Origin of the sequence: Pseudomonas sp. A-RE-22 (genome assembly GCF_019956035.1) — a bacterium.
Lineage (GTDB): Bacteria > Pseudomonadota > Gammaproteobacteria > Pseudomonadales > Pseudomonadaceae > Aquipseudomonas > Aquipseudomonas brassicacearum.
In genome coordinates, this window is record NZ_JAHBCZ010000077.1 from 173,015 (window position 1) to 223,288 (window position 50,274).

The window sequence follows — 50,274 nt, forward strand, 5'->3', positions numbered from 1 at the left end:
CGGTATCGATCCTGCGCAGGACCGGGATGCGTAACTCATAGGCTTCGAACCAGGCCTCGTTCTCGGCGATGTCCACCAGTTCCACCAACAATCCATGTTCGACGAAAGGCATCAACACCCCTTCGGCAACTTCGCATAGATGACACCCCAGGGTGCCGAACAACTGGCATTCAGGAAGCATGGCGGGTAGACCCAAAAAAGATAGACGGTCATTCTAGGCCCGACCCGGGAAACCGTCGAGTCGCTGGCTCGCTTCAAGGTGTTTCGGTAAAACGCTGATGCAAATCACTGAGCGCCAATGCTTTTCCAGCGACGCTTGTCGCATTTTCCCCTCTACGCTGTGCGTTGTAGCCTTGAAACGGAGTTCCCCTTGTTTGCCAACCTGCTGATCATCCTTGCCTCGTCCCTGGTGGTCATCGCCTTGTTCAGGCGGCTGCGCCTGCCACCCGTGCTGGGTTATCTCTGCGTCGGGCTGGCGGTCGGGCCTACCGCGCTGGACTGGGTCAACGACAGCGAAGAACTGCCTGACCTGGCCGAGCTCGGGGTGGTGTTCCTGCTGTTCTCGTTGGGGCTGGAGTTTTCCCTGTCGAAAATGCTCGAACTGCGTCGGGTCGTGTTCGGTCTCGGCAGCCTGCAGGTGCTGTGCTCGGGGGCGGTCCTGGCGGGATTGCTGGCGTTGGCCGGCGCGCCTGTGATCGTCGCGTTGTTGCTCGGCGCAGGACTGGCCTTGTCCTCCACTGCCATCGTCAGCAAGGAATTGACCAGCCTGGGAGAGATCTTCAGCAGCCACGGCCAGAACGCCATCGGCGTGTTGTTGTTCCAGGACGTTGTCGCGGTGCTGTTGTTGACCCTGGTGCCGGTATTCGCCGGCAGCAGCGACCACCCGTGGTACTGGGCGCTGCCCTTGACCCTGGGCAAGACCCTGGTTCTGTTCGGCGGCCTGCTGCTGGCCAGCCGGCTGCTGTTGCCCCGGCTGTTCCATGAGGTGGCGGCGTCCCGGTCCGCAGAACTGTTCGTGCTACTGGCTCTGGTGATCGTGTTGCTGACGGCATGGCTGACCCACCTGCTCGGCTTGTCGCCGGCCCTGGGCGCTTTCCTGGCGGGCATGCTGCTGGGGGAAAGCCACTACCGGCACCAGATCGAAGCCGACATTCGTCCGTTCCGCGACATCCTGCTGGGGCTGTTCTTCGTCAGCATCGGCATGCTGATCGACCTGCAGCTGTTCCTCGATGACGGCTTGTTGATCCTGGGGTTGACCCTCGGCTTGATGCTCATCAAGGGCCTTGTGGTCGCCGTCCTGGTGAAATGGCGCGGCAGCGACGTTGAAACCGCCTGGCGCAGTGGCCTGGCGCTGGCCCAGGGCGGTGAATTCTGCTTTGCCCTGATGGCCCTGATGCAGCAGAACCGCCTCATGCCCGCCGACATCAGCGGCCTGCTGCTGGCCGCGACATTCTGCTCAATGCTACTGACCCCGCTGTTGCTGCGCGCCGCGCCACGCATCGCCGCGCGCCTGCATCGCAAACCCAACGAAGAGGCGCAACTGGACCAGATCAGCGCACTCAATGCCGGCTTGTCGGGCCATGTGGTCATTTGCGGCTATGGGCGCGTCGGTCAATCCATCGGACGGTTCCTGCGTCGCGAAGGCCAGGCGTTCGTCGCCCTGGATGACGACCCAGTGATCATCCAGGAAGCCACCGTCGGGGAAAACTGCGTGCATTATGGGGATTCGCGACGAGGAGACCTGCTTGCGGCCGTTGGCTTGAGCCGCGCCAGGTTGCTGGTGATCGCAGTGGACAAGACCGACATCGCCATCACCGTGCTCAAGGCGGCCCGACAGGTCAACCACCAGGTACCGATCCTGGTGCGCACCCGTGACGACAGCCAACTGGCCGAGCTGCAGGCTGCCGGGGCCAGCGAAGTGGTCCCGGAGCTGCTGGAGTCGAGCCTGATGCTGGCCTCCCACGCCCTGATCATGCTCGGCCTGCCCGAGCAGCAGGTCCGGCATCATGTGGATCAGGTTCGTCATGACCGCTATCGCCTACTCCACGGCTTTTATCCCGGCAACCAGGACAAGGAGCCATAGTGCGACGCTCAGTCCTGGCTGACCGCGCCGATCTTGTGAATCGACAGGTCGGCGCCGTAATACTCTTCTTCCTGGGTCAGGCGCAGCCCCAGCACGGCCTTGATCACGCCATAGACCGCAAACCCGCCGGCCAGGGCGACGACAATTCCCAGCGCCGTGCCGATCAATTGGCTGACCAGGCTGACCCCACCCAGGCCGCCCAGGGCGCTCTGGCCAAAGACGCCACAAGCGATGCCGCCCCAGACCCCGCACAGCCCATGCAGCGGCCAGACGCCGAGCACATCGTCGATCTTCCACTTGCCCTGGGCCGCGGTGAAGCACCAGACAAACAAGGCACCGGCAATGGCCCCCGTGACCAGCGCACCGACCGGGTGCATCAGGTCGGAACCGGCACAGACCGCCACCAAACCGGCCAGCGGGCCGTTGTGCAGGAAGCCTGGGTCATTGCGCCCGACAATCAAGGCCGCCACGGTACCGCCCACCATGGCCATCAACGAATTGACTGCCACCAGCCCGCTCACCCCGGGCAAGGTCTGGGCACTCATCACGTTGAAACCGAACCAGCCGACAATCAGGATCCACGAACCCAGGGCCAGGAAAGGAATGCTCGAAGGCGCAAACGCCACCAGGCGGCCATCCCGGTAGCGGCCGTTACGCGGGCCGAGCAAGAGCACGGCAGCCAACGCCAGCCAGCCGCCCATGGCATGCACCACCACGGAGCCGGCGAAGTCATGGAAGCTGGCGCCGAACCGGGCTTGCAGCCAGGCCTGCAAGCCAAAATTGCCGTTCCAGACCATGCCTTCGAAAAACGGATAGACAAACGCCACGATCAGCACCGTGGCGCACAACTGCGGTGCGAACCGGGCACGTTCGGCAATACCGCCGGAAATGATGGCCGGGATCGCGGCGGCAAAGGTCAGCAGGAAGAAGAACTTCACCAGGCTATAGCCATGATCGGTGCTGAGCACCGCCGCCGGTTGCAGGAAGGTCACACCGTAGGCAATCCAATAGCCTATAAAGAAATAGGCCAGGGTCGAGACCGCGAAATCGCTGAGGATTTTCGACAACGCATTGACCTGATTCTTTTGCCGGACCGTTCCCACTTCAAGAAACGCAAAGCCGGCATGCATGGCCAGGACCATGACTGCGCCAAGCAGGATGAACAGCGTGTTGGAGCTGTGGACCAGACCGTCCACGGCACTTTGCATATTTTCCATGGTATTGGCAGACCTGAAAAAGTTGAAAAAAGCACCAAACCGGTTCGTTTGCCTTGCGAACGCACCAAGTTGAAACGACCCATTGGCCAGACGCAGGCCGGTGAACCGCTTTGGTGCGCAAGAATGGTCAAAACGAAATCCCGCTTGGAGGTGCTTCGCGGGTTTTGATTATTTGGGTTAAGGTTTTCGGGCTTTCGCCCAGCTTCAGCGCACTGGCGCAGGCTGATGCACCAGTACATGGCAAAAGCCTGAGCAAAAGTTGTACCAGTCACTTGTACTGAACCTTCCAGCAAGGCTCATACTCGAACGTTTCAGACGTCACTTACGGAGATTCACTGATGGCCAGAACCCAGGCAAAGACTGCTCAAGAAACCCTGATGGAAGATTTCCAGACGCTGGTCAGCGACACGGAACGGTTGCTCGATCACACCGCGACACTGGCAGGCGATCAAGCCGATGCACTGCGCAGCCAGATTCACGAAACCCTCCTGCGCGCCCGCGAAACGCTCAAGCTCACGGAAGACTCCATGCGCGAACGCGGCCAGGCTGCGGTGGTCGCCACCGAGGAATACGTACAGGCCAACCCTTGGCAATCCGTGGGCATTGCGGCAGGCGTTGGCTTTCTGATTGGTCTGCTGGCGACACGGCGCTGATGATGGGTATCGACGAATCCGGCTCGTCCGAAGCGGGCACAAAACCTACAGCACGCCGCCTGGGTGCGGCGTTCCTTGGCTTGCTGCATAGCCACGTCGAATTGTTCGGCATGGAGTTGCAGGAACAGAAGGCACGCACCGTCAGCCTCCTGCTGTTCGCCGGCCTTGCGCTGGTGTTCGGCCTGCTGCTGTTGGTCGGGCTTTCGGCGCTGGTACTGATCCTGGTATGGGACACCTATCGTCTGGCCGGCATTATCGGCCTGTGCCTGTTTTATCTGCTGGCGGCGCTGTTCTGCGGGCTTCGGCTCAAGGCAGCGATCTATGACGAGTCCTCTCCTTTCCATGCCACCCTCGAAGAACTGGCCAATGACCGGGAGCGCCTGTTGCCATGAGCCTGCCTGATATTCCTCAAGCCCGGACACGACAGGAAATGCGCAAGGCGCTGGTGCGTCTGCGGATGGAAATGCATCGCCAGGAAATCCGTCAGGAAACGCGCCAGTTGCTGCAGCCCTTGCAACGGGTGCGCGGCTTGACGCAAAGCTGGCACGAAGGCTTCGGCATCAAGCACGCGCCACTGTGGGGCGTGGCGGCGGTGTCCCTGCTCGGTTTCATCACCGGCAAACGGACCCGCAATGGCGGTGGCGGTGGCTTGACTGGCCTGATCCGCCTGGCAACGACATTGCTGCCGTTGGTCAAGCTGGCCAAGGACTTGCGCAAGCCCTGAGGACGACATCCGTGGCGAGGGAGCTTGCTCCCGCTGGACTGCGATATAGGCCTATTTCCGTGAGTGCTTCGCACTCAAGCGGGAGCAAGCTCCCTCGCCACAGGGTTATGTATCCGGTCTGTGCACGCCCATAGGCCTTGCAGGGCAGCCCACGAACCGGGAAGCTAGGACACCGACATCATCAAACGGAGCAACCGGCCTTGGATTGGCACACCCTGCTGACTCGCGAACGCCTCGGAAAACCGCTGCACAGTCCGCAAGAGCTGGGCCGCAGTCCTTTCCACAAGGACCACGATCGCATCATCTTTTCCGGCGCCTTCCGCCGCCTCGGACGCAAGACACAAGTGCATCCGGTCTCCAGCAACGACCACATCCATACGCGCCTGACCCATTCCCTGGAAGTCAGCTGCGTCGGGCGTTCCCTGGGCATGCGCGTGGGAGAAACCATCCGCAATGCCCTGCCTGACTGGTGCGAGCCAAGCGACCTGGGCATGGTGGTGCAATCGGCCTGCCTGGCCCACGACATTGGCAACCCGCCGTTCGGTCACTCCGGCGAGGATGCTATCCGCTATTGGTTCCAGCAGGCCGCCGGCCGTGGGTGGCTCGATGCAATGAGCGAAGCCGAGCGCAACGACTTCCTCAACTTCGAAGGCAACGCCCAAGGATTCCGCGTCCTCACTCAACTTGAATACCATCAGTTCGACGGAGGAACGCGGCTGACCTATGCCACCCTCGGCACCTATTTGAAATACCCCTGGACTGCCCGCCACGCGGACTCGCTGGGCTACAAGAAGCACAAGTTCGGTTGCTACCAGAGCGAACTGCCGCTGTTGGAGCAGATTGCCCACAAGCTCGGTTTGCCACAGATCGAGGATCAACGCTGGGCACGGCATCCCTTGGTGTACCTGATGGAAGCCGCCGATGACATCTGCTACGCGCTGATCGACCTGGAAGACGGCGTGGAGATGGATCTCCTGGAATACCCCCAGGTGGAATCGCTGCTCCTGGACCTGGTGGGCGACGATCTTCCGGACACCTACCGGCAGCTGGGGCCGTTGGACTCGCGGCGACGCAAACTGGCGATCCTGCGGGGCAAGGCCATCGAACACCTGACCAACGCCGCCGCCCGGGCTTTTGTCGAACAGCAGCAAGCATTGCTTGCCGGCACGTTGCCGGGGGATCTGGTGGAGCATATGCACGGCCCGGCAAAACGCTGCGTGTTGAATGCCAAGGACATGGCGCGCCGGAAAATTTTCCAGGACAAGCGCAAGACCCTGCACGAAATCGGCGCCTACACCACGCTGGAAATCCTGCTCAACGGATTTTGCGGAGCGGCCCTTGAACAGCACGGGGGCCGCACGCCTTCGTTCAAGAATCGCCGCATTCTCGACCTGCTGGGGAACAACGCGCCGGACCCCAATGGCCCTTTGCATAGCGCTTTCCTGCGAATGATCGATTTCATCGCCGGGATGACTGACAGCTACGCCAGCGAAATGGCCCAGGAGATGACCGGCCGCACGCGCCAATAAAAGGCGTGGATCGACGGTGTGCTGCACCTGGTACAAAACCTGTGGGAGCGAGCTTGCTCGCGATGGAAGTGGATCTGTGCACATCAATGCAGGATGTGCCACCGTCATCGCGAGCAAGCTCGCTCCCACAGGGATTGGCGGTGAATGTGAATTTTGTAGCGCTGCGCCACAAGGAGTTTGAAGTAGATAAATAACTATATGGTTTACAAAAAATCTCGATTAAAACGCTTCTTTTGTTTGCACAAACAACACTATCAAAGAAATATCCCTTCACACACAGCCAACTCTTCCCCCTCCTGTTGCCACCCGCCTACTAAAAAACCGATTACATCGTAATACGTTGCCTCTTTTTTTGTAGGAAACTTCTGAAATTGAAGTTGCATGCCCGTCTCTTCGTACGACCCTGGTTGCAAGTGGGCTAAGGTGCGCGCTTTATTCAAGTTCGCAGGGTAATTTATTCATGAACTCCGTTTTCATTGTCGACGATCATCCGGTCATCCGCCTCGCTGTTCGCATGCTTCTGGAGCATGAAGGCTATAAGGTCGTAGGTGAAACTGACAACGGCGTCGACGCGATGCAAATGGTGCGCGAATGCATGCCAGACCTGGTTATCCTGGACATCAGCATCCCCAAACTCGACGGGCTGGAAATCCTCTCGCGCTTCAACGCCATGACCACTCCACTCAAGACGCTGGTGCTCACGGCCCAGTCGCCGACACTTTTCGGCATTCGATGCATGCAGTCGGGTGCCTCTGGTTACGTTTGTAAACAGGAAGACCTCAGCGAACTTGTCAGCGCAATCAAAGCAGTATTGTCCGGCTATAACTATTTTCCCAGCCAGGCGCTGAATCCGGTACGCCCGGATGATCCACGCAGTATCGAGCTGGACCTTTTCAAAAGTGTCAATGATCGAGAACTGATGGTGCTGCAACTTTTTGCCCAGGGTCGTACCAACAAGGAAATAGCCAAGGGAATGTTTCTAAGCAATAAGACCGTCAGTACTTATAAGAAGCGGCTGATGCAGAAGCTCAAGGTCAAGTCCTTGGTCGATCTGATTGAAATGGCGAAGCGCAACGCGCTGGTGTGAGAAAAACAGGATGCTCAGACGCATAACCGAATGTCTCCTGCTGATCAGTGCGGCGTTATATACAGGAATGCTCGCGGCGGCGGCGAATGCGCCCGAGCAATATACCCTGCTGGGCCACTCGTCCATGGCCCATACCGAGGTCAAGCTGGATGAGGTTCACCGCGCCTGGCTACAGGATCGGCAAGCGCTGGTCCTGGGAACTTCAGCCCCGGACTACCCGCCCTTCGATCTCTCCACCAGCGGACGCGACTACGAAGGCCTGACGGCCGATTACGCCGACATCATCGCCAAGGCCACTGGCCTGCCCATGAGCGTCCTGCGCTTCGACTCCCGCGAGGCGGCCATGGCCGCACTCAAGGATGGGCAAATCGATATGCTTGGCACCGCCAACGGTTTCGAGGCGCGCAACCCCGACATTGTACTGTCGACACCGTATGCAGTGGACCAACCCGTTCTCGTCACCCGAACGAATGAAAGCCGATCCCTGACTGACGATCTCGAGGGGTTGCGGCTGAGCATGGTCTATCACTACCTGCCGCTACGGGAAATTGAAAAACTCTACCCCAAGGCACTCATCACCACCTACCCGTCCTACCAGAACGCCATCAATGCCGTCGCCTTCGGTCAGGCCGATGTATTTCTCGGCGATACCCTCTCCACCCACTACATGATCAACAAGGGCTATTTGAGCAATATCCGCATGGCCAGCTTCGGCAAACATGAATCCCACGGGTTCGGTTTCGCCATACGGCGTAACGACACCCGCTTGTTGGAAGTCATCAACGCTACGCTGAACCAGGTCTCCATTGCCGAGCAAGCCGCCATCTCCAAGCGCTGGAGTGCAGGCAGCGACCTGTACCTCACGGACCACAGGATACAACTGACCGACCGCGAGCAACGCTGGCTGGCGAGGCATCCGGTGGTACGGGTGGTGGTGAACGAAACCTCCGCGCCCTTCACCTTCTTCGATGCGGATGGGGACTTTCGCGGCATCAGTGCCGACCTGCTGGAACTGATCCGGCTGCGCACCGGCCTGCGCCTGGACATCCAGCGCCGCCAGAACGACAGCGAAATGATCGCTGCGGTCCTCAACGATCAAGCCGACATGATCGCCGCACTTTTGCCCAGCAGCGAACGACAACTCCAGTTGAAGTTCAGCCGCCCCTACGTCGACAGTTCGTTCGTCCTGCTGACCCGCAAACAGTCCGACACGCCCACGACACTCGATCAGTTCGGCCACGCCAGCCTGGCAATCGCCAAAGGCAATCCGGTCATTGAATGGCTACGCAGCCAGTACCCGAACATTCAAATCATCGAAACGGACGGCCCCTTGCGCGCCGTGGAAATGCTCGCCCATGGCCAGGTCGACGGCAGCGTGAACTCGCAAGTGATGGCCAACTACTTCATCTCCTCCTATGCGTGGCGCGACAGGTTGCAAATCAGCAGCACGGTGGGCACCCAACAGGCCATGTTCGCGCTGGCCACGGTAAAAAACGCCACAGAGTTGAACGCCATCCTCGACAAGGCCCTGACCAGCATCGACCCCGACGAACTTGGCGTCATCAACAACCGCTGGCGCGGTTACGTCTCGCCCTCGGAACACACCTGGCGCACCTACAACCGCCTGTTCCTCCAGGTCGGCGCGGGCATTGGCCTGTTGCTGCTGTTTTCCCTGGCGTGGAACGCCTACATGCAGCGCCAGATCAGGCAGCGTCAACGGGCGGAACTGGCCCTCAATGATCAGCTCGAATTCATGCATTCGCTGCTCAACGGCACCCCTCACCCCATCTACGTGAGAGATCGCAACGGCATCCTGCAAAGCTGCAACGACAGCTACCTGCAAACGTTCGACGTCAAACGCGAAGACGTCATCGGCAAGAACCTGATGCCAGGTTCCATGAGCAACGCCTTCGAAGCGCAGGAGTACCAGGCGGACTACCAACGCGTCATGGCCGAAGGCACCGCCCTGATCGTGGATCGGCCCCTGCACATCGGGGACAGGCAACTGACGATCTATCACTGGATCCTCCCCTACCGAAACTCCGCCGCCGAAGTGCAAGGCATCATCGGCGGCTGGATCGACATCAGTGAGCGGCGCCAGTTGTTCGAGGAATTGCGCGCGTCCAAGCAACGGGCCGACGACGCGAACCGCGCCAAAAGCACGTTCCTGGCAACCATGAGCCATGAAATCCGCACCCCCATGAACGCGGTGATCGGCATGCTTGAACTGGCCCTGAAACACGCCGACAAAGGCCACGTGGATCGCTCGACCATCGAAGTCGCGTACGAATCGGCCTCCGGCATGCTCGAGCTGATAGGCGACATCCTGGACATCGCCCGTATCGAATCCGGCCATCTGAGCCTGACCCCCGAACGCGTCAATCTCAGGGCCCTGCTGCAATCGGTCATACGAGTATTCGAGGGCGTGGCCCGGCAGAAAAACCTGGCGCTGTCCCTGCAGTTCGACGCTGCCGAGGGCAGCCCTGACGTGTTGATGGACCCGTTGCGGTTCAAACAGGTGCTGTCGAACCTGATCAGCAATGCCCTCAAATTTACCGAGCAGGGCCAGGTAGTGATCAAGGTCCGGCTGTCGCCAACCGACCGGGACGACGCTCTGCAGATGCACCTGGAGGTCAACGACAGCGGCATCGGTATTGGCCCGGCGGACCTGCAACGTTTGTTCGAACCTTTTGCCCAGGTCGATAACACCAGCCGGATGGCCCGCAACGGCGCGGGGTTGGGGCTGGTGATCAGTCGCAACTTGTGCCAGATGATGGGTGGCAGCCTGCACATGAACAGCCAACCCGGCACCGGCACCCAGGTCCAGGTACGCCTGCAACTGACCGTCCTGTCGACAGCGCCGATTCGCCCCCCACCTGAGCCAGTCGTCGAAACGGCCCTGGCCACCCTGAACGTCCTGATCGTGGACGATCATCCCGCCAACCGCCTGCTGATGTCGCAGCAACTGGAATACCTGGGCCATCACTATCAGGTGGCCCATGATGGTGCCCACGGATTCGAGGTCTGGCAAAAGAACCATTTCGATCTGGTCATCGCCGATTGCAACATGCCCATCATGAGCGGCTATGAACTGGCCCGGTCGGTTCGTCGCGCTGAATCCGAGCAGCAACGCCCCCCCTGCACCCTCCTGGGGTTCACTGCCAATGCCCAACCGGAGGAAAAACAGCGCTGCCAGGACGCTGGGATGGACGACTGCCTGTTCAAGCCGATCAGCCTGAGCGCCCTGAGCCAATGGATCAACGCGGTCAAACCCGTCGGCCGCCCAGCGGTTTTCAGCGTACAAAGCCTGCAGGCGTTGACTGGCGGCGACCCTTCGTCCAACCGGCGCCTGTTGGCTGAATTGCTCAGCAGCAGCCGCTCGGACCGCCAGGAGTTGCTCGACGTCGCCCGCGGCGCAAACCGGCAAGCGCTGAGCGAAATGGCGCACAAGATAAAAGGCGTCGCCCGCATCGTCCAGGCGACCTCGCTGATCCAGCGGTGCGAGGCGTTGGAGCGCGCTTGTCATCAGCCGCAAGCACCTGGGCGAATCAGCGACTGCATCGACGCCCTCGACCGCGCCATGAGCGAACTGGAGCAGGCCCTCGAAACGGAGATCGCCAAGGCAAAATAATCCAGCGTTTACTATGCTATTCGCTCAGCAGTGCGTACCTGGGGGGTTCTCGAGCGGTTTCCCCTGCACGCGGGAATACCCATCGAGAACGCCCCCTGACACTTGGAGTGACTGCAATGCCCAGCGCACCGCGTCCGGAAAAACGCCGGTTCCCCCTGCACGTTCATATCAGCGTGATGTTTACCCTGCTTCTGTTGCTGACCGGGGTGGTGCTGGGGATTTTCAATTACCGGCAAACCACGCAAATCATCCTGTCCAGCAGTGAAAAGCTGTTCAACCGTATTGAACAGGATGTGCGCCTGGATCTGTACGACACCTACGAACCCATCCGTCACCTGTTGAGCCTGCTGGCCGACTATCCAGCGACGCGCACGCCCCAGATGGCGCAGCGCCTGGACCTGCTCGTGCCCTTCAGTCAGGCACTGCGGGACAACCCGAACCTGGCGTCGTTGTACCTGGGCGATCATCAGGGCAACTTCCTGATGGTCCGGCCATTGCGTACCGCGGCCCTGAAAGCCGCCCTGCAGGCACCGACCGACGCGGCCTACCAGGTCTGGACGGTGGAGCGGACAACCGAGCAAGGCCCGGTTCATTCCCAGTCGCTGTTCTACGACGAGACGCTGACGCTCATCGGGCGCCGGGACATTGCCGACGAAACCTACGACCCCCGCAGCCGCAGCTGGTTTCGCAGCGCCGCCGGCAGCACCGAACAGATCACCACCGAGCCCTACGTTTTTTTCTCCACCCATAACGTCGGCACCACCCTCGCCCGGCGCAGTGGCGAGCAGGCGGTCATCGGCGCCGACCTGACCCTGGCAGCCCTGTCCCAGACCCTGGCCAAGCATAAGGTGACCACCGGCACCGAAGTCGTCCTGCTCGATCCCACGGGCAACGCAGTGGGTTATCCCGACAGCAGCCGGCTGCTCGCCGACGCCCAGTCGGCACGCCTGACCAAGGCCCGCGACCTCAGTCCGGCTATCGCCGCCGCGCTCGACGACAACACCGACACCACGCGCCTGGAAGCGGCCGGGCGCCAGTGGATCGTTTCTCGCAGCCACATGCAGGAAGGTGGGCCCCAGGGCCTGGAACTGGCGCTGCTGGTCCCTGAAGATGAGCTGCTGGACAATGCCTATCGCATGCGCTGGCAAGGCGCGCTCATCACCCTCGCCACCCTGCTGCTGTGCCTGCCCCTGGGTTGGCTGACGTCCCGGATCCTGGTCAAACCCTTGGGCGAACTGGTGCAGGAGGCCGATGCCATTCGCAGCTTTGACTTCAACTACCCGGTGTCCCGTCGCTCCCCGGTGCTGGAAGTCGATCAGTTGGGCGTATCGATGGCGCGCATGAAAGAGACCCTGGCGAGTTTCTTTGAAATCACCGCCAGCCTGCGCGCCGAAACCCGCTTCGCCCCGTTGCTGGAACGGGTGTTATTTGAAACCGTGAAAATCGGCCAGGCCCAGGCCGGCCTGATCTATTTGCGCGAGAACGACGAAAATCGGGTCAAGCCGTATGGGCTGATAATCAATGGAACACCCAGGGACCTCGATGCCTTCAAGCTGCGCAGTCATGAGCTACAGGCTGGCGACAGTCCGCAATGGCTCCAGCAACTGGCCACCTCGGACAACCTCGTGGCCTCCCTGGGCTTCGAACAGGCGGCCGATCTGCAGAGCGTCCTGCAGGCACTGGACTCGCCGCGGGTCCATCTGATCGGTATTCGCCTGCGCAATCGACACCAGGAAACCGTCGGCGTACTGGTACTGTTGATCACCGACAGCGGCACCGAAGCCGACCTGGAAAAACTGCAGCCCGACCGCATCGCCTTCCTGCAGGCCGTGTCCGGTGCCGCCGCCGTGAGCATCGAGGGCCAGCGCCTGCAAGACAGGCAAAAGCAGTTGCTGGATGCCTTCATCCAATTGCTGGCCGGCGCGATTGATGCCAAGAGCCCCTACACCGGCGGCCATTGCCAGCGGGTGCCGGTCCTGACCCTGATGCTCGCCCAGGCGGCCGCTGCCAGCCAGGCACCGGCATTCGACGCCTATCGGCCAACGGAGGATGAATGGGAAGCCCTGCACGTCGCCGCCTGGCTGCACGATTGCGGCAAGGTCACCACCCCCGAATACGTGGTCGACAAGGCCACCAAGCTGGAAACCCTGAACGACCGGATCCACGAGATACGCACTCGCTTCGAAGTGCTCAAGCGCGACGCCTGGGTCGATTACTGGCAGGCCGTGGCAAGCGGCGGCGAGCCGTCATCCCTGGCACAGCAGCGCGACGCGACATTGACGGCCCTGGATGACGACTTTACCTTCGTCGCACGCTGCAACCTGGGCTGCGAAGCCATGGCCGAGGCCGATCTGCAACGCTTGCAACAGATTGCCCAACGTCCATGGACCCGGACCCTCGACGATCGCCTTGGGGTTTCCTGGGAAGAGCACCGACGCCAGAATCGCACCCCCAAGCCGACGCTACCGGTCACTGAGCCGCTGTTGGCAGACAAGCCCGAGCACCTGCTCGAACACCACGAAGCCGAACTGATCCCGGCGGACAACCCGTGGGGTTTCCAGCTCGACGTACCGGCCTGGAAATACAACCGCGGCGAGCTCTACAACCTGAGCATCACGCGAGGCACGCTGACCCGCGAGGAACGCTACGTCATCAACCATCACATGGTGCAGACGATCATGATGCTCAGTCAGCTGCCCTTCCCCAGTCACCTGGACAATGTCGCGGAGATCGCTGGCGGTCATCACGAGAAAATGGATGGCAGCGGTTATCCCAAGCGCCTCAAACGTGAAGAGATGAGCCTGCCGGCACGCATGATGGCCATTGCCGACATTTTCGAAGCGCTGACGGCAGCCGACCGCCCCTACAAGAAAGCGAAGAAACTGAGCGAGGCCCTGGGCATCATGGCTACCATGTGCCGTGACGCCCATATCGATCCCGAGCTGTTCGAGCTGTTCATCGAAGAAAAAATCTACGAGAGCTACGCCAACCAGTTCCTCGCCCCGCACCAGATCGATGAAGTCGATCCCCACGGCCTGCTGGTCAAGGCAGGGTTGAAGGTATGATCAGCAATCCGTCAGGCGCAGGAATATCGCGGCCAACTGCTCGATGCCGGCTTGATCATGTTCGGTAAAACGCGCCAGTTTCGGACTGTCCAGGTCGAGCACCCCGATCAGGTGCCCGCCCTTGACCAGCGGCACTACCAGCTCGCTGTTCGACGCGCTGTCGCAGGCGATGTGCCCGGCGAAGGCATGGACGTCTTCGACGCGCTGGGTCTGCCGGGTCGCGGCCGCCGTACCGCACACGCCGCGGCCAAAGGGAATCCGCACGCAGGCGATCTGGCCCTGGAACGGTCCCAGGACCAACTCTTCGTTGCGATTGAGGTAGAAACCGGCCCAGTTCAGATCATCCAGCTGACTGGACAGGAAAGCCGAGAACTGCGCGGCGTTGGCAATGAAGTCACGCTCATCGGCCAGCAAGGATTCCAGCTGTGCCGATAACAACGCGTAGCCGTCAAGGCCGACTCCGGTGTCCTTCAAATCGATCATGCCTTGTGCTCCAACAATTTCAGGCCTACCCAATAACGGGCAAACTGATAGGCGCAACGTCCGTTGCGGTTGCCGCGACCGGTTGCCCAGCGCACCGCCAGCACATCCAGCGCTTCGTCGCGCTGCCAGGCCAGCCCGGCCTTGGCCGCCAGTTCGCCGATCCAGTGCTCCACTACGTTGAGGAAATGCTCCTGGGTAAACGGATAAAACGACAGCCACAGGCCAAAGCGGTCGGACAAGGCGATCTTGTCCTCTACCGCTTCACTGGGGTGAAGTTCGCCGTCGACCCGTTTCCAATTCTCGTTGTCGCTTTCCTTTTCCGGCACCAGGTGACGACGGTTGGAGGTGGCATACAGCAGCACGTTGTCCGGCGCCTGCTCCAGGGATCCATCCAACACGCTCTTGAGCACGCGGTAATCGCCTTCACCGGATTCGAACGACAAGTCATCGCAGAACAACACGAAGCGCTGGGGCAGTTTCGCAACCTGCTCGACCACCCGAGGCAAATCGGCCAGGTGATCGCGTTCGATCTCGATCAAGCGCAAGCCATGCGGGGCATGTTCAGCCAACAAGGCGCGTACCAGGGACGATTTGCCGGTGCCACGCGAGCCCCAGAGCAAGGCATGGTTGGCGGGCATGCCATCGATGAACTGCCGGGTGTTACGGCCCAGTTGTTCGACCTGGCGGTCCACGCCGATCAGGTCCGACAGGCGCATGTCGAGGCTGACCTGCAGCGGCAGCAGGTAGCCGCTACGGCCGTCACGCTGCCAGCGGGCAGCCAGGGTCTGGGTCCAATCGATGGTGGGCCGGGGCGCCGGCAGCAAAGGTTCGATCCGGGCCAGCACGGCATCGGCACGCTCAAGAAAAGCATTCAATCGCGAGTCCACGTCTTCTCCTCGGACAGGTTCACAGTAATGATGGCGCTCGAGCTACGAAACGCCGTATCCAATGGCGGGTCTACTTCACACAATACACACCGGCTGCACCGGATTTCAGAGATGATCAGCTATGCTTGACCGGCGAAGGGAAACGTAAGTGGTTCATCACTCAATGGACATCAGATTCACCCAACGGCTTTCCTATAAGCAGGCCCGCCTGACCGTCCTGGTGGGCTTCGTGTTGGGCACCTTGCTCAGCCTGATGCAGATCGGCATCGATTATGCCAGCGAAGACGCGTCGATCAACCGTGAAATCCTCTCGCTGCTGGAAATCAGCCATAACCCGGCCTCGCGCATCGCCTACAACATCGACGCCGAGCTCGCCCAAGAGCTGTCCATGGGCCTGCTGCGCTCACCGGCCATCATCGGGGCCGAGCTGATCGACAACAACAATACGGTGCTCGCCAGCGTCAAGCGGCCCGAGCTGCAAAGCAGCTACCGGTTCATCAGCGACTTTCTGTTCGGCGCCCAGCGTCAGTTCGAGGACCGGCTCTACCTGGATCACTTGCCCAGCGAATCCCTGGGCATGCTGCGACTGGACGTCGACACTTTTGCGTTCGGCAGTCGTTTCCTGCGCCGTGCCGAGGTCACCTTGCTCAACGGTTTCGCCCGCAGCCTGATCCTGACGGGCCTGCTGCTGGCACTGTTCTACGTGATGCTGACCAAGCCCTTGGTGCGGGTCATCCGCGAACTGAGCAGCCGCGACCCGAGCAGCAACGAGCAGAGCCGCCTGGAATGCCCCACCGGCCACCAGTCCGATGAAATTGGCGTGCTGGTATCCGTCGCCAACCAACAGTTCGAAAATATCTCCACCGAAATCCAGCAGCGGCGCACGGCCGAAAATCGCCTCACCGAATACCTCGCGCAACTGGAAAACATCGTCTCGGCACGCACCGCCGAACTCAAGGCCAGCAACGCCCGCCTCAGCCAGTCCAACGAGGAACTGGAAGTGGCCCGGCGCACGGCCCTGGACATGGCCGAGGCCCGCTCTGCGTTCCTCGCCAACATGAGCCACGAGATACGCACACCGCTGAACGGCCTGCTGGGAATGATCGCCCTGTCCCTGGACGGCCCCCTGACGGCCGAACAACAGCAACAGCTATCGATTGCCCATGACTCGGGCAAGGTATTGGTCGAACTGCTCAACGACATCCTCGACCTGTCGAAATTCGACGCCGGTCAACTGGAGCTCGAACACATCCCGTTCGACCTCGGCTCCCTGGTGGAGGATACCGCCAACCTGCTTTCCCAGAACGCGGCCCCCAGTGTCGAACTGGCCTGCCTGATCGACCCGCAGTTCCCGGCGCAAGTACTCGGCGACCCGACCCGGGTGCGCCAGATCGTCAGCAACCTGCTGTCCAACGCACTGAAATTCACGCGCTTCGGCCGGGTCGACGTGAAGTTGAGTCATTACGAGGGCGGCGTGCGCATCGAGATCTGCGACACGGGTATCGGCATTCCCCAGGAAGCCCAGGCAAGAATCCTGCAACCGTTCACCCAGGCCGGCGCCGGGATTACCCGCCAGTTCGGTGGCACCGGGCTGGGCCTGGCACTGACCTACAACCTCTGCGAAGCCATGCAGGGCCGGTTGACGATCAGTTCCGAAGCCGGCTTTGGCAGTCAGTTCTGTGCCGACCTGCCCCTGCCCTGCCATCTCCCGGCAACGCCGGTCGAACCGTTGCGCGGCAACGTCGTCGCCATCACCGGCAGCAGCAGCGGCCTGGCCGAATTGCTGGGCATGCTGTTGCCGGGATGGGGCCTGGATTATGTGCAGCGCTCCATCGATGACGGGTTGTTGGGGCTCACACCCGACGTACTGATTACCGACTGCCCGGAATGCCTGTTCAACCTGCGGCCAACCTTTGACGCACCGATCCTGCTGGTGACCGCCTATGGCAGCTTCATGCCCAGCGAAGAAGCCGCCGCCCTCGCCCCGCTGATACAACAGGCCCGGCCGCTGGCGCGCCATGCGCTATACCAGATTCTGCGGCGCGCCATGCAAAGCGAGGCGACCGTCATCGATGACGCACAGATCGAAGCCCTGGCGCCGTCCAGGCGTGGACGGGTGCTGCTGGTGGAGGACAACCCGGTCAACCAACTGGTGGCCAAGGGGATGTTGGTAAAGCTGGGCTGCGAAGTCACCGTCGCGGCCCATGGCGGCGAAGCCCTGGATCAACTGGAACAGCGGGTGTTCGACCTGGTGTTGATGGACTGCAACATGCCGGTGATGGATGGTTACGAAGCCAGCCGGCAGATCCGCCAAAGCGGGCGCTGGTCGGATCTGCCGATTGTCGCCCTGACGGCCAACGCGATGCCCGAGGAACGCGAGCGTTGCCGCGCGGCCGGCATGAACGATTACCTGTCCAAGCCATTCCGCCGCGAAGAACTGGCGGCAGTGCTGGACCAGTGGGTGCCGACTACGTCAGCGCTTTGATCTGGCCCAACAGGTGATCGAGACCGTCTCGCAACGTTCCAAGGCGGTCCAGGTCGATACCGCTGTCGCACAACAGGCGGGCCTTGAGCGGAGCGACCTGTTCACGCAAGGCTCGCCCTGCAGTCGTCAGGCTCAAGTGCACCTCCCGCTCGTCCCGGGCCGAACGCTGGCGCTGGACCAGGTCCAGCTGTTCCAGGCGCTTGAGCAGCGGCGTCAGCGTGCCGGAATCCAGCAGCAAACGCTCACCCAGGGCCTTGACCGTCGGCTGTGGTGGGGCCGTGTCCTGCCATTCCCACAGCACCAGCATCGCCAGGTACTGCGGATAAGTCAGACCGAGCTGATCGAGCATCGGTTTGTAGCCACGGATCACTGCGCGCGAAGCAGCGTACAGCTTGAAGCACAACTGGCTGTCGAGCTTCAGCGAATCGACTGACAGGTCATTCATTTGAGCAGCGCTTCGATCTCACCGGTCAGGTCCTGGGGCTTGGTGGTCGGGGCAAAACGCTTGACCACTTGGCCGTCCTTGCCGATCAGGAACTTGGTGAAATTCCACTTGATGCCTTTGGACCCCAGCACGCCGGGCGCCCGCTGCTTAAGCTGGACGAACAGGGGATGGGCGTTGGCACCATTGACCTCGATTTTCTTGAACAGCGGAAAACTCACGCCAAAGTTCAGCTCGCAGAACTCGGTAATCGCCCCCTCGTTGCCCGGCTCCTGCTTGCCGAACTGATTGCAGGGAAAGCCCAACACCACCAGGCCCTGGTCCTTGTAGGTCTGCCACAGCGCCTCAAGCCCCTTGTACTGCGGGGTGAACCCGCACTGGCTGGCCGTGTTGACCACCAGCACAGCCTTGCCGGCGAAATCGGCGAGGGTCTTTTGCTCACCCTTGATGGTGGTGCACGGGATGCTCAACAGGTTAACGCTCATGGCAAGGCTCCGAAAACGTATAGGACAGGCGGCGAAGATAGCGAGCAATTAAATTGCATGCAATTTAATTATCAAAAATACCCACACCACAAACTGTGGGAGCAAGGCTTGCCCGCGATGAAGGCGATACGGTCGTTCAGAAATCGAGAGGCCCTGTTTCGCGAGCAAGCTTTGCTCCCACCGAATTACTCCCGGGGGACCAGATCCAGGCACACCGAGTTGATGCAGTACCGCAAACCCGTGGGCGGCGGGCCGTCGGGGAAGACGTGGCCCAGGTGAGCGTCGCATTTGGCGCAGACCACCTCGGTGCGAATCATGCCGTGGCTGACGTCCCGAACCTCCACCACGGCGCTGCCCTCGATCGGCGCGTAGAAACTCGGCCAGCCACAACCGGAATCGAATTTGGTCTGCGAATCGAACAACGGCTCGTTGCAGCAGATGCAGTGGTACACGCCGTCGGTCTTGGTGGCGTTGTATTTACCGGAGAATGGCCGCTCGGTGCCCTTCAGCCGACAGACGTTGTACTGCTCCGGGTCGAGCATGGAGCGCCATTCTTCAAGGGTTTTTTCCAACTTTTCCATCGTCCTACCTCGGCAATTGAAAAAGCCCGATCCGACGCTTTTCCGCAGATCGGGCGGCACGTATGATTGCGCCTCGTCAGACGCCAGTCTGGCAGTCACGTCATGCGCATTCAAACGGATTGTGGCGCCTATACCGCGTCAGGCCTGGGCACAGACGCAGGATTCCCAGTACGGTAGTTCATACGCCGCCTGGATCGTTCATTTTCGGGAACACATCGCCATGCAGGTCAGCAAATCGAACAAGCTCGCCAACGTCTGCTACGACATTCGCGGCCCGGTGCTCAAGCACGCCAAACGCCTGGAAGAGGAAGGCCATCGCATCCTCAAGCTGAACATCGGTAATCCGGCCCCCTTTGGTTTCGAAGCGCCCGATGAAATCCTCCAGGACGTCATCCGCAACCTGCCGACCGCCCAGGGCTACAGCGACTCCAAGGGCCTGTTCAGCGCCCGCAAGGCCGTGATGCAGTACTACCAGCAGAAGCAGGTCGAAGGCGTCGGCATCGAGGACATCTACCTGGGTAACGGTGTGTCCGAGCTGATCGTGATGTCCATGCAAGCCCTGCTCAACAACGGCGACGAAGTGCTGGTGCCGGCGCCGGACTATCCGCTGTGGACCGCTGCCGTGAGCCTGTCCGGTGGCAACCCGGTGCATTACCTGTGCGACGAACAGGCCAACTGGTTTCCCGACCTGGCGGACATCAAGGCCAAGATCACGCCCAATACCAAGGCACTGGTGATCATCAACCCGAACAACCCGACCGGCGCCGTGTATTCCAGGGAAGTGCTGCTGGGCATGCTGGAACTGGCCCGCCAGCACAACCTGGTGGTGTTTTCCGACGAGATCTACGACAAGATCCTCTACGACGACGCCGTGCACATCTGCACTGCATCCCTGGCACCGGACCTGCTGTGCCTGACCTTCAACGGCCTGTCCAAATCCTATCGGGTAGCGGGTTTCCGCTCAGGCTGGGTCGTCATTTCCGGTCCCAAGCATCACGCCCAGAGCTACATCGAAGGCATCGACATGCTGGCCAACATGCGCCTGTGTGCCAACGTGCCGAGCCAGCATGCGATCCAGACGGCGCTGGGCGGCTACCAGAGCATCAACGACCTGGTCCTGCCCCAGGGCCGGCTGCTGGAACAGCGCAATCGAACCTGGGAGCTGCTCAACGACATTCCCGGCGTCAGTTGTGTCAAGCCGATGGGCGCGCTGTATGCCTTCCCGCGGATCGACCCGAAGGTCTGCCCGATCCACAACGATGAAAAATTCGTCCTCGACCTGCTGCTGTCCGAGAAGCTACTGGTGGTCCAGGGCACGGCGTTCAACTGGCCGTGGCCGGATCACTTCCGCGTCGTGACCCTGCCGCGGGTCGATGACCTCGACCAGGCCATTGGCCGGATCGGCAACTTCCTCAAGTCCTACCGCCAATAAGCCAGACAGCGTGCGGGGAGTCCTCGCCTCGCACGCTGTTTGATTCAGCAACACATCCGTTCTGCCGACTCCGCAACGCCTTCTACACTAGGGGTTGAACAGCCAACGGGCACTCTGGCTCAACGTTCACGGGGGGCAGGCGCCATATTTTTTTCCCCAGCCACTTTCAGAAAAGTCTTTCAAACATTTAGGACGGCTGTAGGACACAGTTTGAAATAGTCGGCGAGTTGAATAGCCTGCGGCGGCACCTTATATACCCCGCATAACGCTACATCTTTAGCACGAGGAGATTTTCACAACCATGATGCGCATCCTGCTGTTCTTGGCCACTAACCTGGCGGTCGTGCTGATTGCCAGCATCACCCTGAGCCTCTTCGGCTTCAACGGGTTCATGGCGGCCAACGGGGTTGATCTCAACCTCAATCAGCTGCTGATTTTCTGTGCGGTGTTCGGTTTCGCCGGTTCCCTGTTCTCGCTGTTCATCTCCAAGTGGATGGCGAAGATGAGCACCAGCACCCAGATCATCAGCCAGCCGCGCACTCGCCACGAACAATGGCTGCTGCAAACCGTCGAGCAGTTGTCCCGCGAAGCCGGTATCAAGATGCCGGAAGTCGGTATCTTCCCGGCCTATGAGGCCAACGCCTTTGCCACCGGCTGGAACAAGAACGACGCACTGGTCGCCGTCAGCCAGGGCTTGCTCGAGCGCTTCTCGCCCGATGAAGTCAAGGCCGTGCTGGCCCACGAGATCGGCCACGTCGCCAACGGCGACATGGTGACCCTGGCGCTGATCCAGGGCGTGGTGAACACCTTCGTGATGTTCTTTGCCCGCATCATCGGCAATTTCGTCGACAAGGTGATCTTCAAGAACGAAGAAGGCCAAGGCATCGCCTACTACGTGGCGACCATCTTCGCCGAGCTGGTACTGGGCATCCTCGCCAGCGCCATCGTCATGTGGTTCTCGCGCAAGCGTGAATTCCGCGCCGACGACGCCGGTGCACGCCTGGCCGGCACCAGCGCCATGATCGGCGCCCTGCAACGCCTGCGCGCCGAACAAGGCTTGCCAGTGCACATGCCCGACACCCTGAATGCCTTTGGCATCAACGGTGGCATCAAGCAGGGCCTGGCTCGCATGTTCATGAGCCATCCGCCGCTGGAAGAGCGTATTGACGCACTGCGTCGTCGGGGCTGATCGTTAGCCTCAAGAGAAAACCCGCAGAAATGCGTAATGCTGGTTCAGCTTAGAGAAAACGGCGCTTCTTTCAGAAATGGGAAGCGTCTTTTTTTGGGGAGTTTTTTTTGGAAAAATCTACTCGCCCTTTTCCTGATGGGTCGTGTGTATATCCATTACTGCGGTAACGGATATGTACTCGATCAACAAAATCCAGGCCACCTGTCAGGCCGCCTTCGCGAGCAAGCTCGCTCCCACAAGGGAACTTGGGTGACCACAGGTTTTGCGTTCACAGTAGATCAAATGTGAAAGTTGCTAGCGATGGCGTCAGCACAAACAACGCTTCAACCTTTGGACAGCCGATAAACACGCTCATCCAGCCGCTTCACACCTGCCTGCAAAAACTTCCAGCTCTCCCCCAACACATCCTGCTCCTGCAACACCTCCAACTGCCAGACACCTCCCAGCAGCCGCTGCACCTCATCATCCCCGACAGAGAACGGTGGGCCAGGCATTTCATCCTGGTTGTAATCCAGGGTAATCAACAATCCGACGCCATTGGGCAAGATCTTCTGCAGATGGGCCGCATACCGCTCGCGCATCGGCAGGGGCAAAGCGATCAGCGCGGCGCGGTCGTACAGTCCCACGCAATCGACCACATCCTTCGGGCCCAGGGCAAAGAAATCACCGCAGCGAATCTCGATATCACCGGCACGGAACACCCTGAAAGCGCCCTCTTCACTCACAACCGGCTCAAGCTGATGCTCAAGGAAAAAATCCGTGGCGGCTTTTTCCGACAACTCCACGCCAAGCACTGAGTAGCCCTGATGGGCAAGCCACAGCAGATCCAGGCTTTTCCCACACAACGGCACCAGCACCCGACTGCCTTGGGCCAATCCCAATTGTGGCCAGAAACGTTGCAGGTAGGGGTTCACCTCCGGTAAGTGAAAACCAATCTGGTTCGATGACCAGCGCTTGTGCCAAAACTCGGGCTCCATGATTCACTCCAGAAAATTCGATCAAAATGGGTTAAAACTTATATTAGATTTAGATCATTGACCTGATGGAAGATGACCCCATCTTAACGCTCAGGAGTCCCTTCATGCTGCCCAGCCTGTTTATCTCCCATGGCTCACCGATGCTCGCCCTGGAACCCGGCGACAGCGGTCCGGCATTGGCTCGCCTGGCCGCTCAATTGCCCAAGCCCAAGCCCAAGGCCATCGTCATCGTGTCCGCTCACTGGGAAAGTAACGAACTGCTGGTCAGCGCCAATCCGCAGCCGCGCACCTGGCACGACTTCGGCGGCTTTCCACCGGCGCTGTATGAGGTGCAGTACCCCGCGCCTGGCGATCCTCAACTGGCGACGCAAGTCGCGGACATGCTCAACGCCGCGGACCTGCCGGCACGCCTCGACCCTCAACGGCCGTTTGACCATGGTGTCTGGGTGCCATTGTCCTTGATGTACCCCGAGGCCGACATCCCGGTGGTGCAGGTTTCCCTGCCCAGCCGCCAGGGACCGGTGTTGCAGACACAGGTCGGCCAGGCCCTGGCGAACCTGCGCCAGCAGGGCATCTTGCTGATCGGCTCTGGCAGCATCACCCATAACCTGCGCGACCTGGACTGGAACGCCGGTCCCGACAGCATCGAGCCCTGGGCCAAGGACTTTCGCGATTGGATGGTTGAGAAGCTGGCGGCCGACGACGAGGCCGCGTTGCATGATTACCGTCGCCAGGCACCGAACGCCGTGCGCAGCCACCCCAGCGATGAGCACTTGCTGCCGCTGTATTTCGCCCGGGGTGCAGGGGGCAAGTTCAGTGTTGCCCATGCGGGGTTCACGATGGGGACGCTGGGAATGGACATCTATCGGTTCGATTGACCGGGTCGCTTCAATCGCGAGCAAGCTCGCTCCCACATTGGATTTTCGGCGCTCCCAAAACCTTGTGGGAGCGGGCTTGCTCGCGAATGGGACAACGCCAATCAACCTGAAGGAACACCAAACGACAGGCAAAAAAAATCCCCGAACCAGTCGGGGATTTTTCATGTTCGATCAATCAGCCCAAGAGCCGATCAATCTTCGCGATAGCGACGCAGCTTGAGCTGCTTGCCAGCCACACGAGTGTCTTTCAACTTGGTCAGCAACTTCTCCAGACCATCTTCCGGCAGCTCTACCAGGCTGAAGCTGTCACGCACCTGGATGCGGCCGATAGCTTCGCGGGCCAGGCCGCCTTCGTTGAGGATGGCACCCAGCAGGTTCTTGGCAGCGATGCCGTCACGGGCACCCAGCGCGGTACGGCAGCGAGCACGACCTTCGGCCAGCGGGATCGGCGCACGACGCTCGCGATCACCACGATCCGGACGATCACCGGTGCGCTCAGGACGATCGCCACGCGGTGCGTTGTTCGGCACCAGGGGACGTTCCTTCTCGATTGCAGCCAGGTTCAGCGCTTGGCCATTGGTGGCCTTGCGCAGCAGTGCGGCGGCCAGGGCGCGTGGGCTGCAACCGATGTCGGCGGTCAGGCGATCGAGCAGATCACCGTGGGTCGATTCGGCGTCAGCCACCAGTGGCGACAGGCTGTTGGTCAGTTTCTTGATGCGGGCATCGAGAACGGCCTGGGCGTCCGGCAGGCGAACTTCAGCTACCTTCTGGCCAGTTACACGCTCGATCACTTGCAGCATGCGGCGCTCACGCGGGGTGACCAGCAGCAGCGCACGGCCTTCGCGACCGGCACGGCCAGTACGGCCGATACGGTGAACGTAGGATTCCGGATCGTACGGCATGTCCACGTTGAATACGTGGGTGATGCGCGGAACGTCCAGGCCACGGGCAGCAACGTCGGTCGCCACAACGATGTCCAGGCGGCCATCCTTGAGGGAGTCGATCACACGCTCACGCTGGTTCTGGGCAATGTCACCGTTCAGCGCAGCGGCTTTGTAGCCTTTGGCTTCCAGGGCGCTGGCCAGGTCCAGGGTCGCTTGCTTGGTGCGCACGAACATGATCAGGGCGTCGAAGTCTTCCACTTCCAGCAAGCTGAGAACGGCAGACGTCTTCTGGTCAGCGTGAACCAGCAGGTGAGCCTGTTCGATCGCGGTGACGGTCTGGGTCTTGGTCTGGATCTTCACGTGTTGCGGATCGCGCAGGTGGCGCTCGGCAATGGCGCGGATCGATTGCGGCAGGGTGGCCGAGAACAATACAGTCTGGCGGGTTGCTGGCAGGGCCTTGAAGATGACTTCCAGGTCATCCATGAAACCCAGCTTGAGCATTTCGTCGGCTTCGTCGAGAACCAGGTGGTTCACGGTGGCCAGGACTTTTTCGTCACGACGCAGGTGGTCGCACAGACGACCCGGAGTGGCGACAACGATCTGCGCGCCATTACGGATGGCTTTGAGTTGTGGGCCCATCGGGGCACCGCCGTAAACGGCCACAACAGTAACGCCAGGCATCTGCTTGGAATAGGTTTCGAAAGCGGTTGCTACTTGCAGCGCCAACTCACGAGTTGGCGCCAGGATCAGGGCTTGCGGTTCGCGCTTGGCAGGATCGATGCGATGCAGGATCGGCAGGGCGAACGCAGCGGTTTTACCCGTACCGGTTTGCGCCTGGCCAATCATGTCGTGGCCGGCCATGATGATCGGGATCGATTGCTGCTGAATCGCCGAAGGTTCTTCGTAGCCGGTCGCAGTGACGGCAGCGAGAATGTTCGGGTTGAGATTAAAAGCGGCGAAGCCGCCGGTTTCCTGGGTCATGGGTCTGCCTCTAAGTGCATCCGCAAAGACCCATGCTCCAAAGCTGCGCATGCCGTGTTGAGACTCAAGAGTCGCCCTGGCTGCTTTGTCGGCGGGGATTTGCGAAAACGAATGAATGAAAAAGAACGTCGTGGAAGCATCCGTTGTGCGGACATGCAACCGAAGCTGACTTCGGGGAATTGCGCTACCTTGACGCGGCCCGGCTAAAGGCCGGCGCGCACTATACCGGAATTCGCCCAAAAAGGGAGCTTTTTTTATTGCCAGACACCGTTATGGGGCTCGCTGTCACAGGCCCAGGGGTTAACGGTACAACCGTTTGTTTTGCAGAGGCCCAGCGTTGCGGGGATGAGGTGCTAAAACGGTTCATCTTTACCTGTGGGAGCAAAGCTTGCTCGCGATGCGGACACCGCGATTTGCGCAGGTACTGAGTTGCATTCATCGCGAGCAAGCTTTGCTCCCACAGGGGGGGTGTCACACCCTGGACGGGTGTCACGTTGCCGGGCGAATGGCCTTGATCAACGACTGCAACGAATAGCCCAGTCGCGGCGCCAGCCCTTCGGCCCTGGCGACCAGCCCTTGCATGTCCAGCTCCTGATCCAGGTCCGCCGGCACGATGAGGATCACATTGCCCTCCTTCACCGGCAGCTCCCAATAATGCCGGTGGTACAAGCCGCGCAACAGCGCCGCCCCCAATGGCTTGCCGTCATCGGTGGCCCACTGGTTGATCACCAGCCAGCCGCCCGGGTTGAGGCGTTTCTGGCAGTTTTCCAGGAAGCCCCAGGCCAGGTGCCCGACGCCGGGACCGACATCGGTATAGAGGTCGACGAAAATCAAGTCCGCCGGCTCGGCGCTTTCAAGCAGCTCCAGTGCATCGCCGACGCGGATGTACAGCCGCGGATCGTCATCCAACCCCAGGTATTCGATGGCCAGGCGTGGCACGTCGGGGCGCAGTTCAATGGCCTCGACATCTTCCAACGGCAGGAACTTGAGGCAGGCCTGGGTCAACGTACCGGCGCCCAGCCCCAGAAACAGCGCACTTTCCGGCTGCTCGTGACACAACGCGCCGATGAGCATGGCGCGGGTATAGTCATATTCGAGCCAGCTCGGATCGGCTGTGAACACGCAACTCTGCTCGATGGCATCGCCAAACTCGAGAAACCGGTAATCGGCCACTTCGAATACGCGAATCATGCCGAACTCGTCGTGCACCTCGGCGAGCAAATGCTCGACGCGCTCCTCTGTCATTTCATCTCCTGATGGTGACCGTGCCGGCTTGAGCCTGCGTATACGGGACAAAGGCGCGATTGTCCGCGAAGCAACCGGAGCAGGTCACGCACTAATTTGCTGATAACATGGCCGTCCAAGCGTAAATCACCTAGAGATCATGATGAGCCAACCCTGGAGCCCTGACAGCTGGCGCGCCCTGCCGATCCAGCAACAACCTCGCTACCCCGACGCCGCGCACCTGTGGCAGGTAGAGCAGACCCTGGCCAGCTATCCGCCTCTGGTGTTTGCCGGCGAGGCCCGGGAGTTGCGCCGTCAGTTCGCCGAGGTGACCCAGGGCCGGGCGTTCCTGCTGCAAGGCGGCGACTGCGCCGAAAGCTTTGCCGAGTTCTCGGCGGCCAAGATCCGCGACACCTTCAAGGTGCTCTTGCAGATGGCGATCGTCATGACCTTTGCCGCCGGCTGCCCGGTGGTCAAGGTCGGGCGCATGGCCGGGCAGTTCGCCAAACCGCGCTCAGCCAATGATGAAACCATCGACGGCGTGACCTTGCCGGCCTACCGGGGCGATATCGTCAACGGCATCGGTTTCGACGAGAAAAGCCGCGTACCGGACCCGGAGCGGTTGCTGCAGTCCTACCACCAGTCCACCGCCACCTTGAACCTGCTGCGCGCCTTCGCCCAGGGCGGGTTCGCCGACCTGCACCAGGTGCACAAGTGGAACCTGGACTTCATCGCCAATTCGGCCCTGGCGGAAAAGTACAGTCACCTGGCCGACCGCATCGACGAAACCCTGGCATTCATGCGCGCCTGCGGCATGGACAGCTCGCCGCAACTGCGCGAAACCAGTTTCTTCACTGCCCACGAAGCGTTGCTGCTCAATTACGAAGAAGCCTTCGTGCGCCGTGACAGCCTGACCAACGATTATTACGACTGCTCGGCCCACATGCTGTGGATCGGCGACCGCACCCGTCAGTTGGACGGCGCCCATGTCGAATTCCTGCGCGGGGTGAACAACCCGATCGGGGTCAAGGTCGGCCCGAGTATGGATCCCGACGACCTGATCCGCCTGATCGACGTGCTCAACCCGCAGAACGACCCCGGCCGGCTGAACCTGATCGCCCGGATGGGCGCCAACAAGGTCGGCGAACACTTGCCGCCGCTGTTGCGCGCCGTGCAGCGTGAAGGCAAGCAAGTGCTGTGGAGCTCAGACCCGATGCATGGCAACACCATCAAGGCCAGCAGCGGCTACAAGACCCGCGACTTTGCACAGATTCTCGGTGAAGTGAAGCAGTTCTTCCAGGTCCACGAAGCCGAAGGCACCTATGCCGGCGGGATTCACATCGAGATGACCGGGCAAAACGTCACCGAATGCATCGGCGGCGCACGCCCGATTACCGAGGACGGGCTGTCGGACCGCTACCACACCCACTGCGACCCGCGGATGAATGCCGATCAGTCGCTGGAGCTGGCGTTTTTGATTGCCGAGACGTTGAAGCAGGTTCGGCGGTGAGTCAGTAAGGCTTTCGGTGCCTGCTGGATTGCTGTCGCGAGCAAGCTCGCTCCCACATTGGATCGGCTGTGAACACAAAACCTGTGGTCACCAGAAATCCCTTGTGGGAGCGAGCTTGCTCGCGAAGGCGTCGGCTCAGTCACCATCGACCTGGGCCAATGCCACCGCCAACCGCACCCCACTCACTCGCTGGCAATTGAGCTGGACCCGCTCCAACCCCAGCCACCGGGCCATGCGCCTCAAGTTCAGCGCCAGGGCCTGCATCCCCTCCTCGTCCAGCCCCGACGCGTCCTCGTGCACGGCATGCACGGCCAACTGCCCCAGGGCCCGCTCCGCCCGCAGGTCCACCCGAGCGGCAATACGTTCGTGGTGCAGGAACGGCAACACGTAATAGCCATACACCCGCTTGTGGACAGGCGTGTAGATCTCCAACCGGTAGCGAAAGTCGAACAACCGCTCGGTACGGCCGCGCTCCCAGACCAGCGAGTCGAACGGCGACAGCAAGGCACTGGCGGCGACTTTGCGAGGAACTTTCGCCTCAGGTCGGCACCAGGCCGGTTGTTTCCAGCCCTGCACCTGGCAGCGCAGCAGCTCTCCGGCCTCCTCCAACTCAGCCAGGCGCCCACGGCTGTCGGCCGGAGCGAGGCGAAAGTAGTCGCGCAGATCTTTCTCTGTGGCAATGCCCAAGGCGTCGGCTGCATGTAGCAGCAAGGCGCGTTGGGCCTGGGCCTCGTCCGGCAACGGTTGCTGCAGGATCGAGGCCGGCAGGACCCGTTCGGGCAAGTCGTAGAGCCGCTCGAACCCGCGCCGCCCCGCCACCGTGACTTCACCCGCGGCAAACAGCCACTCCAGCGCATGTTTCTCCGCACTCCAGTCCCACCAAGGCCCGGCCTTCTCCTGGCGCGTGGACAAGCTGCCAGCACCCAGGGCGCCCTGCTCCTGGACCGACGCCAGGACACGGCGGATGACATCCTGGCGTTCTTGGCCGAAACGCGCCAACTGCTGATAAATCCCTTCGCCACCCGACGCCCGATTCATGCGCCAGCGCATCAACGGATACATCGACATCGGCAGCAGCGACGCTTCATGCCCCCAGTATTCGAACAGCGTACGACGTCGGCCCTGGCTCCAGGCTGCTTGATCGAGCAAATCGCGATTGTAGTGACCGAGGCGGGAGAACAGCGGGAGGTAATGCGAGCGCACCAACGCATTGACTGAGTCGATCTGCAGGACGCCGAGGCGTTCGATCAGGCGGTTGAGGCGTGAGGGTTGCACCGAAGCTGGCGGCGACCGCCCATCGAATCCTTGGGCGGCCAACGCCAGACGCCGGGCCTGTTTGAGGGTAAAGGACAGAGTCGCGGGCATGGAGATCTCCTTCTCTGCTCGCAACCTACCTCACCAATAAGGGGTTTGTGTAGGAAAGGATGGCTCATTTGTGCATTGGGTCGTCCCAGAATGGCCGGACCACTTCCTGTTCCACGTCGGCACGACTCACGCCAATGTCCTTGAGCGCCTCGTCGCTCATTCCGGCCAGCAGTTCGCGTTCGTGGTGCAATTCGTACCAGCGACTAAACTTGTGCAGCAGGGCGCTGACGGAAAAGCCGTGGGAGAGTTTGTCTATCAGTAGATAACCTTTTTGACCTTTCATCGTGATGTCCTCCGTTGGGGATGGATCAAGTCTCGCGCTAACGATAAGATCAATCCAACGAATGTTTCTTATGCAATACATCTCGGAGATTGATCAATTGTCGAGTTACCCGAGCATCGATACGGAAGTGCTGCGTACCTTTGTCGCCATCGCCGACCAGGGCGGTTTTACCCGGGCCGGGGAATTGGTCAATCGCACCCAGTCCGCCGTCAGCATGCAGATGAAGCGGTTGGAAGAAGACGTATTGCAACGCCGCCTGTTCGAGCGTGACGGACGCCAGGTCAAGCTCACCGCCGAAGGCCAGGTGCTGCTGGGCTACGCTCGGCGGATCCTCAAGCTGCACAGCGAGGTGTTCAATACCCTGCGCGAACCGCACATGGTCGGCACGGTGCGCATCGGCACGCCGGACGATTACGTGATGCGCTTTCTGCCTGGCATCCTGCAACGCTTCGCCCAGTTCTACCCGCTGATCGAAATTGAAGTGCACTGCGAATCGTCCAAGCAGTTGCTGCTGCGCCAGGACCTGGACCTGTCCATCGTCACCCGCAAGCCAGGGGACGAAATCGGCCAGTTGCTGCGCAAGGAGCGTTTTGTCTGGGCCGAAGCCGCCTGCTTCAACGTCCATGAACAAACACCGCTGCCGCTGGCGATGTTCAACAGTGACTGTTTCTGCCGGCAATGGGCCTGCAATGCGCTGGATGCCATGGGTCGCGATTATCGCGTGGCATACAACAGCTCGAGCCTGTCGGCGCTCATGGCAGTGGTGGGCGCCGGCCTGGCAATCACGGCGCAACTGGAAAGCCTGCTGACCCCGGATATGCGCGTACTGGGCGAAGCTGAAGACCTGCCGGAACTGCCCGAGGCCAGCATCATGCTGATCCGCAACCTGCATAACCCCTCGCCGATCACCGAGTGCCTGGCCGAGCACATCGTCGAAGGCTTCAAACTTTAAAGGCGAGCAGCACCGCGCACAGCACCAGGAAACCGCAGAACAGCCCGCGCAACAGCCGCTCCGGCAAGGCGTGGGCGACTTTCACCCCCCAACTGATGCTCAGCAGGCCACCGACGGCCAGCGGCAGGCCGATGCTCCAGTCCACCTCATGGTGAAACGCATAAGTGGCGAGGGTCACGCCGGTACTGGGCAAGGCCAGTGCCAGGGATAACCCTTGGGCGACCACCTGGCTGGTGCCAAAGATGCTGGTCAGGATCGGCGTCGCGACCACGGCCCCGCCAACCCCGAACAGACCGCCCATGGTGCCGGATGCTGCCCCCAGTACGGCGAGCCATGGCCAGCCATAACGCATCTGCGCCGAAGCCGGTGCATTGGCGGCGAACATGCGGGCCAGGTTGTAGAGGGTCAGCGCGATCAGGAACGCGACGAAGCCGATCCGCATGCTGTTCGCGTCGATCCCCACGGCCCAGATCGAACCAAGCCAGGCAAAGCAGAAACCCATGGAAGCCAACGGCAGGACATGGCGCAATTCAATGCGATTGCGCTGGTGATAGCGCCACAACGCGAGCATCACGTTGGGCACCACCATGACCAGCGCCGTACCTTGGGCCAGTTGCTGGTCGAGGCCGAACCAGACGCCCAGCACCGGAATGGCAATCAGGCCGCCACCGATCCCGAACAATCCCCCCAAGGTGCCCAACACGGCACCAAACACCAAAAACAGCACAAATTCGAACAAGACGATTCCCCTTTCCTTAGGGGCCATATCCTACGCAGTCGGCGTCGGCGGGGAAACGTAACATCGGTTCAGAACGTCAGAATTATCTGGCGCATTAAAGATTCGCCCGCTAGATTCGTAACGATCATTGATTGAAGGTTTTGCCATGAACACCCTGCGCGACACCCCCGAAGCCTGCGAAGCCCTGCTGCTCGACAACCAGGTCTGTTTCGCCCTGCACTCCACCTCACTGCTGATGACCAAAGTCTACAAGCCGCTGCTACAGGCCCTGGGCCTGACGTATCCGCAATACCTGGCGATGATGGTGTTGTGGGAAAAGGACGGATTGACCGTCGGTGAAATCAGCACACGTCTGCTGACAGACCCCGGCTCGCTGACGCCACTGCTCAAGCGCCTGGAGGCCGAAGGCCTGCTGAGCCGCACCCGCAGCCGTGAAGACGAACGCGTAGTGATTGTCGAACTCACCGAACAGGGTCGCGCCCTGCGCGAAAAAGCCCTCGACATCCCCCAGTGCATCCTCGCCGCCAGCGGCCTGACCCTGGAGCAGTTGAAGAAGCTGCAACTTGACCTGCAGGCACTGCGCGGGCATTTGCAAGACAGCCTCTGACTTACCTCCAACTGACCCACCGCTATCGCGAGCAAGCTCGCTCCCACACTTGATGCTCAGTGACTATAAATCTGCGTTCGACGCAAATCTAATGTGGGAGCGAGCTTGCTCGCGATAGCGGCAGTCCTGTCGCTCCCTGATCTGTAACTCGCCCATCTAAATTTTTTTTGCTGCGCTTAAACGCTCTAGATAAAGGGTTACACGCCCTTTCAGCGGCGCAAATTCAACTCGCCTCGAAAATTTATCTTGCGCACTAAATATTAGCGTTATACATTCTCTTCACACCTACTTAGCGCGCAAACATTTAGCGCAACAACACCAATCCAGAAACGAGGCTCTCATCATGCAAACTCTCTACACCGCAATCGCAACCTCCACCGGCGGCCGTGATGGTCGTGCGATCTCCAGCGACAACATCCTCGACGTCAAACTCGCCACGCCCAAGGAACTCGGTGGTGCAGGCGGTGCGGCGACCAACCCTGAGCAACTGTTCGCCGCCGGCTACTCGGCCTGCTTCATCGGCGCACTGAAATTCGTGGCCAGCCAGAGCAAACGCAAGATCCCGGACGACGCCTCGATTACCGCCCATGTCGGCATCGGCCAGATCCCCGGCGGTTTCGGCCTCGACATCGACCTGCACATCAACCTGCCAGGGCTGGACCAGGCCGACGCGCAAAGCCTGGTGGATGCGGCTCACCAGGTCTGCCCGTACTCCAACGCCACCCGCGGCAACGTTGATGTGCGCCTGCACGTCACCGTCTAACCACCGACCCTGGACGCGAACCTAAGGAGATCCACATGAACACGCTCAGCAAAGCCTTGACCGCCACCCTTCTCGCCCTCGGCGTCAGCAGTGCCTTCGCCGACAGCATCGTCGAGCACAACACCCAGGCGTTTCTCGACGCGCTGAATGCCGGCACCGGCAAGCCCCTGGAGCAACTGTCGCCCAAGGACGCCCGCGCCGTATTGGTGGGTGCCCAGGCGGGGGTGAAACTGACCTTGCCCAAGGCCGACGTCAGCGAGAAAACCATCCAGGTCGATGGCCAACCGATCAGCCTGACCATCGTTCGCCCGGCCGGGGTCAAGGGTGAGTTGCCCGTGTTCATGTTCTTCCACGGGGGTGGCTGGGTATTGGGTGACTTCCCGACCCACGAACGCCTGGTTCGGGATCTGGTGGCGGGCTCGGGCGCTGTCGCGGTGTTCGTCAACTACACGCCCTCACCCGAGGCGCATTACCCGGTGGCGATCAACCAGGCCTACGCCGCCACGAAATGGGTGGCCGAACACGGCAAGCAGATCAACGTCGACGGCAAGCGCCTGGCCGTGGTGGGCAACAGCGTCGGCGGCAACATGGCGGCGGTCGTGGCCTTGATGGCGAAGGACAAAGGCACGCCGGCGATCCGCTTCCAGGCATTGCTGTGGCCGGTGACCGATGCCAGCTTCGAGACGGCGTCCTACAACCAGTTCGCCGAAGGGCACTTCCTCAGTAAAAACATGATGAAGTGGTTCTGGGACAACTACACCACCGACGCCGGGCAACGCAGCCAGATCTATGCCTCGCCGTTACGCGCCAGCACCGCACAACTCAAGGGCCTGCCGCCCGCGCTGGTACAAACTGCCGAGGCCGACGTCCTGCGCGATGAGGGTGAAGCCTATGCCCGCAAGCTGGACGCAGCCGGTGTACCCGTCACCGCCGTGCGCTACAACGGCATGATCCACGACTATGGCTTGCTCAACGTGGTCAGCCAGGTGCCGGCGGTACGTTCGGCGATGCTGCAGGTGTCGCAAGAGCTCAAGCAACACCTGAAGTGACTTGTGATGAAACACTGTGGGAGCAAGGATCAATCCCCTCACCACAGACCCCATCCTGTCCCTTGGCCTGAACATGATCCGCAGGCATAAAAAAGCCCGACTCAATGGTCGGGCTTTTTCATACACAAGGCTTCGCTTATTTAGCGCGGCCTTTGTAGGAACCGCCTTCGCGGGTATCGATCTCGATCATGTCGCCGATTTCGATGAAGTCAGCTACCGACAGTTCGGTACCGTTCTTCAGTTTGGCAGGCTTCATCACCTTGCCGGAAGTGTCACCGCGAGCGGAGCCTTCGGTGTAGTCAACCTGACGCACGATGGTGGTCGGCAGCTCTACGGAAACCAGGCGCTCTTCGAAGAACACGGCTTCGCAGACGTCGGTCATGCCTTCTTCGATGAACGGCAGAACGCTTTCGATGTCTTCGGCGTTCAGCTCGTACATGGTGTAGTCAGTGGTGTCCATGAACGTGTAGGTGTCGCCGCTGATGAAGGACAGGGTCGCTTCTTTGCGGTCGAGGATCACGTCGTCCAATTTGTCGTCGGCGCTGTAGACGATCTCGGTCTTGTAACCGGTCAGCAGGTTCTTCAGCTTGGTCTTCATGATCGCGCTGTTACGACCCGACTTGGTGAACTCAGCTTTCTGAACCAGCCAAGGATCGTTTTCGAGACGGATCACGGTCCCGGGTTTCAGTTCTTTACCAGTTTTCATTGCGAATATCCGAATTTGGATGGGATTTACAAAAATCTAGGCCGCGTATCATATCCAATTTACATAAAACTTCACCAGCGCTGCGGCAAGATCGGCTCGCGAGGCCTGTTCCAGACACCACGCCTGGGCATGTTCGGCCAGTTCCTGCTGCTGTTCACGGGTGTCTTTCCAATGTTCAGTCATCTCCTGGCCGGCATTCCAGGCCCGCCAAAGACCGCTGATCGCTTTTTGCGCCGCCTGGGAAAGCCCCTGGGTGTAGAGCCTGAGAAACGCCTCGAGTTTTTCCAGGTGGACGTCTTCTTCCTGCTGGTAGATGTGCCAGAGCAACGGCCGGCCGGCCCATTGGGCGCGCACGAAGGAATCTTCGCCACGCACGGCGTTGAAATCGCAACACCATAACAATTGATCGTACTGGTCCTGGCGGATGAACGGCAATACCTGCACCGTCAGTGCGCCGCGTCGATGTACCGCACCGACCGCCAGGCCGTCGACGCCAAGCCAACGCTCGACATCACCCAGTACCCGCCCTTCGGGAACCAGCACATGAAACGCCTGGGCATCAGCGGCCATTGCGTCAAACCAGCTCGCCAGCCCGGCGTTCTCATAGGCAAACAGCGAGATAAGGCAGGTATTCGGCGCCCGCTCGACGCCCAGACCTTGCAGGAACATTCGTTGCGCCGCGGCATCCTGCTGGAATTGCCGGCGGCGTTCCAGAAGCCCCGCCTCACGCAGCAGGCCACCTGTTCCTTCCTGGAAGCCCGGGAAAAAGAAATATTTCTGCACGTGCTTGTACTTGACCGACGGTAGGCCGTGGCAACCGATCACCCAGTCCTCGGCGCTCAAATAATCAAGGTTCATCCACAGGGGCGTCGTCTGGCGCGCCGCCATCGCATCCATGTAGGCGCTCGGCAGTTGGCAGGCAAACGCAGCGATCACCACGTCGGCGGCGTCGGTGGGCGCCCACTCCCCAGGCCAGTGACACACTTGCACACCCTGCTGCCATTGCTCGGACAGGGTGACGTCGATTTCCGGACACAACCGTTCGAAGGCACGCAGGTCATCGACCCATAGCCGCACCGCGCATCGATGCTCGGCCACCAACTGCCGAGCCAGGCGCCACGTGACACCAATGTCGCCAAAGTTATCGACGACGGTGCAAAAAATATCCCAACGCACGGTCATTCCCGACTCCCTGTGGCAAAGGCCTGATTGTCCCGAATAAACCGATCACGCAGAAGAGCCGACGGCGATTAATCTTCATGCGACAATCATCGCCTGCCCATGACTCTGCCAGGAAGCAGCCATGCCCGATCACTCGACACCCTCGCGCCTCACGGCTTTGCAATTGACCTTCAGCATCGCCCTGGGCCTCTGGCTGGGGTTCCTCGCCATCGTGTTGACGAGCTGGCTGCTGTCCAGATTTCTGTTCAATGAACAACTGGCACCCGTGGCCGCCGCCGTCCATCAACTGGCGCAACCACCGGCGGTGCAACCACCCCCAGAGCCGCCCACACCGATGTTCGAGCAGTACCAACAGAACCTGCAACGGAACGAGCAGCGCCACGCGCTCGATCAGGCCCGCAACAATCCGCGCAACCTGTCCAACCCCAAGTGCCAGTTCTGGCTGCAACAGGACCAGACTGCGCCCAGTGAAAAAAGCCGCGCCAACGTTCTGCAATTCTGCGAATGACCATGAACAAACAGACCGTCCACCAGTTGATTCTCGACAAGCTCAAGATTGATCTCGACATCGCCGAACGCGCCGCGCAGACCGCCTACGAAACCGCGACCCACGAAGAAAACATCGCCGAGAACAAGTACGACACCCTGGGTCTCGAGGCGTCCTACCTCGCCGCCGGACAAGCCAGGCGCGTGGAAGAAATCCGCCAGGCCCTCACCCTCTGCCAGAACCTGACGCTAAGGCCTTACGACGAGCAGCGCGGTATTCAGGTCGGCACCTTGATCGGCCTGGAAGATGAGGACGGCCGTCAGCAATGGCTCTTCCTGGGGCCGGATGCGGCGGGCTTGAAGGTCTCGCTGGTGGGCCAGCCGATCACTGTCATCACCCCTCGCTCACCGCTGGGCCGCGGCCTTCTGGGCAAGTTCGAAGGGGATGAAGTAGAGATCGTGGTAGCGGGCGCCCGGCAACAGTTCGCTGTCACCGAGGCGATCTAGAAGGGTCTTAGTGCACCGGTAGTTCGACGCCGTCGAACAACTCTTCGAGTTCTTGCTTGTTGTGGCACTGGATGGCCTTGGCCATGACTTCCCGGGTCAGGTGCGGTGCAAATTTTTCGATGAAATCGCACATGAAACCCCGCAGGAAAGTGCCACGACGGAAGCCGATCTTGGTCACGCTGGATTCGAACAACTCGCTGGCATCCAGCACCACCAGGTCGCTGTCGAGCTTGGTATCGACGGCCATCTTCGCGACGATGCCCACGCCCAGGCCCAGGCGAACGTAGGTCTTGATCACGTCGGCATCAGCGGCGGTGAACACTACTTTCGGCGTCAGGCCACGATGGCTGAAGGCTTCGTCAAGCTTGGAACGACCAGTGAAACCGAATACGTAGGTCACGATCGGGTATTCGGCCAGAGCTTCGAGGGTCAGCTTCGGCAGCTTCGTCAACGGATGGCCCTGGGGCACGACCACACAGCGGTTCCAGCGATAGCACGGCATCATCACCAAATCCCCGAACAGTTCCAGGGCCTCGGTGGCAATGGCGAAATCCACCGTGCCGTCGGCCGCCATCTCGGCGATCTGCATTGGCGAGCCTTGGTGCATGTGCAGCGCCACGTCGGGGTATTGCTTGATGAAGTTGCTGATCACCGGCGGCAGCGCATAGCGGGCCTGGGTGTGGGTAGTGGCGATCGACAGGGTGCCTTTTTTCTCGTTGGAGAACTCCTGGGCGATCTGCTTGATGCTTTCGACCTTGCGCAGGATCTCGCCAGCGGTGGTGATGATGCGCTCGCCGGCCGGAGTCACGCGGGTCAGGTGTTTACCGCTGCGGGCGAAGACTTCGACGCCCAATTCATCTTCCAACAGGCGGATCTGCTTGCTGATGCCAGGTTGCGACGTGTAGAGGCTTTGGGCAGTAGCGGAAACGTTGAGGTCGTGGTGCGCCACTTCCCAGATGTAGCGCAGTTGTTGAAGCTTCATATGTATCCCTCAAAGCAGTTGGACGCCACGGGCATCAGCGACGGTATATAACTATATGAAAGGTTACGACAATAAATCTAGAACTTTTTATAAAAAGCCATCATTTAGCCTCAAGCCTCTCCCTGGCGTCGGCGCTGTACCAGCGGTACCAGGTAGACCGGTACCCGGGATAACTGCAACACCCGTGCAGCGGTTCTGCCCAAGGGGGTCTCACCGCTTGCCCCTTGGCAATGACTGCCTACGATCAGCAAGTCGACAGAGAGTTTCGCAGCCTGCTCCAGGATGACCTGGGAAGGATCGCCCTGGTACACCCTGACCGACTTGATCAGTTGCAAATCCTGCTGCCCGTCTCCCAACTCCTCGCGGAAACTGTCGAGCACTCGCTGTTCGATATTGGCCATCACCGTATTCAGACCTTGGCGATGAAATTCGTTCAGCGCCTGCTCATCGAGATAGCTCTGCAACACCGACTCGGCGAACAGCCCCATCGGTTCTACCGCATGCACTACATACAACTCGGCTTCAAACGTCCGTGCTAACGCCAAGGCATGCTGCATCACATAAGGGGCGTACAGGCCCAGGTCTGTGGCGTACAGCATCGAACGAATCATGTGACCTCCTCGCGTGCCAAAATGGCGGAGATTGATTCAGCTTAGCAGCGCCTCGGGGACTGCGACGTGCGGCTTGACGTCCCGGACCAAGGGCAGTCAGGGCTTCATTTCGTTACTGATACCGTGGGGCACGTGACCGGTGGCGACCACCTCTCGGGCCAGTTCGCAATGGCCGGTCTGGTCATCGAAAAAAACATCGGCGGCGAACGCTTCGAGGAAGGCCGATTTGGTCAGGCCGCCCAGGAACAACGACTCATCCAGGCGAATATCCCACTCACGCAAGGTCCGGATGACCCGCTCGTGGGCCGGTGCCGAACGGGCCGTCACCAGCGCCGTACGAATGGGACAGGCGTCCTCGGGAAACTCGCGCTGCAGTGCATTGAGCGCCGCCAGGAACCCCTTGAACGGCCCGCCTCGCAGTGGCTCGCGGGCGGCCTGTCGCTCGCTGGCCTGGAAGGCTTCCAACCCATCGGCCTGATAGACGCGCTCCGATTCATCGGAAAACAGCACGGCATCGCCGTCGAAGGCAATGCGCAGCTCCTCGCTGGCCGCGCGACTGGCACCACCCGACAGGATGGTCGCGGCGGCAAACCCGGCGTCCAGGGCGCTGCGCACGTCTTCAGCGTGGGTCGACAAAAAGAGATCGCAACCGAACGCCTTGAGGTACGGGTAAGGACTGCGGCCGCCAACGAAAGCCGCGCGCGAGATCGCCAGCCCGTAATGATGAATCGAGTTGAACACTCGAAGGCCGGTGTCGGCGCTGTTGCGCGAAACCAGAATCACCTCGACTCGGGCGCGCCCCAGGTGCTCGTTGAGGTTCAGCAGCTTTTGCACCAGGGCGAAGGCATCACCGGGTGCCAGGACTTCGTCTTCATGCTCGATCTGGTACTGCCGATAGGCTTCGACGCCACTGGACAAATACACCTTGTGGCTTTCCCGCAGGTCGAACAACGCCCGCGACGAAATCGCCAGCACCAGTTTGTCGTCGATGTTGTTTGCCATACCGCTCCCCTTTCGCCCGCTCAGCGGTTATATCGGTCCACGAACGCCAACGCCTGATACAAGGCTTCGATTTTCGGCAGCTCACACCCTGCCGCTTTCGCAGCCGCCAATGGCCGGCCGTAGATCGCGTCCAGTTCCAGCGCACGCTTGTGGGAATAATCGTGGTACATGCTCGGCCAGTAGTCGGGCATCTTCTCGGTCATCGTGAACAGATACTCGGCATAACCCGGCACGATGTGATGCCCGCAGGCTTGCGCACCGCGAACCACCTCCCCCATCAGTGCCTGGATCAATTCGCGGCTATGGTCGTTGGCCATCAACGGCGTGGTACTGGCGCCCAACAGAACCGAAAGACCGTTGTACGGCACATTCCACACCAGCTTCTGCCAGCGGGCCTGTTGCAGGCCCGGCATGGCCTGGGCATCGATACCGGCGTTGCGGAACAACGTCGCCGCCTCTTCGACGATCACCATGCGTTGTGCCTGGTCGGCGCAAGGCCCACTGTGATAACCGACGTTGACCGCGCCGAGGGCCTGGTGGGTGACGACACCAGGGCCGACGCGATGCACGCAGATCAGGCACAGGCCACCCAGCAGGTGCAACGAATCGGGCAACAAGGGTCGAAGATCGTCTTCGACATCCAGGCCGTTCTGCAGCAACAGGACTTTTGCCCCGTCAGCAGCAGCCTGGGTAATGGCCGGGGCCAGCTCGGCATTGCTGGTGGTCTTGGCGCCGACCAGCAGCCAGTCGCAGGGCGGCATGTCGGCTGCCGAGCGATACGCCTGGACGGGGTTGAGGGCCAGCGTACCGTGAACCGCGCTGTCGATCCGCAAGCCGGCTTCGGCCACGGCAGCAAATTCGCTGCGCAGTAAAAAGTGCACGTCAAAACCGGCACGCGCCAGCATCACGCCGTAGAACCCACCGATCGCCCCGGTGCCGATCATCCCGATCCGCGGTTTCACGCCTGCCTGCATCTCTGCAACTCTCCTGGTAAAAGTCCCTGCACACTATCAGCGCGAGCGGCATGGCATGCAATCATCATTACATCTGCTCACGAATCTGCTTTAGAGCCATCCCCAAGGCCTGTTCCCCAGCCTTTAGGGCATTAAACCCGACCCAGCCCATTGTCGAGCCACCTCGTAACGCGATAAGGTTCGGCTCCCCGACGCGCTTAAAATCCGCTGTGCACCGCCGCGCGGGGATCGCTGGCGGCCGGCACCCGTGACCTGACGAGTAACACGATGGCTGATTTACCGATCAACGACCTTAACGTCGCCTCCAACGAGACCCTCATCACGCCTGACCAGCTCAAGCGCGATATTCCCCTGAGCGACGCTGCCCTGCGCACCGTGACCAAGGGCCGGGAAGTCATCCGCAACATCCTGGACGGCACCGATCATCGCCTGTTCGTGGTCATCGGGCCCTGCTCGATCCATGACATCAAGGCCGCCCACGAATACGCCGAGCGCCTGAAAGTGCTGGCTGCGGAAGTCTCCGACACCTTGTACCTGGTCATGCGGGTGTATTTCGAGAAGCCTCGGACCACCGTCGGCTGGAAAGGCCTGATCAACGACCCGTACCTGGATGACTCCTTCAAGATCCAGGACGGCCTGCACATCGGTCGTCAATTGCTGCTGGACCTGGCGGAAATGGGCCTGCCCACGGCCACCGAAGCGCTGGACCCGATCTCGCCGCAATACCTGCAGGACCTGATCAGCTGGTCGGCCATCGGCGCGCGCACCACCGAATCCCAGACCCACCGCGAAATGGCCTCCGGCCTGTCGTCGGCAGTGGGCTTCAAGAACGGCACCGACGGTGGCCTCACCGTGGCGATCAACGCCTTGCAGTCGGTCTCCAGCCCACACCGTTTCCTGGGCATCAACCAGGAAGGTGGCGTGTCGATCGTCACCACCAAGGGCAACGCCTACGGTCACGTGGTACTGCGCGGTGGCAATGGCAAGCCGAACTACGATTCGGTCAGCGTCGCGCTGTGTGAACAGGCGCTGAACAAAGCCAAGATCAAGCCGAACATCATGGTCGACTGCAGCCACGCCAACTCCAACAAGGACCCGGCACTGCAACCGCTGGTGATGGAGAACGTGGCCAACCAGATCCTGGAAGGCAACCAGTCGATTATCGGCCTGATGGTCGAAAGCCACTTGAATTGGGGCTGCCAGGCCATCCCGAAAGACCTCGCCGACTTGCAGTACGGCGTCTCCATCACCGATGCCTGCATCGACTGGAGCGCCACCGAGAACACCCTGCGCAGCATGCATGCCAAGCTCAAGGATGTTCTGCCGAAGCGGCAGCGCGGCTAAAAAAGATCGCAGCCTCGTTGCACTCGACAGCTCCTACACAGCTCCAATACGCTCCTACGCAGCTTCTACACATATTTGGAGCGGGGATGTAGGAGCTGGCGAAGCCTGCGATCTTTTGCTTTCCTCAAGACATAAAAAACGCCGGGCTCTTCAGCCCGGCGTTTTTTATTGGGAATCCGTTTTCTCAGAGTTTCGCCGCGTGCCGCTGGTGACGCTCCATGTAGCGCTCCACGTAGGAACAGGATGGGATCACCGTATAGCCCATTTCTTCAGCGTACTGCAGCGCACTTTCGGTCAACGCCGCCGCGATGCCCCGGCCGCGCAAGGCATTGGGCACGAAGGTGCGATAGATATCCAGGGTCTGCTTGCCCAGGTCCATATAGGTCAGATAGGCACGATGACCGTCCACATTGGTCTCGAACTGATGACCAGCCTGGTCATGGTGGATGGTAACCGCCTCGCTCATCACTACTCCTCGCGGGTCTGAATGCCGACCCCTACCTTACCGATGTTTTTCCGGCGAAGGAACATCTACGCCACCCCGTGCCTTCCTGGTCACCGAGCGCCAAAACCGATCCGCTCAAACCCGAGCACGTCGTGAATAGTAGGCACCAATGACGCAAATGCTCAAGGCACGCCTGTCATCGAAGGGGTAAACCTCGTCGGGTTTATCGATTGAGCGCCATCGTCGCGCTGTAGTCGGTCACGGTGCAATAGCTGAACATCGCCAGTTGTTGAGTCTTGAGACGAGCGCGCGTAGTTAAAGTCACCGCCAATACCAATAAAGATGCCTGGAGCATTGCACAAAAAATGTACAAAAGTGTAGGTGAATCAATAAACAACGGTGTTAGCGAGGGCTGCTGGAGTTCTCCGTCGCTACGGAACTTTTTTTCGTTGACGCGCTCCAGCAAAGGGCTTCGGGCTGTATATTTTTTAAACACCCCTTAGAAAAGTTGCTCGAAAAAGAATCACCGCCTACAATTTTTTTGCTTCTTGCGCTACGTCAGTTTACTTACTACAAGTAATGGGTAGTATGTACGCCGGCTAACTCCTCAGTCTGGGGAGACAGTCACTAATAGAATGTCCTTGAAGGGGAACACGATGAACAACGTTCTGAAATTCTCTGCTCTGGCCCTGGCCGCAGTTCTGGCTACCGGTTGCAGCAGCGCATCGAAAGAAACCGAAGCACGTCTGACTGCTACCGAAGACGCAGCAGCTCGCTCCCAGGCTCGTGCAGACGAAGCTTACCGTAAAGCTGATGAAGCTCTGGCTGCTGCTCAAAAAGCACAACAGACTGCTGACGAAGCTAACGAGCGTGCTCTGCGCATGCTGGACAAAGCTAGCCGCAAGTAATAGTCCTTCGGGATTGTTATCGAGCCGACCCATTTTTGGGTCGGCTTTTTTTTTGGGTTCGAGAGCTATTGCCCGGTGTTTTCCCAAGCAATAAAAAACCCGCCGACATCGCGAAACGTCGGCGGGTTGTTGTCGAGTCTTTTACTGCTGCAAGTCGATCGGCGCGCTCGTGACCATCGGTGCCGAGGTATTCGGAACAGCGATTTCCACCGGCATGCCATCTTCGGCCGCCACCACGTCCCGCACCACGTCCCAGTTCATGCGCAAGTTGCTGGTGATGTCTTCACGCTTGAGCATCGCGTTGATCACTGAGGTGTGCTTGTCCACCACCGACGGGTTGCCCTTGTCGTCCAGCGGTGTGTGAGCTTCCAGGTACACCTTGCCACCGCTCAAGCCCAGCTTGTAGGGGTCGTTGATGATCCGCACCGATGTCCCCACCGGCACCATGCCGGCCATTTCCAGCACGTTGTTGTTGAACATCCGGAAGCAACCGTGGCTGGTCCGCATGCCGATGCCGAACTTCTTGTTCGAACCATGGATCAGGTAGCCCGGGGTGCCCAGGGTGAACTTGAACGGACCCAGCGGGTTATCCGGGCCGGCGGGCACGACATTCGGCAGCGGGTCGCCGTCAGCGGCGTGTTCGGCCTTGATCGATGCCGGCGGGGTCCAGGTCGGGTTCGGCGTCTTGGCGATGATGCTGGTGTGGGCGATCGGCGATCCCCAGCCCTCACGCCCAATCCCCAGCGGGAAGGTGTAGACCACGTTCCGCCCCTTGGGGAAATAGTAGAGACGGTACTCGGCAAGGTTGATCACGATGCCCTCGCGCGGACCCGGCGGCAGGATGAAGCGAGTCGGCAGCACGATCTCGGTGCCTGCGCCCGGCAACCAGGGATCGACCCCGGGGTTGGCGGCGACCATCTCGCTGTAGCCCAGGTCATAGGTGGTACCCAGGTCGGCGAAGGTGTCTTCGTATTTGGCCTTGATAACCTGCACCTGGCCAACGATGTCTTCACCCGGCGGTGGCAGAGGCAGCTCCAGGGCGGCAACGGGGCCCGCCATACACAGGGCGGCAAGAGACAGGCAGCGGGCGACGGCAGGCAAGCGCGGCAACATCCGGGAAATCCTTCGCAGATCGAACAAGGGGTTATGAAAACGGCGATTGTACACTGCCACCTGTTATTTCGGGGAGAGCGGTACAGAGGCGTCCGATGCGCAGCATGCCTGGAAGCTGAAATGAAACCCAGTGGGAGCGAGCTTGCTCGCGATAGCGGTGGGCCTGCTTGCATTAATGTTGAATGTGCCGCCGCCATCGCGGGCAGGCTCGCTCCCACAAGGGACATGTCGGAAATCTGAGGGATTACAACTCGAACCGCAGCTCCGGCCAGATTGGCGAGGTGCCGCGTTTCTGGGACTCCAGGATCGCCCGGCACAACGAGCACAGCCGATGATCCTGGAAAATCTTGCGATCGACGCTCGACCAGCGTGGCTGGGCCGGCAGCAGGCTGCCGCAGAGAGTTCGGTCGGCCGAGCCACCCAGCTCCAACTGCCGGGTCACCAGGTGCACCCGTACTTCCTGGCAGGCGAACAGATCCAGCTGCTCGTCAGGCTCGATCAGTTGGTAGGCAAACAGGGACCAGGCGGGACGCGGCATCGGGGGCTCCAAATCGGGGGCGCCACATTAGCCGAAAGCCCGCCGGTAGAAAAGCGTCAAAGCAGCGGTTTCAGTGTCGGCCAGACATTTTCCAGCAACTTGCCCTGGGCCGCGACGGACGGGTGCAATCCGTCGCCTTGCATCATGGTCGGGATGCCACCGACGTCCTTGAGAAAAAACGGCACCAGCGGGACTTTTTTCTCCTCCGCCAGGGTGCTGTAGACCCGGGCAAAGGCATCGGTGTAGCGCCGTCCGTAATTGGGTGGCAGTTGCATGCCCAGCAAAAGTACCTGGGCACCGCTGGCACGAGCGCTGTCGATCATCGCTGCAAGGTTTTGTTGCAATTGTGTTGGCGGCTGTCCGCGCAGGCCATCGTTGCCGCCCAGTTCCAGGATCACCAGGTCCGGCTTATGGGCTGCAAGCAGCGCCGGCAGCCGCGCCTGGCCTCCGGCACTGGTGTCGCCACTGATGGAAGCATTGACCACTTTATCGTCAAAACCCTCGGCCTTGAGCCGTTGTTCGAGCAACGACACCCACCCTTGCCGGGTATCCAGGCCGAAAGCCGCGCTGATACTATCGCCAACGATCAGGACTGTACCCGCCGCTGCGTTCTGGGCCATGCACATCAAGGCCAGGCCGGCACTCAAAAACCACACACGCATCGGATTCTCCATGGGCTCAAGCATTCTCACCGCGACGGACCTTAGCAAAGTGGTCTCCAGCGCGGAAGGTGAACTGACCATCCTGCACGAACTCAGCCTGGAACTGAACAAAGGCGATAGCCTGGCCATCGTCGGGGCGTCCGGTTCCGGCAAATCCACTCTCCTGGGCCTGCTGGCCGGCCTCGACCTGCCCAGCAGCGGCGAGGTGACACTCGCCGGCCAAGCGCTCAGCGCTCTGGATGAAGACCAGCGTGCGCGGATCCGCGCCGAGCATGTCGGCTTCGTCTTCCAGTCGTTCCAGTTGCTCGACAGCCTCAATGCACTGGAAAACGTCATGCTGCCGCTGGAACTTGACGGGCGCAAGGATGCCCGCGAACGGGCCACGCAACTGTTGCAGCGCGTCGGCCTGGGCCAGCGCCTGACCCACTCGCCACGCCAGCTCTCCGGCGGCGAACAGCAACGCGTGGCGATTGCCCGCGCCTTTGCCGCCGAGCCCGACGTGCTGTTTGCCGACGAACCCACCGGCAACCTCGACAGCCATACCGGCGAGCGCATCAGCGACCTGCTGTTCGAATTGAACAAGGAACGCGGCACGACCCTGGTGCTGGTGACCCATGATGAACGCCTGGCCCATCGTTGCCGGCGCCTGATCCGACTTGAAGCCGGCGAGATGGTCGCCCCTCTGGAGCCTTGATGGCACGCTTGCCGCTGTTGCGCCTGTTCAGTCTCGCTGTCCGTCAATTGCTTCGCGATGCCCGCGCCGGTGAGTTGCGGGTGTTGTTCTTCGCCCTGCTGGTGGCGGTGGCGGCCAGTACCGCCATCGGTTACTTCGGTGCCCGCCTCAACGGCGCGATGATGATGCGCGCCACCGAGTTCCTCGGTGCCGACCTACTGCTCGAAGGCAGCTCCCCCGCCCGCCCGGAGCAGATTCGCAGCGGCATCGAACTGGGGTTGGAACACGCCCGGGTGGTGGAGTTTTCCAGTGTTGTGGCCACCGACAATGGCATCCAGCTGTCCAGCGTCAAGGCGGCCGATGACAGCTACCCATTGCGCGGCGAGCTGAAAAGCACCCCCACCCCGTTCGCCCCGGAAGAAATCGGCGGACGCCCGAACCCTGGCGAGGCCTGGGTCGAAGCACGACTGCTGACGGCACTGGAGCTGAAGATCGGCGACAGCATCGACGTCGGCAACCAGACCTTGCGCCTGAGCCGCGTGCTGACTTATGAGCCCGATCGCGCCGGCAACTTCTACAGCCTCACCCCGCGGGTACTGATCAACCTCAAGGACCTGGAGGCCACCGGCGTGGTCCAGCCGGGCAGCCGTGTCAGCTATCGCGACCTGTGGCGCGGCCCGGCATCGGCGCTGCAAACCTACCGCGACCTGGTCAAGCCAGGCCTTGAAGCCAACCAGCGCCTGCAGGATGCCCGCGACGGCAACCGGCAGATCGGTGGCGCCCTGGGCAAGGCCGAACGCTACCTGAACATGGCCAGCCTGGTGGCGGTGTTGCTGTCCGGTGTCGCCGTCGCGCTCTCGGCCAACCGCTTTGCCACCCGACGGTTCGACGCCAGCGCGCTGCTGCGCTGCCTGGGCCTGTCACGCCGGGAAACCATGGTGCTGTTCAGCCTGCAATTGACGGTGTTGGGCCTGCTCGCCAGCATCAGCGGCGCCCTGCTCGGCTGGATCGCCCAACTGGGCCTGTTCGCCCTGCTGCATGACCTGCTGCCCACCACCGTTCCGCCGGGTGGCCTGCTGCCGGCGATCGCCGGGATCGGCACCGGGCTGGTGGCCCTGGCGGGGTTCGCCCTGCCGCCATTGGCTGCGCTGGGCCGGGTACCGCCGTTGCGCGTGCTGCGCCGGGACATGCTGCCGATCCCCTCCAGCTCCTGGGTGATCTACGGTGCCGCGCTGGGCGCCCTGGGCCTGATCATGTGGCGCCTGAGCCTGGACCTGGTCCTCACCTTCGCCCTGCTGGGTGGTGGCGTCGTCGCCGCGCTGGTGCTCGGCGGCTTGTTGTTGCTGCTGCTCCAGAGCCTGCGTCGCCTGTTGGCCCGCGCTTCCCTGCCCTGGCGGCTGGGCCTCGGCCAATTGCTGCGCCATCCCTTGGCCGCCGCCGGCCAGGCCCTGGCGTTTGGCCTGATCCTGTTGTCCATGGCGTTGATCGCGTTGTTGCGCGGCGAGCTGCTGGACACCTGGCAAAACCAGTTGCCAAAAAACGCCCCGAACTATTTCGCGCTGAACATCCTGCCCAACGACAAGCAGGCCTTCACCGACAAGCTGCTGGCATTGTCGGCGCAATCGGCCCCGCTCTACCCCGTGGTACCCGGGCGCCTCGTCAGCATCAATGGCGAACCGGCCACAGAGTTCGTCACCAAGGACTCTGCGGGTGACCGGGCGCTGCAACGTGACTTGAGCCTGACTTGGGCCGCGGACCTGCCGACGGGCAACATCGTCACCGCAGGGACCTGGTGGCCGCAGCAACCACCGGACGATATCCCGGGGGTTTCGGTGGAAGGCAAAGTGGCCGAGAACCTCAAGATCAAGCTGGGCGACCGCCTGGTGTTCAGCGTGGGCGGCGTCAACCGTGAAGCGAAGGTCACCAGCCTGCGGGAGATCAACTGGGACAATTTCCAGCCCAACTTCTTCATGATCTTCCAGCCAGGCACATTGAAGGATCTGCCAGCGACCTATCTCACCAGTTTCTACCTGGCGTCGGGCCACGACCAACAGATCGTCGACCTGTCCCGGGCCTTTCCGGCGGTGACGATCCTGCAAGTCGAGGCCCTGCTCGAACAACTGCGCAGCATCCTGGCCCAGGTGACCCTCGCTGTGGAGTATGTGTTGTTGTTTGTACTGGCAGCGGGGATGGCGGTGTTGTTTTCCGGCCTGCAGGCGACCCTCGACGAGCGCATTCGCCAAGGCGCTCTATTGCGCGCACTGGGCGCCGAACGGCCCTTGCTGGTCAAGGCCCGGCGCATCGAGTTCGGCCTGCTGGGCGCGGTCAGTGGCCTGCTCGCGGCCCTGGGTTCGGAGCTGGTGAGCCTGGTGCTTTACCGGTACGCCTTCGACCTGCCCTGGCATCCGCATCCATGGCTGTTGGCATTGCCGCTGCTGGGGGCCTTGTTGATCGGCGCGGCCGGTGTGTTTGGCACCCGTCGAGCGCTCAATGCCAGCCCGCTGACAGTATTGCGCGAGGGTTGATAGACTCCCGGCTTCGCTATTACAAGAAGTTGCCATGAGCCGTTATCGCCCACCCCGCACCGCCGGCACCGCGCTGATCACCCCCGAGGGTGAAGCGCGGATGCGCGCTGAATTCCATGAGCTGTGGCATGTGCGCCGTCCCCAGGTGACCCAGGCGGTCAGCGAGGCGGCGGCCCAGGGTGATCGTTCGGAAAACGCCGAATACACCTACGGCAAGAAAATGCTGCGGGAAATCGACAGTCGCGTGCGCTTCCTCACCAAGCGCCTTGAAGCGCTTAAAGTGGTCAGTGAAAAACCCAGCGATCCGAACAAGGTGTACTTCGGTGCCTGGGTGACGGTCGAAGATGAGGATGGCAAGGAATCACGCTATCGCATCGTCGGCCCGGACGAGCTGGACCTGAAGCAGAACCTGATCAGTATCGACTCACCGTTGGCACGGGCCCTGATCGGCAAGGCCCTGGACGCCGAGGTCAGCGTCCAGACGCCTACCGGCGAGAAACGGGTCTACATCGTGGACATCGCGTACCCGTAATCCTCGCCTCAGCGGCGCGTGATCAATCCCTGCCGGGCCACACGGGTCAACTGCCGGATCATTTCAGGAGCGTCCGCCGCACTGGGGGACTGGATGACGGCCAGATCGAAACTGTCATTGGCGAACCGGGCCAGTGACTCGCCGTCTTCGACAAACTGGATCAGGAAAGCTGCGGGCCCATGGTTACGACGTGGCCAGCCGTCGAGATAGCGCAAGAGCGTTGGCTGGTGAGTGCCGCCCAGGAGAATTTTCGGATTGCGTTGCACAAGGTTCGCCGTGATCGGCGCAAGACGTACTAGGAGGCTGGGTGCGTTCATCGTGTCGTGTCTCTGCCTCAAAAGTCTGCATGGCAGGTGAGAGGCAACACCGAACCAGCGCTTTAGCGGTATTTCGAAGCCTTGTCTTCGGCTTCTATCGGCGACTGGATTGAGTCACCTGGCGCCCCGCAAGTAGCTGTTTAAATCGGCGCATGAGCGGCATCCTAGAGAAGCTGACTGGCCAGTGTCAAGAATCACTCTCCATAAAAAGGCCCGTAGAAGACAGTAATGCTGTTTTCTGATTATCTGTTCCGAGAGGTGTGGGTTGGTGTGTATATCCGTTGCTGCGGTAACGGCGACTTAGGGTTCCGCCCTTACGGCCAGCCCTTTCAAGGTCTTTGATAAAATCCCACAAAACTCAGTCAGGGTGACAGAAGCGATGTGGGCAGAAGTTCTAGCGCGGTTTGAGAAAAAAGCACCGGCCAGTGTCATGACCAGAGTGATTCTGGAGCAGGCTGTTCCTGCCGAATGGATCGATCAGATGTTCGAAGAACATCGTCAACGCCAGTATCCGCGTGAGCTGTTGTTCTCAACCATCGTTGAGCTGATGTCCCTTGTTTCATTGGGCTTGCGGCCTTCATT

At 60.8% G+C, this 50,274-nt stretch carries 48 protein-coding genes and 1 pseudogene (1 of these 49 running past the window's edge); 25 read left to right on the top strand and 24 right to left on the bottom strand.

Annotation, left to right across the window (positions count from 1 at the left end; genetic code table 11):
* Nucleotides 1-181, bottom strand: the 5' portion of a protein-coding gene (locus tag KGA89_RS28095; RefSeq protein WP_003199449.1) for a glutaredoxin family protein. It extends 59 nt beyond the left edge of the window; the window shows 181 of its 240 coding nt (coding positions 1-181); its start codon is at nucleotides 179-181; its stop codon lies off the left edge, out of view.
* Between the two features lie 189 nt (nucleotides 182-370).
* On the opposite strand from KGA89_RS28095, the gene KGA89_RS28100 reads away from it, so the two are divergent.
* Nucleotides 371-2,083 (top strand): cation:proton antiporter, encoded by a 1,713-nt coding sequence (locus KGA89_RS28100; RefSeq protein WP_003199447.1) that lies wholly within the window; start codon nucleotides 371-373, stop codon nucleotides 2,081-2,083.
* Between the two features lie 8 nt (nucleotides 2,084-2,091).
* On the opposite strand, the gene KGA89_RS28105 is transcribed toward KGA89_RS28100, so the two are convergent.
* On the bottom strand, nucleotides 2,092-3,300 hold the full coding sequence (locus KGA89_RS28105) for an ammonium transporter (RefSeq protein WP_039010919.1): 1,209 nt from the start codon (nucleotides 3,298-3,300) through the stop codon (nucleotides 2,092-2,094).
* Between the two features lie 338 nt (nucleotides 3,301-3,638).
* Here KGA89_RS28105 and KGA89_RS28110 point away from each other — a divergent pair, with 338 nt between their 5' ends.
* The 7 genes from KGA89_RS28110 (at nucleotide 3,639) to KGA89_RS28140 (ending at nucleotide 13,989) form a co-directional block, all read left to right on the top strand.
* On the top strand, nucleotides 3,639-3,953 hold the full coding sequence (locus KGA89_RS28110; protein ID WP_003199441.1) for a YqjD family protein: 315 nt from the start codon (nucleotides 3,639-3,641) through the stop codon (nucleotides 3,951-3,953).
* 2 nt (nucleotides 3,954-3,955) lie between these two features.
* A complete protein-coding gene (locus KGA89_RS28115) occupies nucleotides 3,956-4,345 on the top strand; it encodes a phage holin family protein (RefSeq protein WP_223473076.1) in 390 nt (129 codons plus the stop codon).
* Entirely contained in the window at nucleotides 4,342-4,677 is a 336-nt protein-coding gene (locus KGA89_RS28120; RefSeq protein ID WP_003199437.1) for a hypothetical protein, read from the top strand. The genes KGA89_RS28115 and KGA89_RS28120 overlap by 4 nt, the downstream gene beginning before the upstream one ends.
* Before the next feature lie 200 nt (nucleotides 4,678-4,877).
* Nucleotides 4,878-6,206: a deoxyguanosinetriphosphate triphosphohydrolase gene (locus tag KGA89_RS28125; protein ID WP_223473077.1), complete on the top strand. Its 1,329-nt coding sequence runs from the start codon at nucleotides 4,878-4,880 to the stop codon at nucleotides 6,204-6,206.
* A 460-nt stretch (nucleotides 6,207-6,666) separates the two neighbouring features.
* On the top strand, nucleotides 6,667-7,293 hold the full coding sequence (locus KGA89_RS28130; protein ID WP_003199430.1) for a response regulator transcription factor: 627 nt from the start codon (nucleotides 6,667-6,669) through the stop codon (nucleotides 7,291-7,293).
* A 10-nt stretch (nucleotides 7,294-7,303) separates the two neighbouring features.
* A complete protein-coding gene (locus tag KGA89_RS28135) occupies nucleotides 7,304-10,924 on the top strand; it encodes a transporter substrate-binding domain-containing protein (RefSeq protein ID WP_223473078.1) in 3,621 nt (1,206 codons plus the stop codon).
* A gap of 116 nt (nucleotides 10,925-11,040) precedes the next feature.
* Nucleotides 11,041-13,989: an HD domain-containing phosphohydrolase gene (locus tag KGA89_RS28140; protein WP_223473079.1), complete on the top strand. Its 2,949-nt coding sequence runs from the start codon at nucleotides 11,041-11,043 to the stop codon at nucleotides 13,987-13,989.
* Here KGA89_RS28140 and KGA89_RS28145 read toward each other — a convergent pair whose 3' ends face one another.
* Together KGA89_RS28145 and KGA89_RS28150 are read right to left on the bottom strand one after the other, a co-directional pair.
* Nucleotides 13,990-14,472 carry a GAF domain-containing protein gene (locus KGA89_RS28145; protein ID WP_223473080.1) on the bottom strand — a complete coding sequence of 161 codons (483 nt, stop codon included), beginning with the start codon at nucleotides 14,470-14,472 and terminating at the stop codon, nucleotides 13,990-13,992. It abuts the gene before it with no gap.
* Nucleotides 14,469-15,359, bottom strand: a complete 891-nt coding sequence (locus tag KGA89_RS28150; RefSeq protein ID WP_003199422.1) for an ATP-binding protein — start codon at nucleotides 15,357-15,359, stop codon at nucleotides 14,469-14,471. The genes KGA89_RS28145 and KGA89_RS28150 overlap by 4 nt, the downstream gene beginning before the upstream one ends.
* A 163-nt stretch (nucleotides 15,360-15,522) precedes the next feature.
* Between KGA89_RS28150 and KGA89_RS28155 the strand changes: the two genes are divergently transcribed.
* Complete coding sequence (locus tag KGA89_RS28155) at nucleotides 15,523-17,844, top strand: response regulator (protein WP_003199420.1); 2,322 nt, start codon at nucleotides 15,523-15,525, stop codon at nucleotides 17,842-17,844.
* On the opposite strand, the gene KGA89_RS28160 is transcribed toward KGA89_RS28155, so the two are convergent.
* From KGA89_RS28160 to msrB, 3 genes are all read right to left on the bottom strand, one after another.
* Nucleotides 17,828-18,289: a MarR family winged helix-turn-helix transcriptional regulator gene (locus tag KGA89_RS28160; RefSeq protein ID WP_013692583.1), complete on the bottom strand. Its 462-nt coding sequence runs from the start codon at nucleotides 18,287-18,289 to the stop codon at nucleotides 17,828-17,830. The two genes, KGA89_RS28155 and KGA89_RS28160, sit on opposite strands and share 17 nt — an antisense overlap.
* On the bottom strand, nucleotides 18,286-18,771 hold the full coding sequence (locus KGA89_RS28165; RefSeq protein ID WP_223473081.1) for a glutathione peroxidase: 486 nt from the start codon (nucleotides 18,769-18,771) through the stop codon (nucleotides 18,286-18,288). Before KGA89_RS28165 ends, KGA89_RS28160 begins: the two co-directional genes overlap by 4 nt.
* A gap of 185 nt (nucleotides 18,772-18,956) precedes the next feature.
* The gene (gene msrB / locus KGA89_RS28170) at nucleotides 18,957-19,352 is read right to left on the bottom strand and encodes a peptide-methionine (R)-S-oxide reductase MsrB (protein WP_003199414.1); all 396 of its coding nucleotides are present in this window, start codon (nucleotides 19,350-19,352) and stop codon (nucleotides 18,957-18,959) included.
* Between the two features lie 220 nt (nucleotides 19,353-19,572).
* Between msrB and KGA89_RS28175 the strand changes: the two genes are divergently transcribed.
* On the top strand, nucleotides 19,573-20,784 hold the full coding sequence (locus KGA89_RS28175; protein WP_003199412.1) for a pyridoxal phosphate-dependent aminotransferase: 1,212 nt from the start codon (nucleotides 19,573-19,575) through the stop codon (nucleotides 20,782-20,784).
* A gap of 301 nt (nucleotides 20,785-21,085) precedes the next feature.
* Entirely contained in the window at nucleotides 21,086-21,973 is an 888-nt protein-coding gene (gene htpX / locus KGA89_RS28180) for a protease HtpX (RefSeq protein WP_003199411.1), read from the top strand.
* A gap of 323 nt (nucleotides 21,974-22,296) precedes the next feature.
* Here htpX and KGA89_RS28185 read toward each other — a convergent pair whose 3' ends face one another.
* On the bottom strand, nucleotides 22,297-22,950 hold the full coding sequence (locus KGA89_RS28185) for a thiopurine S-methyltransferase (protein ID WP_223473082.1): 654 nt from the start codon (nucleotides 22,948-22,950) through the stop codon (nucleotides 22,297-22,299).
* A 104-nt stretch (nucleotides 22,951-23,054) separates the two neighbouring features.
* Here KGA89_RS28185 and KGA89_RS28190 point away from each other — a divergent pair, with 104 nt between their 5' ends.
* Complete coding sequence (locus KGA89_RS28190) at nucleotides 23,055-23,828, top strand: DODA-type extradiol aromatic ring-opening family dioxygenase (protein ID WP_223473083.1); 774 nt, start codon at nucleotides 23,055-23,057, stop codon at nucleotides 23,826-23,828.
* A 191-nt stretch (nucleotides 23,829-24,019) separates the two neighbouring features.
* Here the strand turns inward: KGA89_RS28190 and KGA89_RS28195 are convergent, their stop codons facing one another.
* Together KGA89_RS28195 and KGA89_RS28200 are read right to left on the bottom strand one after the other, a co-directional pair.
* Nucleotides 24,020-25,693 carry a DEAD/DEAH box helicase gene (locus KGA89_RS28195; protein ID WP_003199404.1) on the bottom strand — a complete coding sequence of 558 codons (1,674 nt, stop codon included), beginning with the start codon at nucleotides 25,691-25,693 and terminating at the stop codon, nucleotides 24,020-24,022.
* Nucleotides 25,694-26,182: 489 nt separating this feature from the next.
* Nucleotides 26,183-26,938: a spermidine synthase gene (locus KGA89_RS28200; RefSeq protein WP_003199402.1), complete on the bottom strand. Its 756-nt coding sequence runs from the start codon at nucleotides 26,936-26,938 to the stop codon at nucleotides 26,183-26,185.
* A gap of 142 nt (nucleotides 26,939-27,080) precedes the next feature.
* Between KGA89_RS28200 and KGA89_RS28205 the strand changes: the two genes are divergently transcribed.
* Nucleotides 27,081-28,427 (top strand): class II 3-deoxy-7-phosphoheptulonate synthase, encoded by a 1,347-nt coding sequence (locus KGA89_RS28205; RefSeq protein WP_223473084.1) that lies wholly within the window; start codon nucleotides 27,081-27,083, stop codon nucleotides 28,425-28,427.
* A 135-nt stretch (nucleotides 28,428-28,562) separates the two neighbouring features.
* Here the strand turns inward: KGA89_RS28205 and KGA89_RS28210 are convergent, their stop codons facing one another.
* Together KGA89_RS28210 and KGA89_RS28215 are read right to left on the bottom strand one after the other, a co-directional pair.
* On the bottom strand, nucleotides 28,563-29,792 hold the full coding sequence (locus KGA89_RS28210; protein WP_223473085.1) for a winged helix-turn-helix domain-containing protein: 1,230 nt from the start codon (nucleotides 29,790-29,792) through the stop codon (nucleotides 28,563-28,565).
* Nucleotides 29,793-29,856: 64 nt separating this feature from the next.
* Nucleotides 29,857-30,075, bottom strand: a complete 219-nt coding sequence (locus tag KGA89_RS28215) for a DUF1127 domain-containing protein (protein ID WP_003199394.1) — start codon at nucleotides 30,073-30,075, stop codon at nucleotides 29,857-29,859.
* A gap of 97 nt (nucleotides 30,076-30,172) precedes the next feature.
* On the opposite strand from KGA89_RS28215, the gene KGA89_RS28220 reads away from it, so the two are divergent.
* Nucleotides 30,173-31,027 carry a LysR substrate-binding domain-containing protein gene (locus KGA89_RS28220; RefSeq protein WP_027912697.1) on the top strand — a complete coding sequence of 285 codons (855 nt, stop codon included), beginning with the start codon at nucleotides 30,173-30,175 and terminating at the stop codon, nucleotides 31,025-31,027.
* On the opposite strand, the gene KGA89_RS28225 is transcribed toward KGA89_RS28220, so the two are convergent.
* A complete protein-coding gene (locus KGA89_RS28225) occupies nucleotides 31,017-31,766 on the bottom strand; it encodes a sulfite exporter TauE/SafE family protein (RefSeq protein ID WP_013692579.1) in 750 nt (249 codons plus the stop codon). The genes KGA89_RS28220 and KGA89_RS28225 overlap by 11 nt on opposite strands.
* A gap of 145 nt (nucleotides 31,767-31,911) precedes the next feature.
* On the opposite strand from KGA89_RS28225, the gene KGA89_RS28230 reads away from it, so the two are divergent.
* The 3 genes from KGA89_RS28230 (at nucleotide 31,912) to KGA89_RS28240 (ending at nucleotide 34,185) form a co-directional block, all read left to right on the top strand.
* Entirely contained in the window at nucleotides 31,912-32,373 is a 462-nt protein-coding gene (locus KGA89_RS28230) for a MarR family winged helix-turn-helix transcriptional regulator (RefSeq protein WP_003199391.1), read from the top strand.
* 343 nt (nucleotides 32,374-32,716) lie between these two features.
* The gene (locus KGA89_RS28235) at nucleotides 32,717-33,136 is read left to right on the top strand and encodes an organic hydroperoxide resistance protein (RefSeq protein ID WP_223473086.1); all 420 of its coding nucleotides are present in this window, start codon (nucleotides 32,717-32,719) and stop codon (nucleotides 33,134-33,136) included.
* A 35-nt stretch (nucleotides 33,137-33,171) separates the two neighbouring features.
* On the top strand, nucleotides 33,172-34,185 hold the full coding sequence (locus KGA89_RS28240) for an alpha/beta hydrolase (protein WP_223473087.1): 1,014 nt from the start codon (nucleotides 33,172-33,174) through the stop codon (nucleotides 34,183-34,185).
* 136 nt (nucleotides 34,186-34,321) lie between these two features.
* On the opposite strand, the gene KGA89_RS28245 is transcribed toward KGA89_RS28240, so the two are convergent.
* Nucleotides 34,322-34,891, bottom strand: coding sequence for an elongation factor P (locus tag KGA89_RS28245; RefSeq protein WP_003199385.1), 570 nt, complete (start codon nucleotides 34,889-34,891; stop codon nucleotides 34,322-34,324).
* Nucleotides 34,892-34,939: 48 nt separating this feature from the next.
* Nucleotides 34,940-36,073, bottom strand: coding sequence for an elongation factor P maturation arginine rhamnosyltransferase EarP (earP, locus tag KGA89_RS28250; RefSeq protein ID WP_003199383.1), 1,134 nt, complete (start codon nucleotides 36,071-36,073; stop codon nucleotides 34,940-34,942).
* Nucleotides 36,074-36,194: 121 nt separating this feature from the next.
* On the opposite strand from earP, the gene KGA89_RS28255 reads away from it, so the two are divergent.
* Together KGA89_RS28255 and KGA89_RS28260 are read left to right on the top strand one after the other, a co-directional pair.
* Nucleotides 36,195-36,581 carry a hypothetical protein gene (locus tag KGA89_RS28255; protein ID WP_223473088.1) on the top strand — a complete coding sequence of 129 codons (387 nt, stop codon included), beginning with the start codon at nucleotides 36,195-36,197 and terminating at the stop codon, nucleotides 36,579-36,581.
* A gap of 2 nt (nucleotides 36,582-36,583) precedes the next feature.
* Nucleotides 36,584-37,066, top strand: coding sequence for a GreA/GreB family elongation factor (locus KGA89_RS28260; protein ID WP_003199378.1), 483 nt, complete (start codon nucleotides 36,584-36,586; stop codon nucleotides 37,064-37,066).
* A 7-nt stretch (nucleotides 37,067-37,073) separates the two neighbouring features.
* On the opposite strand, the gene cysB is transcribed toward KGA89_RS28260, so the two are convergent.
* The 4 genes from cysB to KGA89_RS28280 all read right to left on the bottom strand — a co-directional run bounded on the left by cysB (nucleotide 37,074) and on the right by KGA89_RS28280 (nucleotide 40,635).
* Nucleotides 37,074-38,048: an HTH-type transcriptional regulator CysB gene (cysB, locus tag KGA89_RS28265; protein WP_003199376.1), complete on the bottom strand. Its 975-nt coding sequence runs from the start codon at nucleotides 38,046-38,048 to the stop codon at nucleotides 37,074-37,076.
* Between the two features lie 110 nt (nucleotides 38,049-38,158).
* Nucleotides 38,159-38,659, bottom strand: a complete 501-nt coding sequence (locus KGA89_RS28270) for a universal stress protein (RefSeq protein ID WP_003199370.1) — start codon at nucleotides 38,657-38,659, stop codon at nucleotides 38,159-38,161.
* A gap of 96 nt (nucleotides 38,660-38,755) precedes the next feature.
* On the bottom strand, nucleotides 38,756-39,661 hold the full coding sequence (locus KGA89_RS28275) for a 5'-nucleotidase (RefSeq protein ID WP_003199368.1): 906 nt from the start codon (nucleotides 39,659-39,661) through the stop codon (nucleotides 38,756-38,758).
* Nucleotides 39,662-39,681: 20 nt separating this feature from the next.
* Nucleotides 39,682-40,635 (bottom strand): putative 2-dehydropantoate 2-reductase, encoded by a 954-nt coding sequence (locus KGA89_RS28280; protein ID WP_003199366.1) that lies wholly within the window; start codon nucleotides 40,633-40,635, stop codon nucleotides 39,682-39,684.
* A gap of 267 nt (nucleotides 40,636-40,902) precedes the next feature.
* Here KGA89_RS28280 and KGA89_RS28285 point away from each other — a divergent pair, with 267 nt between their 5' ends.
* Nucleotides 40,903-41,979, top strand: a complete 1,077-nt coding sequence (locus tag KGA89_RS28285) for a 3-deoxy-7-phosphoheptulonate synthase (protein ID WP_003199364.1) — start codon at nucleotides 40,903-40,905, stop codon at nucleotides 41,977-41,979.
* Between the two features lie 184 nt (nucleotides 41,980-42,163).
* Here the strand turns inward: KGA89_RS28285 and KGA89_RS28290 are convergent, their stop codons facing one another.
* Nucleotides 42,164-42,445: a GNAT family N-acetyltransferase gene (locus KGA89_RS28290; protein WP_003199362.1), complete on the bottom strand. Its 282-nt coding sequence runs from the start codon at nucleotides 42,443-42,445 to the stop codon at nucleotides 42,164-42,166.
* A gap of 635 nt (nucleotides 42,446-43,080) precedes the next feature.
* Between KGA89_RS28290 and oprI the strand changes: the two genes are divergently transcribed.
* Nucleotides 43,081-43,332: an outer membrane lipoprotei OprI gene (gene oprI, locus KGA89_RS28295; protein ID WP_003199355.1), complete on the top strand. Its 252-nt coding sequence runs from the start codon at nucleotides 43,081-43,083 to the stop codon at nucleotides 43,330-43,332.
* 141 nt (nucleotides 43,333-43,473) lie between these two features.
* Here oprI and KGA89_RS28300 read toward each other — a convergent pair whose 3' ends face one another.
* The 3 genes from KGA89_RS28300 to KGA89_RS28310 form a co-directional block, all read right to left on the bottom strand.
* Nucleotides 43,474-44,445, bottom strand: coding sequence for a L,D-transpeptidase family protein (locus KGA89_RS28300; RefSeq protein ID WP_003199349.1), 972 nt, complete (start codon nucleotides 44,443-44,445; stop codon nucleotides 43,474-43,476).
* A gap of 244 nt (nucleotides 44,446-44,689) precedes the next feature.
* Nucleotides 44,690-44,983: a hypothetical protein gene (locus KGA89_RS28305; RefSeq protein WP_003199347.1), complete on the bottom strand. Its 294-nt coding sequence runs from the start codon at nucleotides 44,981-44,983 to the stop codon at nucleotides 44,690-44,692.
* Nucleotides 44,984-45,039: 56 nt separating this feature from the next.
* A complete protein-coding gene (locus KGA89_RS28310; protein WP_003199345.1) occupies nucleotides 45,040-45,645 on the bottom strand; it encodes an arylesterase in 606 nt (201 codons plus the stop codon).
* Between the two features lie 10 nt (nucleotides 45,646-45,655).
* Here KGA89_RS28310 and KGA89_RS28315 point away from each other — a divergent pair, with 10 nt between their 5' ends.
* From KGA89_RS28315 to greB, 3 genes are read left to right on the top strand one after another with little or no spacing between them, the layout of a single operon-like run.
* A complete protein-coding gene (locus KGA89_RS28315) occupies nucleotides 45,656-46,339 on the top strand; it encodes an ABC transporter ATP-binding protein (protein ID WP_003199342.1) in 684 nt (227 codons plus the stop codon).
* Nucleotides 46,339-48,843 carry an ABC transporter permease gene (locus tag KGA89_RS28320; protein ID WP_027912699.1) on the top strand — a complete coding sequence of 835 codons (2,505 nt, stop codon included), beginning with the start codon at nucleotides 46,339-46,341 and terminating at the stop codon, nucleotides 48,841-48,843. Before KGA89_RS28315 ends, KGA89_RS28320 begins: the two co-directional genes overlap by 1 nt.
* Before the next feature lie 34 nt (nucleotides 48,844-48,877).
* The gene (gene greB / locus KGA89_RS28325) at nucleotides 48,878-49,375 is read left to right on the top strand and encodes a transcription elongation factor GreB (RefSeq protein WP_003199337.1); all 498 of its coding nucleotides are present in this window, start codon (nucleotides 48,878-48,880) and stop codon (nucleotides 49,373-49,375) included.
* Nucleotides 49,376-49,383: 8 nt separating this feature from the next.
* Here the strand turns inward: greB and KGA89_RS28330 are convergent, their stop codons facing one another.
* Nucleotides 49,384-49,692: a class I SAM-dependent methyltransferase gene (locus KGA89_RS28330; RefSeq protein ID WP_223473089.1), complete on the bottom strand. Its 309-nt coding sequence runs from the start codon at nucleotides 49,690-49,692 to the stop codon at nucleotides 49,384-49,386.
* Nucleotides 49,693-50,122: 430 nt separating this feature from the next.
* Between KGA89_RS28330 and KGA89_RS28335 the strand changes: the two are divergent.
* Nucleotides 50,123-50,274 (top strand): annotated as a pseudogene (locus tag KGA89_RS28335) (IS4 family transposase); the annotation flags it as partial.

Bases quoted from the DNA above. Each gene is read 5' to 3' on its own strand.
- KGA89_RS28105 (WP_039010919.1), bottom strand. From the start codon at position 3,300: ATGGAAAATATGCAAAGTGCCGTGGACGGTCTGGTCCACAGCTCCAAC.
- KGA89_RS28110 (WP_003199441.1), top strand. From the start codon at position 3,639: ATGGCCAGAACCCAGGCAAAGACTGCTCAAGAAACCCTGATGGAAGAT.
- KGA89_RS28115 (WP_223473076.1), top strand. From the start codon at position 3,956: ATGGGTATCGACGAATCCGGCTCGTCCGAAGCGGGCACAAAACCTACA.
- KGA89_RS28120 (WP_003199437.1), top strand. From the start codon at position 4,342: ATGAGCCTGCCTGATATTCCTCAAGCCCGGACACGACAGGAAATGCGC.
- KGA89_RS28130 (WP_003199430.1), top strand. From the start codon at position 6,667: ATGAACTCCGTTTTCATTGTCGACGATCATCCGGTCATCCGCCTCGCT.
- KGA89_RS28135 (WP_223473078.1), top strand. From the start codon at position 7,304: ATGCTCAGACGCATAACCGAATGTCTCCTGCTGATCAGTGCGGCGTTA.
- KGA89_RS28140 (WP_223473079.1), top strand. From the start codon at position 11,041: ATGCCCAGCGCACCGCGTCCGGAAAAACGCCGGTTCCCCCTGCACGTT.
- KGA89_RS28145 (WP_223473080.1), bottom strand. From the start codon at position 14,472: ATGATCGATTTGAAGGACACCGGAGTCGGCCTTGACGGCTACGCGTTG.
- KGA89_RS28155 (WP_003199420.1), top strand. From the start codon at position 15,523: ATGGACATCAGATTCACCCAACGGCTTTCCTATAAGCAGGCCCGCCTG.
- KGA89_RS28160 (WP_013692583.1), bottom strand. From the start codon at position 18,289: ATGAATGACCTGTCAGTCGATTCGCTGAAGCTCGACAGCCAGTTGTGC.
- KGA89_RS28165 (WP_223473081.1), bottom strand. From the start codon at position 18,771: ATGAGCGTTAACCTGTTGAGCATCCCGTGCACCACCATCAAGGGTGAG.
- msrB (WP_003199414.1), bottom strand. From the start codon at position 19,352: ATGGAAAAGTTGGAAAAAACCCTTGAAGAATGGCGCTCCATGCTCGAC.
- KGA89_RS28175 (WP_003199412.1), top strand. From the start codon at position 19,573: ATGCAGGTCAGCAAATCGAACAAGCTCGCCAACGTCTGCTACGACATT.
- htpX (WP_003199411.1), top strand. From the start codon at position 21,086: ATGATGCGCATCCTGCTGTTCTTGGCCACTAACCTGGCGGTCGTGCTG.
- KGA89_RS28185 (WP_223473082.1), bottom strand. From the start codon at position 22,950: ATGGAGCCCGAGTTTTGGCACAAGCGCTGGTCATCGAACCAGATTGGT.
- KGA89_RS28190 (WP_223473083.1), top strand. From the start codon at position 23,055: ATGCTGCCCAGCCTGTTTATCTCCCATGGCTCACCGATGCTCGCCCTG.
- KGA89_RS28195 (WP_003199404.1), bottom strand. From the start codon at position 25,693: ATGACCCAGGAAACCGGCGGCTTCGCCGCTTTTAATCTCAACCCGAAC.
- KGA89_RS28200 (WP_003199402.1), bottom strand. From the start codon at position 26,938: ATGACAGAGGAGCGCGTCGAGCATTTGCTCGCCGAGGTGCACGACGAG.
- KGA89_RS28205 (WP_223473084.1), top strand. From the start codon at position 27,081: ATGAGCCAACCCTGGAGCCCTGACAGCTGGCGCGCCCTGCCGATCCAG.
- KGA89_RS28210 (WP_223473085.1), bottom strand. From the start codon at position 29,792: ATGCCCGCGACTCTGTCCTTTACCCTCAAACAGGCCCGGCGTCTGGCG.
- KGA89_RS28215 (WP_003199394.1), bottom strand. From the start codon at position 30,075: ATGAAAGGTCAAAAAGGTTATCTACTGATAGACAAACTCTCCCACGGC.
- KGA89_RS28230 (WP_003199391.1), top strand. From the start codon at position 31,912: ATGAACACCCTGCGCGACACCCCCGAAGCCTGCGAAGCCCTGCTGCTC.
- KGA89_RS28235 (WP_223473086.1), top strand. From the start codon at position 32,717: ATGCAAACTCTCTACACCGCAATCGCAACCTCCACCGGCGGCCGTGAT.
- KGA89_RS28240 (WP_223473087.1), top strand. From the start codon at position 33,172: ATGAACACGCTCAGCAAAGCCTTGACCGCCACCCTTCTCGCCCTCGGC.
- KGA89_RS28245 (WP_003199385.1), bottom strand. From the start codon at position 34,891: ATGAAAACTGGTAAAGAACTGAAACCCGGGACCGTGATCCGTCTCGAA.
- earP (WP_003199383.1), bottom strand. From the start codon at position 36,073: ATGACCGTGCGTTGGGATATTTTTTGCACCGTCGTCGATAACTTTGGC.
- KGA89_RS28255 (WP_223473088.1), top strand. From the start codon at position 36,195: ATGCCCGATCACTCGACACCCTCGCGCCTCACGGCTTTGCAATTGACC.
- KGA89_RS28260 (WP_003199378.1), top strand. From the start codon at position 36,584: ATGAACAAACAGACCGTCCACCAGTTGATTCTCGACAAGCTCAAGATT.
- cysB (WP_003199376.1), bottom strand. From the start codon at position 38,048: ATGAAGCTTCAACAACTGCGCTACATCTGGGAAGTGGCGCACCACGAC.
- KGA89_RS28270 (WP_003199370.1), bottom strand. From the start codon at position 38,659: ATGATTCGTTCGATGCTGTACGCCACAGACCTGGGCCTGTACGCCCCT.
- KGA89_RS28275 (WP_003199368.1), bottom strand. From the start codon at position 39,661: ATGGCAAACAACATCGACGACAAACTGGTGCTGGCGATTTCGTCGCGG.
- KGA89_RS28280 (WP_003199366.1), bottom strand. From the start codon at position 40,635: ATGCAGGCAGGCGTGAAACCGCGGATCGGGATGATCGGCACCGGGGCG.
- KGA89_RS28285 (WP_003199364.1), top strand. From the start codon at position 40,903: ATGGCTGATTTACCGATCAACGACCTTAACGTCGCCTCCAACGAGACC.
- KGA89_RS28290 (WP_003199362.1), bottom strand. From the start codon at position 42,445: ATGAGCGAGGCGGTTACCATCCACCATGACCAGGCTGGTCATCAGTTC.
- oprI (WP_003199355.1), top strand. From the start codon at position 43,081: ATGAACAACGTTCTGAAATTCTCTGCTCTGGCCCTGGCCGCAGTTCTG.
- KGA89_RS28300 (WP_003199349.1), bottom strand. From the start codon at position 44,445: ATGTTGCCGCGCTTGCCTGCCGTCGCCCGCTGCCTGTCTCTTGCCGCC.
- KGA89_RS28305 (WP_003199347.1), bottom strand. From the start codon at position 44,983: ATGCCGCGTCCCGCCTGGTCCCTGTTTGCCTACCAACTGATCGAGCCT.
- KGA89_RS28310 (WP_003199345.1), bottom strand. From the start codon at position 45,645: ATGCGTGTGTGGTTTTTGAGTGCCGGCCTGGCCTTGATGTGCATGGCC.
- KGA89_RS28315 (WP_003199342.1), top strand. From the start codon at position 45,656: ATGGGCTCAAGCATTCTCACCGCGACGGACCTTAGCAAAGTGGTCTCC.
- KGA89_RS28320 (WP_027912699.1), top strand. From the start codon at position 46,339: ATGGCACGCTTGCCGCTGTTGCGCCTGTTCAGTCTCGCTGTCCGTCAA.
- greB (WP_003199337.1), top strand. From the start codon at position 48,878: ATGAGCCGTTATCGCCCACCCCGCACCGCCGGCACCGCGCTGATCACC.
- KGA89_RS28330 (WP_223473089.1), bottom strand. From the start codon at position 49,692: ATGAACGCACCCAGCCTCCTAGTACGTCTTGCGCCGATCACGGCGAAC.